The sequence below is a fragment of the Vibrio sp. MarTm2 genome (genome assembly GCF_027587055.1).
Lineage (GTDB): Bacteria > Pseudomonadota > Gammaproteobacteria > Enterobacterales > Vibrionaceae > Vibrio > Vibrio sinaloensis_D.
Map to the genome: position 1 here is coordinate 346,029 of NZ_JAPPTK010000002.1, position 57,671 is coordinate 403,699.

The window sequence follows — 57,671 nt, forward strand, 5'->3', positions numbered from 1 at the left end:
CAGCCGACACATAGGAGTAATCATGATCGATGTTGTTGATCTATCGCGGTTGCAGTTTGCACTGACTGCGATGTATCACTTCCTATTCGTACCATTGACTCTAGGTATGGCCTTCCTACTGGCTATTATGGAATCAATGTACGTAATGACGAACAAGCAAATCTATAAGGACATGACCAAGTTCTGGGGTAAGCTATTCGGTATTAACTTCGCCCTAGGGGTAGCGACTGGCCTAACCATGGAATTCCAGTTCGGTACTAACTGGTCGTACTATTCGCATTACGTAGGTGATATCTTTGGTGCACCTCTTGCGATCGAAGCCCTTGTTGCCTTCTTCCTAGAATCCACTTTTGTGGGCTTATTCTTCTTTGGTTGGGATCGCTTATCAAAACGTCAACACCTTGTTGTCACTTGGCTTGTCGCTCTCGGTTCTAACTTCTCTGCACTTTGGATCTTGGTGGCGAATGGCTGGATGCAAAACCCAGTTGGCGCAGAATTTAACTTCGAAACCATGCGTATGGAAATGGTGAGCTTTGCTGAGGTTGTCCTTAACCCAGTAGCTCAGGTTAAGTTTGTACACACCGTCGCTTCTGGTTACACGACTGGCGCAATGTTCGTTTTAGGCATCAGTTCATACTACCTTCTTAAAGGTCGTGATATTGCATTCGCTCGTCGTTCATTTGCTATTGCAGCGTCATTTGGTATGGCTGCGATCCTTTCAACCATCGTTCTAGGCGATGAGTCTGGTTACGAATTGGGTGAAGTTCAAAAAGTGAAACTCGCAGCTGTTGAAGCAGAGTGGCACACAGAGCCTGCACCAGCGGCATTCACCTTGTTTGGTCTTCCGAATCAGGAAACCATGCACACAGACTACGCGATCAAAATTCCATACGTAATGGGTATCATCGCGACGCGCTCTCTTGATGAGCAAGTTACGGGTCTTCGCGATCTTCGTGATGATCACGTAGAACGTATCCGTACTGGTATGTATGCATACGAACTGCTAGAAAAATTGCGAGCAGGTGATAAATCTGAAGCAAACATGGCAGCCTTCGACGAAGTGAAGGGTGACCTAGGCTACGGTCTTCTTCTTAAGCGCTACACCGACAATGTTGTCGACGCAACAGAAGAGCAAATTCAAGCCGCTGCGGATGACTCTATCCCAACGGTATGGCCACTATTCTGGTCGTTCCGCATTATGGTTGCGTGTGGCTTTATCATGCTATTCGTCTTCGGTGCTGCGTTTATTCAAACTTGTCGTCAGAAGATTGAGCAAAAACAGTGGGTTCTTAAAGCGGCACTATTTAGTATTCCATTACCGTGGATCGCTGTAGAAGCAGGTTGGTTCGTTGCCGAATACGGCCGTCAGCCTTGGGCTGTGGGTGAAATCCTACCGGTGAACGTTGCGGCATCTGCACTGAGCGCTTCAGAAATCTGGACGTCGCTATTTGCAATCATCGCGCTGTACACTGTGTTCTTAATTGCAGAAGTTTACCTGATGCTTAAGTTCGCACGTAAAGGTCCAAGTAGTCTGAAAACAGGCCGCTACCACTTTGAGCAAAACGCTGACTCTGTCGAAGACAAAGTTAGTCGCCAAGTAGAAGCGTAAGACAAGGAGAAACAAAACATGTTTGATTACGAAATCTTACGACTGATCTGGTGGATCCTGATTGGTGTTCTGATGGTCGGATTCGCGGTCACTGATGGCTTCGATATGGGCGTTGCTTCTTTATCACCGGTTATCGGTAAAAACGATACTGAGCGCCGAATTATGCTCAACACCATTGCTCCGCACTGGGATGGTAACCAAGTTTGGCTAATCACGGCTGGTGGTGCTTTGTTTGCTGCTTGGCCATTGGTTTACGCTACATCTTTCTCAGGTTTTTATTTAGCGATGTACGTGACGCTAGCGGCACTTTGGATGCGTCCATTGGCACTTGATTACCGTTCAAAGATCGAGAATCCAAAATGGCGTCAAGCTTGGGACTACGCGCTTTGCTTTAGTGGTACTGTGCCTCCAGTCATTTTCGGTGTTGCATTTGGTAACTTGTTGCAAGGTGTGCCGTTTGAACTAAACGACCTGCTGATGTCTGAGTACAAAGGTACATTCTTCGCACTGCTAAACCCATTCGCACTGCTATGTGGTGTGCTTAGCCTAATGCTATTTGTGCTTCAAGGCGCAACTTGGCTACAAATGAAAACGACTGAAGCGATTCACCAGCGCGCAAGAAATGCCGCTCAAATCGCAGGTCTGGTTGCTGTCGCGCTGTTTGTTGCTGGTGGCTTCTGGGTTCAGTCGATTGAAGGCTTTGTAGTTACAAGCACTATCGATACGTTGGCGGATTCTAACCCGCTAAATAAAGAAGTAGTGCAACAAGCCGGTGCTTGGATGACGAACTTCGAAACGTACCCTGCAATGTGGGCAGCGCCTGTTCTAGGTGTGTTAATGCCATTACTTGCAGTGATTGCATCTCGTTTTGAACGTGGTGGTTTTGCATTCTTGTTCTCAAGCTTGGCGAATGCTGGGGTAATCTTGACGGCAGGTTTTGCAATGTTCCCATTCGTTATGCCTTCAAGCCTTGTACCAAACCACAGTTTGACTATGTGGGATTCAACGGCGAGTGAACTAACACTAGGCCTTATGACGCTTGTCGCGGCTGTGTTTGTTCCTGTGATTCTTGGTTACACAACGTGGACGTACTACAAAATGTTTGGACGTCTAGACAAGAAGCACATTGAAGACAACGACGTATCGGCTTACTAAGGAGTATTAACTATGTGGTATTTCGCATGGATTCTGGGTGTCTTGCTAGCATGTGCATTCGGTATCATTAACGCTCTTTGGCTAGAGCACTCAGAAATGATGGACAAAGACAGTGAGTAATCTCGCTGCGCAGGTAGCCAAGCTACATGCACCATTAGATAAGACCCTGTTTAGGGTCTTATCACTTGTATTAGGTTTTTATCATGTCGCGATGGTGATGTGGGATCCGGAGGCATACTCCGCTTCTATCGGCGGTTTTAATGCGCTGATTTCGCCACTACTGATTTGGGCAATCTGCTCGAGCATGGTATTTGGCTTGAGTTTCAAACCACGAAACTGGTACTGGCAGATACTATTTAGCCCGTACTTCTCGTTGGCTATCTTAAGTTATCTGACCTTGCTTAGAGTGTTCTAATAAGCCTTGATTAAAATCTATTCGCATTCTTATCAAAATAGCGCCACTAAATGATAGTTGGCGCTATTTTTTTGTTTCAATCATTGAAAACCTCCATTATCCCTTGCATAAACCCGCTTGAGTTGCGTTATAGTAATGCTCTTCAATGAGTTAAAGAGGTGAGGCGTGCAACAAGAGCAATCCACTTTCGAATGGCCGATAACGGTCTATTACGAAGACACTGATGCAGGTGGGGTGGTGTACCACTCGAATTACCTAAAGTTCTTTGAAAGAGCGAGAACAGAATTGCTTCGCAATGTTGGCGTTTCACAGCACACTCTTTTGGAACAAAACATTGGATTTGTAGTCCGACACATGGACATCGATTTTCTGCAAGGTGCTCGTCTTGACGATCAACTGACGGTAAAAACACACGTTGCAGAATTAAAGAAAGCTTCGCTGACTTTCTGTCAGGAGATCGTCAATCCTGATGGCAAATCATTGTGTAAGGCAATGGTTAAGGTAGCATGTATCGACAATGAGAAAATGAGGCCAATAGCGATCCCTCAATCAATAGTTATGGAGTTTACTCATAGTGACCGCTGATATTTCAATGCTTGACCTGTTTTTACAAGCAAGTCTGTTAGTAAAAATGGTGATGTTGACCTTGTTAGGTATGTCTGTTGTCTCTTGGGCAATGATCATCAAGCGCAGTAAAGTTCTGTCGCAGGCCTCAAAGGATGCTGACGCATTTGAAGACAAATTCTGGTCAGGCACCGATCTTTCCATTCTTTATCAAAACGCCAAAAAACGAAAAGACGAGCTTTCGGGTACCGAAGAGATTTTCTACTCAGGCTTTACCGAGTTTGCCCGATTACGCAAATCCAATAGCGACTCGCCTGATTACATTATGGAAGGCACAGGTCGATCTATGCGTGTATCGGTCGCGCGCGAAGTCGATGAGCTTGAAACCAACCTGCCATTTCTTGCGACGGTCGGCTCAATCAGCCCATATATCGGTCTTTTCGGTACGGTGTGGGGCATTATGCATGCCTTTATCGCCCTTGGTGAAGTCAAGCAGGCAACCCTAGCCATGGTTGCTCCAGGTATTGCAGAAGCGCTTGTCGCAACGGCGATGGGCTTATTTGCTGCTATTCCAGCTGTTATGGCGTACAACCGCCTAAGTAACAAAGTCAGTAAGTTAGAACACAACTACGCAACGTTTTCTGAAGAATTCCACAGTATCTTGCACCGTCAAGCGATGGCTGGCCGCGATAACGCTCATAAGGAGTAATCAACATGGCCGGTTACCAACGTAAAAAAAGAAAGATGACAGCTGAAATCAACGTCGTGCCCTATATCGACGTCATGTTGGTTTTGCTTATCATCTTTATGGTGACATCGCCATTTGTCACTCAAGGGGTTGATGTCGAACTGCCTAAAACCGCAACGGCAAAACCGACCTCAGATCTAGCGCCTGACAGTAATGCTAGCTTCATTATTGTTGAGATTGATCGTGACGGTAATTTGGGACTAAGCGTCAATGATGAAGAGGTGATGCGAGGTCTCTCGCTGCAAGACATTATTGTTCGCGTTAAAGCTGAACTGTCTTTAAAACCAGACTCGCCTGTCGCTGTGGGTGGTGATGCGGCAACACCTTATGCTGAGGTGGTTTTGGTTTTGGATGAACTAGGCCGTGCAGGTATCCCTAAAGTGGGCTTGTTGACGGACATTAAGGAATAAGCGCTCTTAGTGTATGAAAGAGATTAAGCCCAAGAAGAAAAGTGATTACAAGAAGCCGCTCGCGATATCGGCTTCTTTGCATGCGCTGTTGGTTGTCGCTCTAATTTGGGGAGCAGATTTTACCATGTCTAAGCCAGAGCCAACGGGACAGTTGGTTCAAGCTGTTGTGATTGATCCTGCAAGGGTACGCGAGCAAGCTCAGCAAATTCGTAATCAACGTCAAGAAGCGGCGAAGAAAGAGCAAGATCGTCTTGATAAACTAAGACGAGAAAGCGAGCAGCTCGAGAAGAACCGCAAAGCGGAAGAGGAACGCATTCGCAAGCTTAAGGAGCAGCAAGCCAAAGAAGCTAAAGCGGCTCGTGAGGCAGAAAAGCGTCGCATTGCAAAAGAGAAAGAGCGCAAAGAGGAAGAGCTGCGCGCTAAGAAAGAGAAAGAACGCGTAGCCAAGCTAGAAGCAGAGCGCAAAGCCAAAGAGCAGGCAATTAAAAAAGCAGAGCAAGAACGCTTGGCGAAAGAAGCGGCCGTAGCAAAAGCGGAGCAAGAGCGTATTGAGCGTGAAAAGGCGGCTAAGGCAGCAGAAGAGAAGGCTCGCAGAGAACGCGAAGCGGCAGAAAAAGCCGAACAAGAACGCATAGCGAAAGAGAAAGCCGCAAAAGAAGCCGCAGAAAAAGCACGCAAAGAAAAAGAGCGCTTAGAGCAGCTAGAGCGAGAGCGAAAACAGCAAGAAGCGGCGCTCAATGACATTTTTGCTGGTTTAGAAACCGAAGCTGAGCAAAACAGTTCTGCACGAAACCAGCACATAAACTCAGAAGTGAGTCGATACGCGGCGATATATACCCAACTTATTCAAAGTCGCATCATTAAGGATGACTACTTAGTGGGAAAGTCGTGTAGGTTGAACGTAAAGTTGGTTCCGACAGGAACGGACGGTATTGTGAGTAGTGTTTCTGTACTTAATGGTGACGCCCGTCTTTGTACCGCTGCTAAGAGTGCGGTCAGCCAAGTAGGTAACTTCCCGATGCCGAAAGATCGGGACATTATTGATAAGATTCGCGATATTAACTTAACTGTTGATTACTAAATTAAGGAATATGACGTGATTAAACGCCTTATGACTGGAGTTCTTGTTATTTGTGCAAGTCTCTCCAACGTGGCTCACGCCGCACTCGAGCTTGTCATTACGGATGGCATTGATTCGGCTCGCCCAATTGCGATTGTGCCTTTTAAATGGGAAGGCGCGAGTAAACTTCCTCAAGATGTATCTGCTGTGGTTGCCTCCGATCTACAGCGCAGTGGTAAGTTCAGCCCTATTGCTACCAACAGAATGCCGCAAACACCTTACAGTGAGGCAGAAGTCAATTTTGATGCTTGGACTGGGCTCGGTGTGGATTCCTTGCTTACGGGGACGATCACACAAAATGCAGAGGGTAACTATGTCATCAATTATCAATTGGTCGATGTGGTTCGCGGTCAACTGACTCAAGGTCAAAGCAAAGCGCTAAGCCCAGATGGACAATTGGTCCTATCCAAAGACCACGTGCTTTTCAACAAGCAAGCAACGGTACCAGGGGATCGTTTACGTGAATACGCCCACCGTATCTCAGACTTGGTTTATCAAGAACTGACGGGCGAGCGTGGTGCGTTTTTAACTCGCATCGCTTATGTTGTCGTTAATGATAAGGATCAGAAATTCCCATACCAGCTGCGTGTCTCGGATTACGATGGCTATAACGAACGCCTAGTTCTGCGTTCTAAGCAACCGCTTATGTCGCCAGCTTGGTCTCCTGATGGCAAAAAACTCGCCTATGTGAGCTTCCAAAATGGTCAAGCTGAAATCTTCATAATGAATATTTATACCGGTGAGCGAGAGAAGGTTACGTCATACCCTCGTCACAATGGTGCGCCAAGATTTTCTCCTGATGGCAATAGCTTAGCGTTAGTTTTGTCTAAAACGGGTAGCCTTCAAGTCTACACTTTGGACTTGAAAACGCGCAAATTGACTCAAATTACTCGTGGCCGTTCAAATAATACTGAACCGTATTGGCATCCGGATGGTAAATCCCTTATCTTTACGTCGGACCGCGGTGGGCGTCCACAGATCTATCAAGTTGACTTGGCGGGTGGTTCTCCAAATCGTCTCACTTGGCAAGGCACTCAAAACTTGGGCGGGCAAATCACTCCAGATGGTCGGTTCCTTGTGATGGTTAACCGCAGTAATGCAGGTTTCAATTTAGCGAAGCAAGATCTCGAGACAGGTGCGGTACAAATTTTAACTCAGACTCTACTTGATGAGTCACCAAGCATTGCGCCAAATGGCGGAATGGTTATTTATAGCTCTATCTATAACAAAGCCAACGTGTTGTCGATGGTTTCAATTGATGGACGCTTTAAAGCTCGATTACCGGCAACAAATGGACGAGTTCGTGCGCCCGCATGGTCACCGTTTTTGTAGCAAGTAAGTATCAAAAAGTAAGGAAAATATATCAATGCGACTAAACAAAGTTCTTAAAGGGCTACTCATTGCGCTACCAGTTCTAGCAGTTACAGCTTGTAGTTCAAGCGACGACGCGGCTAACGCTTCTGGCTCTACAGAAACAAACCAAGCTCAAACAACTGACGGTACAGTGGTTTCACCAATCGATCAGAACGGTCTACTAACCGAGCAAGAGCTTAAAGAGCAAGCACTGCGCGAAACTCAAACTATCTACTTTGCGTTTGACAATGCGACTATCGCTGGCGACTACGAAGAGATGCTTGCAGCACACGCGGCATACCTAAGCAAAAACCCAGCTCTTAAAGTAACGGTTGAAGGTCACGCGGACGAGCGTGGTACTCCAGAGTACAACATTGCACTTGGTGAGCGTCGTGCGACAGCTGTGGCTAAATACCTTCAAGCACTAGGTGTTCAAGCTGATCAAATCTCGATTGTTAGCTACGGTGAAGAGAAACCTCTTCTACTAGGCCAATCTGAAGATGTGTACGCTAAGAACCGTCGTGCTGTTCTAGTCTACTAATTCAAGGACTATCCTTATGTTCAGTAACCTTAAGCGCGTAGTTACGCTTACGTTACTGGCAAGTGCGGCGGGCTCTGTGCTCGCTGCACCAGCTCCAGTATCCGATCTCAATAGCAGTAACTCTGCCACATCAACCTCTTCTTTTGGCTCGAACGAAACCGAAGTTCAGCGTCTTGAGCGCCTATTAGAAAACCGCAACCGCGTCCAGCTACAAATGCAGCAGCAGTTGGATGAAATGGCACTCGAAATCAGCGAATTACGCGGCCAACTGGAAAAGAATAATTACGACATGCAGCAAATGTTGCAACGTCAACGTGAGCTGTTTATCGAACTAGATAAAGTTCGCGGTCAAGTCAATACGGTGCCTGCCGTTGTCGACAATCAAGAAGGCAATGAAACGCCCGCTTCCGGTGGCACATTCAGCTCAAATGCAGATGAGCAAACGGCGTATCAAAATGCTGTTGATTTGATTCTGAAGAAACGTGACTACACAGGAGCCATCGCAGCGTTCCAGCAGTTCCAGAAAGACTACCCAGATTCATCATTTACGCCAAACTCACACTATTGGTTAGGCCAACTTTATTTTGCAAAGAAACAAGATAAAGAAGCAGTGAAGAGTTTCGCTGCCGTGATTTCTTACCAAGATTCCAATAAACGTGCGGATGCATTGGTTAAGTTAGGCGACATAGCCTCTCGCAACAACAACGCAGAGCAAGCGAACAAGTACTACCAACAAGTATTGGATGAGTATCCAAGCAGTGCGTCCGCTAAGCTTGCGAAAGAACGCATCAAAAACTAGGTTCATAGAACTTAGCGACAAAAGGAGTGTTAGACACTCCTTTTTTGCTTTTTGCGCGATAAGTAATTCCGGTCGGTACTGGCATCTTGGATTCGGTTGAGGTTACAATACTCGGATTACTGGAAGTTGCGTAGAGCAAGAGCAATGAGCCACATTTTAGATAAAATCGATACTGTATACCCATTTCCTCCAAAACCAGTCCCTCTAACAGAAGATGAAAAACAAGCCTATATTGCGAATATTAAAAAGCTTCTGAAAGAGAAAGATGCGGTTTTAATTGCCCACTATTACACGGATCCAGAGATCCAAGCCCTTGCAGAAGAGACGGGTGGTTTCGTTGGTGACTCGTTAGAGATGGCGAAGTTTGGCAATCGACACCCTGCAAGCACACTGATCATCGGTGGGGTTCGCTTTATGGGTGAGTCTGCAAAGATCCTGACGCCAGAAAAACGCATTTTGATGCCAACACTGGAAGCAGAGTGTTCGCTCGATTTGGGTTGTCCTGCAGATAAGTTCACCGAGTTCTGTGACGCACACCCAGATCATACTGTTGTGGTTTACGCGAATACTTCAGCGGCGGTAAAAGCTCGCGCAGATTGGGTTGTGACCTCTAGCATTGCGCTTGAAATTGTTGAGCACCTGGATGCAGAAGATAAGCCGATTATTTGGGGTCCTGACCGCCATCTAGGTTCTTACATCTCGAATAAAACTGGCGCAGATATGTTGCTATGGCAAGGCGAGTGTATTGTTCACGATGAGTTTTCAGCGGACGCTCTACGCAAGATGAAGTCTGTCTACCCAGACGCGGCTATTCTTGTTCACCCAGAGTCACCTGCGAGCGTTGTAGAACTTGCAGACGCAGTCGGCTCAACAAGCCAGTTGATTAAAGCGGCGAAAGAATTGCCTCATCAACAGATGATTGTCGCGACCGACAAAGGCATCTTCTTTAAAATGCAGCAGTTAGTGCCTGAGAAAGAACTGATTGAAGCGCCAACAGCAGGTGCGGGTGCAACCTGTCGTAGCTGTGCTCATTGTCCGTGGATGGCAATGAATGGTCTTAAAGCCATTGAAGCAGCCTTGCGTGATGGTGGTAAAGAGCACGAAATCTTTGTTGATGAAGAACTGCGTGTTAAGTCATTGATTCCACTAAACAGAATGCTAGACTTTGCCGAGCAACTGAATATGCAAGTCAAAGGAAATGCGTAATTAGGTGATTGGCATCACATTTTAAAAACCAGCTGATTTGGCTGGTTTTTTTGTATCTGTTTTTTACTTTATATTCACTGTCGAAATTAATTGAAGTGGTGTGATTATGACCGTTTGGTTATTGGTAAAGAAATGGTTCAAGTCGCATGTCTTTCACTTGAGTAACCGAAACTTAATTATATTGAGTTTGGTGTATGTTGCTCTCTCGTGGGTAATGCTCAAACTGGCCGGTGAGCAAACTCTCACACAAGATATTGCGACCTTCGTTTACTACCTCATGGTAACAGCCTCGACGGTGGGCTATGGTGACCTGTCGCCAAGCAGTAACCTAGGTAAGTGGATTGTTGTTTTATTCGTTATCCCTGGTGGTTTAAGTCTTTTTGCTGCTTTACTGGGACGTGTAGCAAGTGGCGCCATTGAATATTGGCGCGCAGGTATTTTAGGTAAGCGGAGGGTTCGCGTGGAAAATCATATTTTATTGTTGGGTTGGAATAACGCTCGTACTATCCACCTTATTCGGATGTTGCAACACGAAGAGGAAGGGAAACGACCCATTGTGCTTTGCAGTCGCTCCGACATCGAAAACCCGCTACCCGGCGAAATCCAATTCGTTAAGGTGACCAGTTACACAGACAGCCAACAAATGGAAATGGCCCATGTGGAAGGTGCAAGCTGCATCATCGTGGATAATTTGGAAGACGATATCACCTTATCGGCCTCACTCTATTGTGCGAATATCAATCCTGATGCTCACTTGTTGGCTTACTTTAAGGATGAAGCCTTGGGTCACTTGTTGAGTCAGCATTGCCCTAGAGCAGAGTGCATTCCAGCGGTAGGTGCCGAAATGCTCGCCAAAGCGGCGGTAGACCCTGGATCGAGTGCTTTGCATCAAGAGCTTCTTGCTTCAACTCGAGGTATGACTCAATACTCGACGATATACCCGCAAGATCAGTCTACAGCTAAGGTCGAGCAAGTCTTTAGCTTCATCAAAAAACACTACCAAGCGACGTTGATCGCATTCGATGTTGGGCAGGGAATAGAGCTGAATCCTGATCTCGACCGCTCAATTCCAGCTGGTAGCAAACTCTTCTACATCGCCGATGAACGCATTGACTCGTTCAATTGGTCTTCCATGCATAAGGAAAAATAATGGAACTGTTAGCAGGCCTGTTGTCGGGCTTCCCAAACTTTGTGTTGTACTTTGGATTATCGATCGTATTCGTGATCGCGTTTAAGTTTATCTATGTTCGTCTTACTCCATACGATGAGTGGACTCTGATTAAAGAACAACAAAACACGACCGCAGCCGTCGCCTTAAGCGGTGCATTTCTTGGTTACTGTTTAGCCATTGCGGGCGCTGCTAAAAACTCGGTCAGCATTTTAGATTTTGCTGTTTGGGGATTGGTTGCCATGTTCGCTCAAATGATCGCTTTTGGTATCGTACGCTTTGTTTTAGTGCCGAAAATTGCTGAGCGTGTCGAGAATGACGAGCTGCCAGCAGGTATTGTTTTGGCGACAGTCTCTGTATCGATTGGCGTTTTGAACGCTGCGTGTATGTCTTACTAGGAGGCATGATGAAACGCAGTTCTAATGTTCAACGTCCATCAATGGAAAAGGCGATTGGAAAAGCCTTTCCGTTTGTGATGTTCGGGACCTTTATGGTTTTTTCTCAATACGAGTCTAAGACAGAAGGAGCGATTTACCTCGATAGCAACGAGTGTAAGAACAATAACCCCGAGCAAGCAGAGGAGTGTGAGCTCGCTTATCAAGAGGCGGTGGCGGAAGCAGAGCGTACAGGGCCTAAGTACAAAACCGAGCGTGAGTGTGAATACGATTTTCGTGAAGATGATTGTTATTATAGCTCTCGCTACTTTTCGTACATCCCCCGTATGGGCGGTTATTATTATTCAACCGATCTCGACGATTTTGATGGCTACAAAAAACGTTACTACTCGCAACCTATGTACCGTTTCAAAAAAGGGTATTACTCAGGCAGCGGGCAGTTTTTTGGCTCTCACAGAATCACCCCAGTTACTCTTGCCAGTAAGAGTTTGAAAAAAGGGGGAGGCACAATCGGCAGCGCGATGTCACGTGGTGGGTTTGGTAAAGCTGTGTCATCCAGTCGCGGCGGTTAACTATGTTGCGCCGAGAAATCAAAGAGCGACCAGACTGGAAAGCCCTCGCGCAAAGGTTCGGGTTTGGCTTTCATTCGATGTACGATAAACCGTATTGGGATGAGTCTGCGTTCTATCAGTTCAATCTGCAGCAAATTGAGCAAGATCTTGAAGCACCGACGGAAGAAATCCATCAAATGTGCTTATCCATTGTCGACAAAGTTCTGCGTGATGAGCAGTTGATGCGTCGTTGCGCGATCCCAGAAGCTATGTGGGATCAAATCAGGGCTTCTTGGTTGCGTAATGAGCCGTCGCTCTATTCTCGATTGGATTTCGCTTATAACGGTAGCGGCCCTGCCAAGCTGTATGAGAATAATGCCGATACGCCAACAAGTTTGTTCGAAACCGCGTTTTGGCAGTGGGTCTGGTTGGAAGATGTGGTCAATCAAGGGGCAATGGCGCGAAACGCCGATCAGTTTAATATCCTACAAGACTATCTTATCGAACGCTTTAAAGAGATCTCAACCTTGCAACCAGGTCAGGTACTTCACTTTAGTTGCTGCAAATACACCGAAGAAGACAAAGGGACCGTTCAATATTTAGAAGATTGTGCAAAAGAGGCGGGCTTGCAAACGGCCTTTGTTTACGTCGAAGATATTGGCGTTAGCCGACAAGGCCACTTTGTTGACAGTCATGATCGCGAAATTCGTTGGATGTTCAAACTCTACCCTTGGGAGTTTATGTTTGAGGATCCGTATTCGGTTCATTTAGCGACGGCGAATGTGAACTGGCTAGAGCCAATGTGGAAGTCTATTCTATCCAACAAAGCCTTGCTGCCCTTATTGTGGCAAGAGTTTGAAGGCCATCCTAATTTGCTTCCAGCCTATTTTAGTGATGATGCTAAGGCGGCAACACTCAAAGACTATGTGATTAAACCGCTGTTTTCCCGCGAGGGGGCGAACATCGAGATTGTAAGAGAGGGGCGTTCAATGGTTAAGACGGGCGGGCCTTACCAATCTGACTTATCGATTGTGCAGCAATACGCGCCGCTGCCAAAGTTTGGTGACAACTACACCCTAGTTGGCAGTTGGTTAGTCAATGATCGCGCGGCGGGCATTTCAATTCGGGAAGACGCATCATTAGTTACCCAAGATATGGCGCGCTACATTCCTCACGCGATTTTGTAGTCTAGATGTAAAGTGATTAGCCCCTTAGAATCAGCGCTAAGGGGCTTTTTCTTTAATGAGCGTGTACGTGTCCGTTCGCTTCAACCGCTAATTCGACTTCAACTTTGCCAGCGTGCTTAAATTGCAACGTCATCGTGAATCGGTCACCTTGCTTGTATGACTGCTTAGGATTAAAAATCATTAAGTGATAACCCCCTGGCTCAAACATTACCGTCTTCATGCTGCCAATGCGCACGCTGTCAATTTTCTTCATTTTCATGACACCATCCGCCATCTCATGCGTGTGAATCTCGACATGATCGGCGATTGGTGTAGAAGCGCTGATTAGAAAATCGTCTTTACTCGCTAAGTTTTTAAACTGGAAAAAACCGGCAATGACCGTGGCATTAGGCGGCGCTTCACGGCTCCATGGGTGATCGATTTGCATGCTGTCAGCGGTGTATTCGTGGGCGAACAGCTGAGTGCTAAATAGCGTTGCCACTAGGGCGAACAGTTGAGCGTATTTTTTCATCATTTACCTTCTTATATCGTCAGATTACCAAGTTAAATTGCCTTGATAGACAAGCCAGAACGCCGTCTGATTTTGCTCATCTATCTGTTCATAATTTGCTTGTAGTCGCAGTAACTGCATCGGAGCGAAACGCCAGTTAACAACGGCACTGTAGCGCTGAGGCGTGAGGCCTTTGGCATCTAGTGCTTGTTCAAAGTCTCGACTGGTGTTGGTGACTCGATTATCTGTGTGCAGCCAGTCGTATCTCAGTCCCAACTCTAATTGGTCATTCTGCCATCGCAGTTGACTTGAAAGCCCTTGCTGGAAGGCCGAGAGCTCGGTGTTGATTTGCTGAGAATCGACTAGGTTTGCGTCTAGCCGTTGTCCCATCCACTCGACATCCCAGGTCAGCTGTTGCCATTTCAGTTGGCTAGACACACTCACTAGTTGGGTGTCTCCTGTGAAAGTCATCGGACTGGTTTGGCTGGTATGCTTGTGGCTGTGTCCATCATCTTGCTGGTTGCTTCTCTGCTGAGCCGTAAACTGCGCTGCACTCGCGACCAATGTCAGCTGGTACTGCGAGCGCAGCTGATACCACTGATAAAGTACGCCAAATGCTGCTGGAGAGGCTGAGTCGGCTTGTGCTGGAAATTGATCGCCCCGGCCGAGCCATAAAGTCAGGTCTTGGCGATTGGTCGCATAGGTCACATGCACACTGTCATCTTGGTATTGACTAGCCAAGAACGCCTGTTGGGCTAGGGTAGGATCTAAAAATGACCAATCATGCTCATGGGTCGCATTATAGAGACCGATAGGGCTGAGCTGCCGACCGATACGCAGTGTCCAGTTTTGATGAAGGTAAGGTTGTAGCCACAGCTCTTCAATCTCGATAGCTTCTCCGTGGTGACTTCCAACCACTAATTTGGCCGCTAAAATCTGATCTAAGCTGGCTAACAATCCCAGCTCGCCATGCATTAGTTGCAACCCTTGTTCATGGTGGGAAACGTGCGCATCAGTCATCACGCCGGGGACTGAATACGGCTCTTCCCGGCTGGTTTGGTAATAGCCGAACTGGGCAAACAGATTGGACTGGAGGTTAACCTGTTGCCAGATAGGTTCAATCGGGTTTGCACTTGCTACGCTTGAAAAGGCGCACAAAGCGGTTGCGATGTTTATGACTTTCATTGGCTTACCTCTGCAACGAATGGGTTGGCGTAACGAGGGTTACTAATGAATACGGGGTCGCTTAAAGCGTGGAGAAATGCCAACATGTCTTGCTTTTCTTGTGCGCTGAGCGTGAAACCCTTAACAAACTCACTCTTATTGGGATTAATGCGCCCGTCACCTTGATGTTCACCTGAGGTGATGTTTCGACCGCCATTGGCATAAAAGTCGAGCACTTCCGCTAAACTCGCGATACTTCCATCGTGCATGTATGGCGCGGTAAAGGCGACGTTTCTTAGCGTTGGTGGTCGGAATTTACCTTTATCGCTTGGGTTTTGGGTGACGCTAAACAGGCCGTTATCTTCAATTGGGTAACTGCCTTGTGAGTCAAGGTTGTATAAGCCGGTATTAAAGAAGGGCCTGGACACAAACACTGAACCATCATGCAAGGTAGAGTCGCTGAAATTGAACCCATTATGGCAATGAAAACACTCCATCTTCTCGCTGTTGAACAGGTCTTGGCCCCGCATTGCAGAGCTGCTCATTGTGCCGCGATCAAAAGGCGAATCTTTGGAGATCAAAGCTCGGTTAAATACGGCCAACGCTTTAATCACGTTGGGGAACGTAAAACTGTCTTGTTGATTAGGAAAGGCGTTATTGAACAACTCTTGATACAAAACGTCATCGCGAAAGCGCTGTAAAATGGTCTCTCGGTTGCTATCGTTGATGCCCATCTCGACTGGGAACTCACCAAAGAGCGGGATCACCAATTGCTGCTCAATCTCCTTGAGGATCGGATTAGCCCATGTGTACGACGCGTTATAGGCGATATTGGTCAGAGTTTGTGAGTTTCTATGCAGCACTTCTCCCGTCGAGCCAGTGGGCACTTTTACCCCATCAGAAAAAGCCAGCGCTTGCTGGTGGCAAGATTCGCACGACATGGTTTGATTGCCCGACAATCGAACGTCATAGAATAGATGGCGACCAAGCTGGAACTTTTCTTCCGTTGCGGGATTCTCTGCAGGCTCTTTAGGCAAAGGAAGCGCGCCCGTTTGATAGTCGAAACCGTACGCGTTCACTGAGCTTTGCGGCTCTACCGTATAATTGGATTCACTGCCACAGCCCGCGACCAATGCGATCGCAAGCAATGCCAGCAAAGCAAACTTAAGGTCTGCTGGCATATTGATTACTCCACTGACACCCAAGATTGCGCACTGCTACAATCATCAGCAACGCATTGACCTGTGACAAGATCAAGCCCTAAATTGTCGAAGATGCCCTGACAATCTGGATCGCTACTGGAAGACATACAGCCCGGAGGAGTATTGGCGGTATTGGCGCTAATATCGCTGTTTGCGACCAACTTTTGATAGTCAAACACTATGGTGTGATCTTTAACGTTGTAGCTATCAAACTGATAAGTCGGGCGATTAGGACGAGAGGTCGCGCAGTTGATGATTTCGTTTTCAGCGTCGAGCACTTCACACCCTGTAGTACCTAAATGAATATTCCAACCTGAGACATCTAAACGCAGATGCTTATGGCCGTTTTGCCAGCTCCAATTCATGCCCATCACATCCAACGGGGAGACCGCATCGTCGCCATCGATACCAAAATGATTCAGCTCGGTAGGAACACCAATGGTGAAGCGCACTCCCGAGTAATCTCCTTGTGGGACGTAGCCTTTAATTTGTGTATTGATCGACTCGTTACCGTTTGCGCAGCTATCTGCGCCAGTTTCGAAGTCGAGTAGGGCGACATTTTGGTACTGCCATTTACCATCTTGTTCAAGTTGCACTGCGGTCTTATCGCCATTGTCGTTGATAAGTTGAATGTCTGACAGATATAGGCGAGCGTCTTTAAACTCAGGGTTAACATTCGTGGTGCCTGCCAGTGCATCATCCATTTGACGACACTCAACTGGGTGTTCGCCGACACGAGCGTTAAAGGTTAAGGTGACGGGTTGCAGTGAGCGCTGCTCTGCTGATGGCGAATCTGAGCCAGAGCCGCCTCCGCAACCAGCAATGAAACCGACGAAGAGAGAAGCTGCAATCATCTGCGAGCTGTTAGATTGGTTGAACATGGACTTTCCTTCCTTGTTTCTGGCATGCGTATTATCGATTGGTTAAAAGCAACGCAAGCCAGCGCCTCGAGGTCATAGCATCGCGGCGAATATTGTATTTTTGAGGGTTTTTAAGTAGGCCGATAAGGCCAATTAAGCGAGGAAAGCCAAAGGTGGAGACTGCTTGGGAGCCACCGACAGATAGAACTTACGTTGGCAAAGCAGTAAAGGTGAAGCAATGCTGCGGGTGTTGACTCGGCATAGCCACAAAGCGATAGCTGCCAAGACAATGGCCATGATGAGAATAGAAAGTTTGCACACATCCAGCAGTGGACAGCTGAACTTCAACGGATCGTGTATCTCGTTGCTATCGAGCGTAGCGCTGTTGTTATCTTCGATCAGTTCGTTGATGTCCACCCATTTAAAGCCGTCTGCGGTACAGAGTAAGACTTTCTCACCCTGCGCTTGCGCTAGCCAGTTATTGTTGTGGACTTGTGATGGGTTAAGTGACAGCGTGGCAAGCAAATAGAGCTGGAATAGCAAAGCGGCAATGACGTATAACGACATTACTCTCCGTTTTCTTTGCGAAATCCTTGTTATTTGCATTATTACAATCAGTTAACCAAAAACGGCGCGGATACTAACAAAGAAATTAATGGATTGTAATGGTTGTTTTATAAAATGGTGAGATTGGTGTCGTTTGGGGAATAAATCAGCGTGTTTGTTATTCGGCAGGGATATATAGAGTTAAAAAAGCCGCCAACAGTATGGCGGCTAAAAAGCGGTTAAGCTTCTTCGGTCAGCGCTGCACCACGCATGGTTAAGCCGCACAGCATCATAGGAACAGAATTAAAGATCTCTTCGAACTGCTCTAAACCCTCCATTCCTTGCTCTGCGAGAGTGGCTATCGATGTCTCTGGGTCGTAGAGCATACTCAGTGAAAGCAACACGCCACCGAGCAGTGCACTGTCCTCGCTATCTTCTGGCATGATGGTTTCCCAATCATCTCGCGCTAACTGCCAACCTTGGAGAAAGCCTTCACAGAAATCACGCGTCGCTTCATTGACGATTTCTTCCTCATCCAATGCGCACTCTTGCGGCCATTGCCACTCGTTACTGAGAAGTGCAGGGCGGTATTCATTCCAAAGAGCGACAATCAATTCAACATAGGTTTCAAATTGCTCACCATCCGAAAATGGCGCCACTTCTTCGCCCCCCCATAAAAACGGGAGCCACTCTTCAGGAGGAAGAATGTTTGGCGCCGTCGCCATTGCCGTGACAAAGCCATGAGTTTTAGCTTGATTGATTAGCTTGTCTTGAAGCTCAGGAAGAGCAAGAAGGTTTTGTAAGCTCAAGGTAAATACCATAAATGTGATTGAGTAGTGATTGCGCCATGGTAACAGGCTCACTATCCGATAAAAAGGTTGAAGGGTTCAATTATTCACTATAATTTTTGGTAAACGACAAAAATTCAGTTGGTTATGGAAAGAAGTTATTCGCTCAAACGGAAAAGCATTTACGCTTTAGCATTTTATCTTGCTGTGGTGGTGACCTTAATTGGCACCATCAGCTATCGGGTAGTTGAGCCACCGACGCGAATGCAGTTGGAACGCAATCTCGATCTTAGAACCGAGCTGATTTCAGCTCAAATTCGAGAGCCAATTAACAGCTCTCTAGGGATTCTTCAGGCCGTAGTTACCATCGGCAGCAACCATGAAACGCAATCGCATCAAGCCGAGCTACTTTTCAAGCTCTTTTCGTTAACGGACGGTTTGACCGTGAGTGGCGGGCTTTGGCCAGTGCCTCGTTCTATCGATAAAGACGTGGCATACAAAAGCATCTTTTTCAATCGAGCTGGTGATGGTGTCGTTGATCGTGTCTATTCATGGGATAACCCAGAATCGGGTGGTTACGACAACGAAGCGTGGTATACCTCGGTGGTCAATAAACCAGTAGGTACCACGGTTTGGTCTCAGGTCTATATTGATCCTTTTACTCAGGTGCAAATGATCAGCGCATCATCGCCATACTATATTGATGGTGTGTTTGCTGGCGTCGCAACGGTCGATTTATCCCTCGAAAATTTAGTTTCGTTTGTCAGGAAGCACGCAGAAGAATATGAGTTGGGTGTAATACTAAAAGACTCCTATGGGTACGTAATTACCGAGCATAACTTCCAACTGGTGGACGATATATACATCAGCCAACACACCTTTGGAGATTTCAACTGGAGTGTAGATGTAGTTAATGCGAAGCGTCTGGTTGCGGAACAAGTTTACGATGTAGTAAGAAATGTCGAGCTGGGAATTGTTCCCATCATGCTGGCATGTGTCATGCTTGGTTATCTTCTTATCAACCGCTTTCTTATCGCGCCCATTGTGTTGATTGCTAAGAAAGTTGATGACTCAAAACGCGGTGGGATAATTGATATTACGTATGACAGCAATGATGAAATTAGACACCTCATTGACAAATTTAATCAAAAAACCGTTTTTCTAGAAGCTGAGAAGGTAAAAGCGCAGGCATCGACCAAAGCCAAAAGTGCCTTTCTAGCCACGCTATCGCATGAAATTCGCACTCCTATGAATGGTGTATTGGGTACCGCACAAATTCTGTTAAAAACGGATTTGACCGAAGAGCAGCGCAAGCATCTCAAAACACTCTATGAATCCGGCGATCACATGATGACCTTACTTAATGAGATCTTGGATTTCTCTAAAATTGAGCAAGGACATCTTGAGTTGGAGCACCAGCCATTCCCACTTGAATCGATCATAGGCAGTATCAACAGCGTTTATTTCACGTTGTGTTCTGAAAAAGGTCTGCAATTTAAAGTGATCTCTGAGGTGCCTCAAGGTCGTTGGTATCGTTCGGATAAAGCTCGCCTGCGGCAAATCTTGTTCAACTTGCTGACCAACGCGGTCAAGTTTACTTCAAGGGGGTATGTTGAAGTTTACTTCACCGAAAAGCGTGCAAATGGTGTCGACTATCTACATATTCGAGTGAGAGATACTGGGATTGGCATAGCCAAAGAGTCGCAAGAAAAAATCTTTAAGCCGTTTGAGCAAGCAGAGTCATCCACAACGCGGAGATTTGGGGGAACAGGGCTTGGTCTTGCCATTGTTAAACAATTGTGTGAACTGATGGATGGCGATATTCACCTTACCAGCGAGGTTGGCATCGGATCTTGCTTTGAAGTTCAACTCAAAATGGAGTCTTGTGAGCCAGCGTTAACCACAGTGACTGAACATAAAAAACTGAGCTACAACGGGTTGAGAGCTTTGATTGTTGAGGACAACCGAACCAACGCCATCATTCTGACCACCTTTATGTCCAGCAAAGGTTTTGTTTGTGATTGTGTGGAAAATGGTGAGCTGGCGGTGCATGCGGTGGCAACAGGGGAATATGATCTCGTCTTAATGGACAATCACATGCCCGTTATGGACGGTGTTGAATCGACAACGGCTATCCGAGGTCTACACGACAGCAAAGCCAAAATCTTAATCTTCGGCTGTACGGCGGATGTCTTTAAAGAGACCAGAGAACGTATGTTGGGTGTAGGCGTTGACTACATTGTCTCAAAGCCTGTCGATGAAACGGATCTCGATGACGCTCTGTTCGCATACGCAGATAAGCTGTACCAGTACAAACCAAGCTTGCTTAAGTCGCAAAACGAGGCTGAAGGTGAGGGCGTAGAAGGGGTATTGCTCAAGTGTTTTATGGCAATAGAGAACAACGAATTCAGCGCTGCGTTGATGGAGTTTAATCAGATCAAACAGATCATTGGCGAGTTAGATGATGCATTTTTGCGTGCTTGTTTGATGCGTATTGAAGAAAGCCTTGTGAGGGAAGAAAGCCCTTCTCAAGAAGATTTGGACATCCTGACTGTGCAAATTACTAATTTTTGTAACTAACTTTCATAAATTGGCTTGATTTTGAGCGTTTTCAATAGTTTTAGTGATTCAAACCAAGTTTATCACCATATCTGGTTATTTATTTACCTAAATTAATTAAATTCAAAACCAAAAACTACAAAAATGGTGTTCTAATAGCGCCATTAACTACCTATATGTTCATTTGGTGGTTGATTGTTTTAATGATTGTTGTTTTTGTTGGTTTTTTATTTGGTTAGGTAGATGAAGTCAAGAGGTCCTTTCTGTATTCGCAATGCTGCTGCAGATACTTTCGCTATGGTCGTGTTCTGTTTTGTTTCTGGCATGTTGATTGAGATTTTGATCTCTGGCATGACATTTGAGCAGTCACTGGCATCACGAACTTTGTCGATTCCCGTTAATATTGCTATCGCTTGGCCTTATGGTTTGTTTAGAGATTACGTTCTTCGACAAGGCGCAAGGTTCTCTGACACGGGTGGAATGAAGAATGTCTCTGATCTAGTGGCGTACGTTTTGTTCCAATCACCAGTGTATGCAGCGATTCTGTTTACCGTTGGCGCTTCTACCGATCAAATCATCACTGCGGTTACCTCTAACGCGGTTGTTTCTTGCGGTATGGGTGTACTATATGGCTACTTCTTAGATATGTGCCGCAAGTGGTTCCGAGTGCCTGGCTACTATCAAGAAGCCTGATGTGTTCGAATCATCAACGATTTAGACAGTTAGTAACCAAACAATCACGCTAAGGCGCTTTTTTTCCTCTTTAGGCTTGACCTAACCCAATAGAATCATTAAATTAGCGCCTCGTTAGCCAATGATGCTAACCACAATTTGATTCGGTGAGTTGTCCGAGTGGCTGAAGGAGCACGCCTGGAAAGTGTGTATACGGCAACGTATCGAGAGTTCGAATCTCTCACTCACCGCCACATTCTAAGCCCCAGCAGAAATGCTGGGGCTTTTTCGTTTTTCTCACGGTGGAGAAGATGAGTGTGTATCTCTATTACGATGTACTAGTGTATCGCAATAGTACTATTCGTATAAAATGGCACCTTAATAGTTTTAATCAGCCAACTGTTAGATGACCATGTATTCTGAGCTTCTAACTCAATATTGATCTGATTTATGATCGGGTACATCGAAGGGAGGACAAATGTCCTCCTTTTTGTTTGCTGCGACGCCATAAGATGAGCGCATTCCAAGCACAATAATAAAGGACATCTTCATGGACCTATTTACCCTGTTAGACATCAACAACACCCTAGTTACCATTCCTATTGGTGATGGTTATGCAATGAGCTGGATTGAAGCCTTTGGTACGGTTTTCGGTTTGCTTTGTATTTGGTTTGCGAGCCAAGAAAAAACCATCAACTACTTATTCGGTTTGCTGAACGTTACACTTTTTGCCGTCATCTTTTTCCAGATTCAGCTTTACGGATTGCTTCTGCTTCAATTGTTCTTCTTCTGCGCCAACATTTATGGCTGGTATGCGTGGACAAGACCTAATGCCCAAGGTGAGACACTTGAGGTGCGTTGGTTAAGCAAGCAGAAGCTAATCGCGACAGGTTCAGTAAGCATTGTTGCGATTGCGATGTTAACGATTTACATCGACCCATTCTTCTTTGCGTTAGCGAACATTGCCGTCGATAGCTTGAATGTGTTCGGTGCTGGTTTATCGGAACCAGTCTTAGAGCCAGATGCATTTCCGTTCTGGGATGCAACCATGACAGTACTTTCTATCGTGGCGCAAATCTTGATGACACGTAAGTACGTTGAGAACTGGATCCTGTGGGTAGTCATCAATATCATCAGCGTTGGCATCTACGCGACACAAGGTGTGTACGCAATGTCGGTTCAATATGCGATTCTGATGTTCATTGCGGCAAATGGCACAAGAGAGTGGGCACGTAGCGCAAAACGCAACGGTGAGAAGACCCTAACTCAAGCGACAGCACAAGGTTAAGCCAATGATGAAGCAACCTCATATTGGCGTAGATAGCACGCAAGTAGCCCCTCGAGTGATCGTGTGTGGCGAGCCAGATCGAGCAAACCGCATTGCCGCGTTGTTTGATAACGCAGAACTGGTTTCTGAAAACCGTGAGTATCGAGTGTTTAGCGGCACATATCAAGGTCAACGCGTCTCAGTGTGCAGTACTGGTATCGGAGCACCATCGATGATCATTGCGGTAGAAGAGCTAAAACAGTGTGGTGTAACAGATGTGATTCGTGTCGGATCCGCGGGTGCAATGCAATCTGGCATTAAACTTGGTGAGTTAATTGTGGCAGAAGGTGCGGTAAGAGATGAAGGGGGGTCAAACGCTTACGTTCGTTCTTCTTATCCAGCTTATGCGAGCTTTTCGTTACTCAAAGCGCTCGACAGCTATTTAGCGGAACAAGAAGCGCGCTACCATTTAGGTGTGGTTCGCTCCCATGACAGCTTCTATACCGATGACGAAGAAGCGATCTGCGAGTACTGGAACAAAAAGGGTATTCTTGGTGCGGATATGGAAACCTCAGCGCTGTTTACTGTTGGTCGTCTGCGTGGTTTAAACGTCGCTTCCATTTTGAACAATGTGGTTTTGTATCAACAAGATGTGAAGGAAGGCGTAGGGCAGTACGTAGACGAAGCGCAAGTCATGATGGAAGGGGAGCGCTTGGCATCTTATGCTGCTCTTGAAGCCTTGATTGCGCAAAGTTAACTTGATCACAGCTTAGCTAATTATTGAAGCGGCACTTTGGTGTCGCTTTTTTATTGGCTGTCATCAAGTTGATCGAACGAGTACAATCTATTTGAGATTGTTGTCATTAAAGAGAAACTCACGTGAAAATAAGCCCTTACCCCACTGGACGTTTCCAACGCTTTCTAGAGCAGAAAAGCGCCGAGTTTCGTGACTTAATCTTTCAATGCCAAATCGGCAGTCGCTATTTTGATTCTGGTGAGGAGATCCTTCGCCAAGGTGAGCAGCTTCAATATCTGTACGTTGTACCAGTCGGTCGAGTTTCGATGAGCATCATTGCTGCCAACGGTCGTCGTTTTCAACTGGGCGAAGCCAATTGCGATTACCATCTTTATGGTGAAATGGAGTACTTCACTCAGACACCCTGCCAGTGGAATGTAGTGGCAGATGAACACATGCAAGTGGACATCATCTGTATTCAAAAACTGACTGAGGCACTGCATCAGCAACCTGACATGATGTTCTTTTTTGCTTCTGCCTTGGCAGAGGATTATCAAGATTCAATGGATATCTACACTAATCGCTTGTTACATCCGATCACCTACAACATCGCTTATGACTTGCTGGTGCAAAAACAGACCAACACCTTGCTTGGTGGATTCGATAAAGTAAACCAAGAAGCGGAACGCTTTGGTACCTCAGGGCGAGTTTATCGCCGAGCCGTAAAAGATTTGATGGATAAGGGATTGATCAAAAAGGGAGAACAGGGGCTTGAGATTATTGATGAAGCGGCGCTAATAACATTTCTTGATACTTACGAATAAGCCGCCAGTTATCCCGCAGGCTCTGAATAAAAAGTGTTTAGTTGCACCGTTGTTTGGATAAACAGCGACCGCCATTGCGGCGGTAGCTGCGCCAATCTGAAGTTTGTCAGGGTCAAACCTTAAAATACTTCAGCTGATCATTGAGGTGCTCGGCGGTGTTGGCCATGGCTTGGCTGTCTTGTGCGAGCGATTGTGACGCTTGGAGCACTTCGTTTGCGGCAAGATGGATGCCTGTCACGTTTTCATTCATCTCTGTGGCAACGGCGCTCTGCTGCTCTGATGCGGCGGCGATTTGCGCCACCATATCGTTGGCGTTTTGCATTTCAACCACAATTAAATCTAACTGCTTTCGAGTGTTTTCCGAGGATTCAACGCTTTGAGCGACATTTTCATTACTTGTTTGCATTGCTTCGAAGGTTTTGTTTGCTTGTTCAGTTAGCTTCTCAATGGTGTACTGTACTTCATTGGTTGAATTTTGCGTGCGGCTCGCGAGATTGCGGACCTCATCCGCGACAACGGCAAAGCCTCGGCCTTGTTCACCAGCACGCGCCGCTTCAATCGCCGCATTGAGCGCGAGTAGGTTGGTTTGCTCAGAGACGTCACGGATGACTTCAACCACATTGCTGATTTCGTTAACCCCAGCTTGCAAACCGCGAACCAAATCATTGGCGAGAGAGATATTGTCAGAAACATGCGCAATCGACTTTGATGTAACCTTCATTGCTTCATCGTTGACTTGAACGTGGTTGACCACTTTGCCTGTACTTTCTGAGGTGTTTTCTGCATTTGTGGCAACATCCGAAATTGTTGCGCTCATCTCGGTCATTGCGGTCGAGAGCAACTCTAGTTGGCTATGCTGAGAGTTGACGCTGGTGGCAGCTTCTTCACTGGCTTGAGCAATTTGACTCGCCATGGTACTTGATTGAATCGCCGAGTCATGGGCGGTGCTGAGGGTGGTTTGCAGCTTATCGAGCATTTTATCCATTTGCTTACCCATATCACCTAGCTCATCTTTACGTGCAAGGTTAAGACGACCTCGCAAATCTCCATCGGCGATGTTGTGCATGTGGGTGATGAGTTTTTCTAGAGGGATAAGGATATTATTTGAGATCACGTAACCCATGGCGAACAGAAGCCCAGTCAGGATAAGTGCTACGACGGTCTCTTTGATAGCAAGTGCGTAAAAGGCCTCCTGAATGTCAGAGACCAGAATGCCAGAGCCAATAACCCATCCCCATTCAGGAAAAAGTTGCACGTAAGAGATCTTATCTTTCAGCGCGCCTTGAGGGCTTTTCCATTGATAGTCTAGGAAACCTTTCTGCGCTGGTGTGTTTGAAATGGCCACCATTTCCTGCCAGTGGTGCTTACCCGAACCATCGGTAAAGTTTTTGGCCGTTTTGCCATTCAGCTCAGGTTTGAGCGGGTGCTGAACGACACGTGTTTGCTGGTCAACAATCCAGAAATAATTATTGCCATCGTATCGGATGGCTTCAATCGCTTTGAGCGCTTGCTGTTTAGCGGTCTCGTCTCCAAGGGTTTGACGTTGATTGTAGTAATGCTGAGTCAAACTGAGCACAGATTCGACCTGCGCTTGAAGTTTGTCTTGGCGCTCCAGCATTGAGGAGTTACGTTGTTGCAGTAAGTTGTATGCGCAAGCCATCGCGATAAGAATTGCCGACAATAAGACAATCGACGCGAGTTTGGATTTTATTGTTAGGTTACTTAGTTTCATTATTGATCCGATATTATTGTTCTGACGTCACCGCGAACTTTAACAAGGATCCGTTTTCTTTGAGCGACTGAGTTCATAAAACCACACTGTTCATAAGTTTTCATATCAGTAAGGTGCATTTGATCAAACAATGCGAAAAATGAATAAAATACGGTAAATTTTCATGGCGTTAGGCGCAGTTTGCTTCGGTAGGACGGCTGCTAGGGCTGACTAAGAGATGTGGTGAAGGAGGCAGCGGTAGGTTTGCTAGCGCCCGCTTGTGCAACTGTCCAACGTCAGGGTGAATGTCATCCCTGATTCCGTGTTGAGCGAGGCATGAATGGTGCCTCGCATGTCTCTGACATTATTGGCGGTGATGGCAAGACCCAAGCCAAGACCTTCGCCAATTTTTTTATTGGTTTGGAATGGTTCAAAGATGGAGCCCAGTTGGTCAGGGTCAATGCCGCAGCCATTATCGGAAACATCCAAAGTAACCTCGTCACCGATGCGTTTGGCGTTGATGCTAATGGCTGGATTAGCGCGGCCTTTGAGCGCATCAATCGCGTTGCGAATCAGGTTACCAAGTACTTGACGCAGGCGTACCTCTTCTCCCAATACCCAGTTGACATCTTGCGCCACCCGCACTCGAACATCGATCGATTTGAGGGCGTCTTGCTCTAGCCGGAGTACTTCTTCTAGGGCCAAGGTCAGAGAGACGGGTTCAGGCTTTTCCAGCTTCTGAAAGGCAAAGGATTTCAACTGAGAGGTCATGTTAGCCATCCGATCAATTAGGGTGTTGACCAGTTCTAAATTGGCTTGGGCCAGTTTTGTTTCACCCCGTTCGATAAGCAGTTGATTACTGGATAATAGCGTTCTCAATCCTGTCAGCGGCTGGTTGAGTTCATGCGTAATCGCGCTCGACATTCTACCTAACGCTGCTAATTTACTGGTTTCGATAAGCTCCTTCTGCGCTTCCTCTAGCGCTTGGCTTCGCTCTTCAACTCGTTGTTGCAGCAGTCGGTTTGCCGACTCCAGTGCGATTTCTGCCTTCTTACGTTTACTGATGTCCATGATGGTACATAAGTAGTAGGAGTGTGCATCCCAGCGGAACTGGCTGATTGAAAATAGGACCGGGAAATGACTGCCGTCACTGCGTCGGGCGAAGGTTTCGACGCTACTCAGTTCGGCGACTTCTCTATGTTGGGAAAGGTTTTTGAGCAACCTAAGTGTGGTTGAGTTTGGATTTCCTGTATCGAACAACTGCCAAGCATCCACTGAACCAATCATGGAATCGGCGAGGTTAAAGTAGCGTTTTGCCATCGAGTTAATGTCGGTGATCAAGCCGTCTTTATTGACTAATAGGATCCCTACGTGAGTTTTGTTGATCATGGCATTGAGCCGCTTTTCAGACTCGACTAATAATTTCTGAATTCTCACTTGGCTCAAGGCTTTTTGATGCTTCTGATAGCGAATGATGAGTAGCAGACAGACCACGATACAAGCCGCGGCAATGCTCCAGCTTAACCAGGCAACATTGTTTTCCATTGTACTGATTGGGGTGAGATAGGTGAGCTCCCATTGCAGATCGTCTAGCAGGACAGATTGCGCGAGGTAACGCGTTTTACCGAGCGGCCAAATTGAAAAACGAGTGTCGTCGAACAAAGTGGTTGGCTCGCTCATTTGTTGTTTGTCGAACGCATCATTAAACCAGTCAGCGGTGAAAGTCTTGCTACTAGAGAGAAAAACGTGGCTGTTGGGTTTCTCTGCCAAAATGATTTCTTCACTGGTAAGCCACTGTTCGGTGAGTAAGCTCAGATCGATTTGAACGACGACAATGCCAGCAATATCGAGCCCCAAGTACATCGGCGCGGCGAGGAAATACTCAGCAAAGGTTCCCTTGTTTTTGGTGACGACTGCCACGCCTTCACGCTGTTTATGGATTTGCTTAACAATGGATTCGATATCTGTGGGGGGGAGTTGGTATTGCTTTGAGCTTGATGCCAACACATCCCCGCTTGATGAGAGAATCGACCAACCGAGCGTATTGGCGGCTTTGTCGAGCTTGGCCAGTTGCTCTTCGATATCACGTTGTAATGTTAGGTTGCCTTTGAGGTAGTCGAGGCTTTGCGAGTCGTTAGTCACAAGGTAAGGCAAATGGTAGAAACGTTGCAACGAGCGGCGAGCATCACCGATATAATCGAGCAATCGCTGCTCGGTTTGGCTTTGAATTGCGCTCAAGCTCCATTGAGTGGCGATCTCTCTGCTGGCGATCTGAATGGCGCTGATGGCCGAGATCACGAGAATCACTAGCCAATAACGATGACCTCTACTCATTGGCGTTTCCTAACTCAAACGGATGGGCTTCTCATTGGTTTTACCATCAACACGCTAGCAAATTCCCAATTTTTTGTTAAGAACTTGTAGATGAAAAGTGGGAGCTAGCTCCTTTCCGTTGTTGACTTTTTCTCATACCGTTGCCGAAGGAGGAATGCATCGTATGGAAGAAGTTATGGAAGCATGTGTCGCACTGGTGGAAGATGATGCCATTGTTCGTCAAGCGACCAGTCAGTGGCTGCAGCTCGCTGGGTTTGAAGTGAGTCCGTTTGATGATGGTGAGCAGTTGATGGCCTCGCTCCAGCACAGTGAATTCGACGTAATCGTCAGTGATATAAGACTGCCCGGCATCGATGGCGTCGATCTGCTGAGCCAAGTTAAGCAGCGATTTCCAACTATTCCCGTGATATTGATTACCGGCCATGGTGATGTGGATATGGCGGTGAAAGCGCTGCAAATGGGCGCTTATGACTTTATAGAAAAGCCGTTTGACCCTCAGCGTTTGTCCGATACCGTGTTAGCCGCCGCCGCCCATTATCAACAGGGCAAAGAGCGAGAAGATAGACGCTCTTATCTTGAGAGCGTCGACGGGATTGAAGAAATCATCATTGGTCGTAGTCAGGTGATGTGTGATCTACGGGAGCAAATCGCCAAAGTGGCGACCATCGATACCAATGTGATCATATACGGCGATACGGGATGTGGTAAGGAGTTGGTTGCGACATGTTTGCATCAGTTCAGTCGCCGGCAGCGTCACCCTTTCGTTCCCCTCAATTGCGGAGCGATTCCAGAAACCCTATTTGAGAGCGAGCTGTTTGGTCATGAAGCAGGGGCGTTTACAGGAGCGACCAAACGTCGCGTTGGAAAGCTGGAGTATGCCAACAAAGGGACCCTGTTTTTTGATGAAATCGAGAGTATGCCGCTCGCGATGCAAGTGAAAGTATTGCGCTCTTTGCAAGACCATATGGTTGAGCGAGTGGGAGGCAATCAGCCAATCTCAGTCGATTTGCGCGTTGTGGCCGCCGCTAAACACGATCTGATGAATCATCCTGATTTTCGCCAAGACCTTTACTATCGATTGAACGTCGCTCAGCTTTATCTTCCGCCCCTTTGCGAACGAGAAGATGACGCTTTGCTTCTGTTTGAGCACTTTTCCCATCAAGCCAACCAGAATACGCGTTTAGCCAGTGAAGCAGACAGGCAAGCCCTATTGACTTACTCGTGGCCTGGCAATGTTCGTGAACTGCGCAATGTGGCGATCCGGTTTGCACTCGATGAATCGGTCACGGTGGGTGAGATTCTCTCTTCTCGACCGAATACTTTAAGCGAAACCTCCAACGCCGGAATTCCGTTAGCGATTCAGGTCCAGAGCTTTGAACGCAAAGTGATTCATGATGCGCTGGTACGTCACAACGGCAAAATTACCCAAGTGATGCAAGAGCTGGATCTTCCACGGCGCACGCTCAACCAAAAAATGGCGCGCTATGCTTTGAATCGCAGTGACTATGTGAGTGGCGATTGAGACAAATTTGTGGCGGGATAAGCAAAATTTTGCTCACCACAAATTTGCTGCGGTTTGTTTGAATGATCACATTTATTTAACTTTTGAGTCATTAATAAGGGGTATGTGGCCAATATGACCCTGTGTAATGAGCCATTTTTTGCTCATTGCCCTCTTTGTAAATGAGCAAGATTTTGCTCATTTACGTCACTATATGATTTTCTGTCTAAATAATTCAATAACTTACGATTTGGCACTGCTTTTGCTTTTACAGGTTTGATTTAACAAAATAATAACGTGAACAACTCTACATGGAGAGTAAAGATGAAATACAACAAACTGGTGAAAACCCTAGCGGTCGCGATGGCTTCTTTTGGTTTGGTATCGAATGTGGTAGCAGAAGATCGCAGCTACATCCTTGCAACGGCATCGACAGGGGGAACGTATTATCCAGTGGGGGTTGCTTTGGCGACCTTGAGCAAAGTGAAACTGGCACCTAAGCATCACTTCTCTTTGTCAGCGATCAGCTCAGCGGGATCTGGTGAGAACGTTAAGCTGCTGAATGAAAACGAAGCGCAATTTGCCATCCTGCAGGGGTTGTACGGCGCTTGGGCTTGGTCGGGTCAAGGTCCTTATGAGAAAAGTGGTCGCCAAGAAGGGCTACGCTCTGTGTCTATGCTTTGGCAAAACGTTGAGCACTTCATTGTCCGTTCAGACCTTGTGGAAAGTGGGACGGTAAGCGATCTGAACAATCTAGATGGCAAGAAGTTTTCCATCGGTAAGAAGAACTCAGGGACAGAGAACTCTGGTCGTCAAATCATGAAAGGCTTAGAGGTCGACCCAGACAAGTTTAATCTTGCCTACATGGGCTATGGCGGTAGTGCGAGTGCACTGCAAAATGGCACCATTGATGGCATGAACACGCCAGCGGGTGTTCCTGTCGGAGCGGTAACTCAAGCATTTGCCGCACTGGGTGATGATATCCAAATCCTATCGTTTACCGATCAGCAGATCAAAATGGCGAATGGCAAATACAACCTTTGGACGAAATATGAAATCCCAGCCAACACCTACCCGGGTGTCGACAAGCCGATCACAACCATTGCTCAACCTAACTTCTTAGCGGTTCGACAAGACATTTCTGAAGAAGATGTTTACCAACTAACCAAAACAATTTACGAAAACCTACCATTCCTACAAGGCATTCATAAAGCAACAAAAGCGATGGCGATTGAAAAAGCGATCGCGGGTTTGCCACTACCTCTTCATCCGGGAGCTGCTCGTTACTACAAAGAAGTGGGTGTCGAGATTCCGTCTGAACTATTGATCAACTGATCACCTGATAACGCGCACCCGATGAGCGGTGCGCGCTTCAATTATTATTTGTTTTGCTCTACTGAGAAGTTGGAGTGCGTTGGAGTGGATTATGAGCGATTCGATGCAAGAGGAATTGCAAAAATTTGAGTTACCTACCCGAACGGATTTTCCGTGGGTGGGCAAAGTCATTACCGCGTTTGGTGTGGTGCTATCGCTGTTACATATTTGGTTCAATACCTTGTCGACCTTACCCGAGTTATGGATTTCAGCCACGCACTTTGCGGGTTTTGCTGTGATTTGTGCGCTGTGGTACCCAGCCCATATTTCGCTAAAAAAGAGTAAGTTCGCGCTTGGGGTCGATGTGCTGATTGCGATAGCGGCGCTTGCTTGTCTGGTGTACATCCCATTTGCGGAAGATGCGCTGTATGAGCGAGGAGTTAAGTTTGTCGCCAGTGATTGGTTTTTTGCCATTCTTGCTATTGCCATTGTTATCGAATTGATTCGCCGAACCATGGGTTGGTTTATTCCCATGCTGATCTTGGTGTGTTTAAGCTACGTGGTGGTGTGGGGACAGTGGGCAACTGGCATTTTCCATTTCCCGGGTTTAAGCCTTGAAACATTGCTGTACCGCAGCTTTTACTCTTCTGAAGGTATGTTTGGTTCGATCTCTCGGATCAGCTGGACCTTCGTTTTCATGTTCATCTTGTTCGGCGCCTTCTTAGTGCGTTCAGGGGTGGGCGATTACATTATTGATGTTGCACGAGCGGCCGCGGGTAAAATCATTGGTGGCCCTGGGTTTATCGCCGTGATCGGCTCTGGTTTAATGGGGTCTGTCTCTGGCTCGAGTGTCGCGAACACTGTGTCTACTGGCGTTATTAGTATCCCCTTGATGCAAAAAGCGGGTTTCCCATCTCGATTTGCTGCTGGAGTTGAAGCCGCTGCATCCACTGGTGGGCAACTGATGCCTCCTGTTATGGGGGCGGGTGCCTTCATTATGGCCTCGTATACGCAGATTCCTTATGTCGACATCATCGCGGTGTCGTTTATTCCTGCGCTGATTTACTTCTTATCCGTAGCGTTTTTTGTCCGTATCGAAGCAAAGCGCAGCGGTGTACAAAAAGTAACGACGAGCGATGAGTCTCTGTTTAAGGTGCTGATTTCCGGTTGGCACAATCTGATTCCATTGGCTGTGTTAGTTACCTTGTTGGTGCAAGGCTTCACGCCCACCTATGCAGCTGGGCTGTCTATCATTTCAGTGGTTGTCGCGTCGTGGTTTTCCAAAAATCACAAAATGGGCCCTAGAGCGATCATCGAAGCGCTTTCCCAAGGGGCGAAAAACATGGCCACGACGGCGGTGTTACTGGTGGGAATTGGCTTGGTGATTAACGTTATCAGCACCACGGGGATCGGAAACACCTTCTCGCTTATGATTGATGGCTGGGCGAATGGTGATTTGTTTACCATGATCGTGTTGATTGCACTTGCTTCATTGGTACTCGGTATGGGGCTTCCTGTTACCGCAGCGTATATTGTGCTGGGTACGCTTTCTGCTCCAGCGTTGTACAAGTTGCTGGCTGAGAACCAGCTACTTGATCTGCTAGTGACTGGTCAACTGCCTGAACAAGCAAAAGCGATCTTTATGCTTGCCGCGCCTGATAAGCTGGCGCTCTTGAGTGCACCCATGACCCTTGAAACGGCAAAAGAGATGATTGCGCTAGTCCCTGCCGATTTCATGGAAACTCTGCTAGAGCAAAGCCTTGGTTTAGAAGCGGTTGGCCTAGCGCTGCTGTCGGCCCACTTAATCATTTTCTGGCTCTCTCAAGACAGTAACGTGACGCCGCCAGTATGTTTGACCGCGTTTGCGGCGGCGACGATCGCTAAAACGCCACCAATGCGCACAGGTTTAATGGCATGGAAAATTGCCAAAGGGCTTTACTTGGTGCCTTTGTTGATTGCGTATACCGGATTGGTCAGCTGGGATGTGACGTCAGTACTTGTCACGGGTGTGTTTGCCATTGTCGGGACTTACGCTTTTATCGGCGCAATCGAAGGATACCTAGAGGGAGAACTCAATATGCTGGTTCGTATTGGGTTAGTTGCGATTGGTTTGGCGCTCGTTTGGCCTGATGTACCGATCTGGATTCGCTTAGTGTTAAGTGGTGTGTTCATTGCGATTTTCCTTCACAGTGGTCGCCAATCTTCGACATTGAGCGTGAAGGGACCAGCGGACAAGGTGGCCAATTAACATGAGTATGGAACGAGTGTACGACTATGTGGTTGTAGGTGGCGGGATCGTCGGTGTGTCTACCGCTTGGCAACTCAAACAAGCCCAGCCTGATAAAACCATCCTATTGATTGAAAAAGAGTCGGGATTTGCCCATCACCAAACAGGGCATAACAGCGGTGTTATTCACGCGGGTGTCTATTATCAACCGGGAAGCCTCAAAGCTGAGTTTTGTAAACGAGGGGTAGAGCGAACAGTCGATTTCTGCCGTCAACACAATATAGCGGTCGAGAACTGCGGTAAATTGTTGGTCGCCACAAATGATGTTGAGCTGCAACGGATGCACACCCTCTACCAACGCTGTGATGAGAATGGGATTGAGGTTGAGCTGTTGGACCAAGCTCAGTTAAGTTTGGCTGAGCCGAATATCACAGGGCTTGGCGCCATTTACGTTAAATCGACCAGCATAGTGGATTACAAACAAGTCACCGCTCAGATGGCCAAGGCGTTTGTCGAACTCGGTGGAGAGGTGCAACTTGAATCGGAAGTGATTGCGGCTCAAGAGAGCAGTGATGACATCTATCTCACTTGTATGAGCAAAGGCGAAAGTTCGGTGGTGGTGGGTAAGTTCTTAATCACGTGTTCAGGTCTGATGGCCGATCGAATGACCAAGATGCTATCTATTGAGACTGACTTTCAAATCGTGCCTTATCGCGGGGAGTATTATCGACTTGATTCCAAGCATAATGGCATAGTGAACCATCTTATATACCCCATTCCTGACCCTGATTTACCATTTCTGGGCGTGCACCTCACCAGAATGATTGATGGTTCGGTGACGGTGGGGCCTAATGCCGTTCAGGGTTGGAAGCGGGAAGGGTATGGGGTGGTCAATTTTAGCCTCAAAGACACTATGCAGATGCTGCGTTTCAGTGGTTTTTGGAGAGTGACGGCGAAACACCTCAAAACTGGGCTGGTGGAATTTAAAAACTCATGGTGGAAGCCTGGTTACTTGAAGTTGGTTAATAAATATTGTCCTAAGATAGAACTTGCAGATTTAAAGCCTTATCCTGCCGGCATTCGCGCTCAGGCGGTGATGAAAGACGGTACGCTCGTTCATGACTTTCTGTTTGCCGAAAGCCCTCGCAGTTTGCATGTTTGCAACGCACCATCTCCTGCTGCGACTTCAGCGATGCCTATTGGTGAATACATTTGCCAAAAGGTCATCGCGAAAGTGGAGTAAGTGATCGTCGGGTTAAGGGGTTGGAATGGTGTTAAAGGTTGCGTCAAATACGCTTCTATCGCCTTCTGACAACTTAGCCTGATAATTAACTGCTTGCTGGTAGTGCTCTGCGGCTTGCGCTTTGTGATCGGATATAGATAACGCATGGCTTAACACCACGTTGGTGAATGCTTGAATCCAGTCTGCCCCTTCACCGTCAAAATGTTCAAACGCGCTTTGGGCAAATGACAGGCTCAGCGTTGACCCACTGATGCAAAGCGCTCTTGCAACGGCGAGTTCAGCAAGATGAATGTTGTCTGCCGTGCCTACGCTTGACCAATGATAGAGCGACGAAAATGCAACCGTGAGTAATCGTTGCTGCTCTTGTGTTGTACTGGCTTTTTCAGACAAGCTCCAAAATTCGTTGTTACATTCGATAGCGAAGTAGCGGTTTAGGCGAGTAATTTCATCCTGTGTCGGTTTTGCCATGAGACATCCTTTTGTTATTTTTGGATTGATAGATATAGGCCGATTTCCCATCGTATCTATCGCCAACGAAAAGGCACGATTTCAGAATAAGCTCTTGGAAGCACTCTAGGTTTTTTAGGCCAGAAGGTTGCCAATGGGTGGAAATGGTTGGAAAGAAAAAGCCCGAGCATCTATTTGCTCGGGCTTGTTTTTGAACGAGTGAGTTAAGCTTGAATTAAATCTGCGGCTTTCTTCATTGCTTCTTTGGTTGAGCACTCAACCACGTTCGCGTTAGCAAAGCGCTGTGCGTCTTTGACTTGAATGTCGTGAGCGAGAATTACCAGTTTCGCGTTTGCAACATCTAGGTCAGTGATGCGGTTCTGGATACCGTTTTGACCTTGAGTTTCTACTTTGATTTTCAGACCCGCAGCTACACCTGCTTTCTCTAGTGCTTTCGCTGCCATGAATGTATGTGCTACGCCAGATGGGCAACATGTTACCGCTACTACGTCGTACTCGCCTTCGCCTGCTGCTGGAGCCGCTTGAGCTGGTGCAGGTGCTGCTTCTGCGATTTCGTCTTCTGCTTCTTCTTCAGCCACTGGTTTCCAGAAGCCTACGATAACTGCTGTTGTTAGTGAGCCTAGTGCGATACCCACAACGTACATTGGTATGTTGCTTGATACTGGCGCCGTGATTAGACCACCCCATGGTGCATGTAGTAGAACGTCTGTTAGGAAGCCGAATACACAGCCCACGATACCACCGGCAACGATTGAAGGAAGTACGCGCATTGGGTCATTCGCTGCGAATGGAATCGCGCCTTCAGAGATACCGATAGAGCCCATGATTGCTGCCGCTTTACCTGCTTCTTGCTCTTGCTTAGTGAACTTCTTCTTGAATAGGAAGGTTGCTAGTGCCATGCCTAGAGGAGGCGTACAGATTGCGATACCAACACCACCCATTAGCCATGGTTGAGTGTCTACTTGAGTTTGAGCAAATAAGGTTGCTACTTTGTTGATAGGGCCGCCCATATCGAACGCCGTCATACCACCAAGAATCGTACCTAGAACTACTTTAGACGCGCCAGCCATTGAAGCTAGGAACTCGTTCATAGACGCCATGAACAGTTTGATTGGCTCACCGATACCCCATAAAACGATACCAGCGGAGATAAGCGTACCGATAAGTGGGTAGACGAAATAAGCGCCAAGTGCCGTCATGTTAGCAGAAAGAGGGATTTTCTTAAGTTGGAAAACCACGCCACCAGCAATGAAACCTGCCACGATACAGCCTAAGAAGCCGCCGCCCATATCCGCCATGATGCCAGAAGAGATCATCGCTGGCGCAAGCGCTGGTTTATCTGCAATTGAGTAACCAATGAAGCCACCCAAAATAATTGGGAACAGCACCAGACCTTTAATACCGATATTAGAAATATCAGCCAATAAACCGTCTGCGGGAACCGCACCTTTACCTGATGCCATTACCGCTAGTGCCAGAAGTACACCACCCGCAACAATAAATGGAAGCATATGAGAAGTACCGAATAAAAGGTGTCCTTTCATGGTGCTGAGTAGTTTTTTAAAATCGCTATTGTTAGTAGCTTGAGCTGTTAGGGTACTCATAATTACTACGCCTTATGAATTGATTAAAATATTAAGGATTTGTTGTTCGTCTTTTGCGTTTTGGACCTCTTCAATAAACTCTTCGCTGAATTTTTCGAATAGTTCTTGAAGAACATAAATATGATGTTCGGCACCGTTATCCGGTGATGCGATCATAAAAAATAGGCTGGGTTTGATGCCGTCTTCATCGCCGTACTCAAGGCCTTCACGCTTAACGCCAACAGCAATGGCAGGGTTAGTGACGGCTTGGCTTTTGGCATGCGGGTAAGCAATGCCATCCATTGAGGTGACGCTTAAGGATTCCCGCGTTTCAATATCATCTAAGAATGCGGATTTGTTATTAATACGCTCGTTATTGAATAACATTTCTGCAAGCTCTTCGAAGGCTTCTTTTTTATTATTTGCTTGCAGGTTGACTTTAATTAAATTGACGTTGGTTAGTTCGGTAATCATTTGTTTTACTCATCAGTGCTTATGCAGTGGAGTTAATTTAATCCTTGCTATCAAACTCGGAAATAGTAAAAAAAATCCAACTACTAGACTTTTGTATCCGGTAATTTTAAGTGTGATAGGCGTCATTTTTAGCCTGTGTTAATGGTCACAAAATAAACGTGAATCACGAAATAGAAAGAGACAAAAAAAAGCCCCGCATAAGCAGGGCAATGAACGAGTGCTGACCTTGGGGGAAGGCAGGAGCACAGTCGTTAACTGTATGCGCGAGCGACTCGACCTGCGCAAGCTATGGTGTATTGCTCAGCGTAAGCAGGAATAAATACCGATTTGCCCTTTTCGATGACGCACTGCTCACCGCAAATGTGCGTTAGGAGCATGGCTTCATCGAGTGGCAGCAGTATTTCAGCGCCTTGTGTCTTAATTTCTCGCCGTTCAGAGTGTTCAATAATCGCGAATTTAAAATCTTCGACCGGAATCGGGTATTCGAGCATACCGTTGTTCTGTGTCGGCTCTAACAGCAGGCTATCGAGTCGCTTTTCGTTAAAGCGAGTGCAAGAGACCAGCTCTTTCACATCCATGTATTTTGGCGTGAGCCCGGCGCGCAGCACATTGTCGGAGTTCGCCATGATCTCAAGCCCAGTACCTTTGATATAGGCATGAGGCGTTTCGGCATCTAAATACATTGCTTGGCCAGGTTTTAAAACGATCACATTGAGGATCAATGGAGCAAATAGACCCACATCGCCCGGGTACTGCTCTTCAAGTTCCACAATCAGGTTAAACAGTGGCGTTGGCGACAGCTTGGCTTTTATGGTCAGCTTCATTAGTGCGACTTCTCTCTGCTCACCTTGCAGTGATAACAAGGCTGAGAAGAAGTTTGCTAAACCATTAGGGCTTTGATCGCCTGACAGATCGTTCACCAGCGAATTGAGCTCAGGAATATCAAGGTAGTTGAAATGGGCAAGGATCTCGTTAATCGGTCTAAAGCCATTCATCGCCGTGTATTCGGTTAACGCGTAAACAAGCTCAGGTTTGTGGTTGGCATCTTTGTAGTTGCGCTGGCTTGCAGAAAGTGGAATACCTTGCTGCTCTTCGCGCTTAAACCCAAACTCCGCCTGATGTTTGTTCGGATGGACTTGAATCGAGAGCGCTTTTTCGGCCGCGAGCACTTTAAACAGGTAAGGTAGTTCACCAAAGCGGCGAGCAATCTTATCACTCAAAAACAGATTAAGGTTTTGACCGATTAGATTAGACAGTTTGGTCTGCTTGGTTCCAGTATCAACCAGTGAGCAACCATTTGGGTGTGCGCCCATCCAGATCTCGGCTTGTGGCTGACCTGACGCGTTTGCGGTGCCAAATAGTTGAGTAAACGAAGATGGGCTGCCCCATGCGTAGTTTTGAATCACGTTTGTCATCGGGTAAAACACACGCTCAAACAACGATTCAGTATTGATAGGTAGTTCAGACATAGAGATCACCATAAAGAGAAAAGTGGCTTGGACGTGTTGCCCAAGCCAATATCAAAGGGAAGAGTTAAGCCGCAGCAGTGGTGTATTTCGCTTTGCGAAGGTTCTTTAAGGTGATGCAAGTTAGAGCGGTTACGCCCGCACCTGCTGCCATACAAACAAGGGCGAGCAGTGGGTAGTTCATTGCACCAAGCAGAGCGACAACTGGGCCGCCGTGAGCAACGCTGTTAGTAATACCGAATGAGAACGCCATCACGGCAGCAACCATAGAGCCTAATACGTTGGCAGGAATTACCGACATAGGATCTTGCGCCGCAAATGGAATCGCACCTTCAGAGATGCCAACTAAGCCCATTGCGCCTGCCGCTTTACCTGCTTCAATTTCAGAAGATTCAAACAGCTCAAACTTACGACCAAGTACCGTTGCCAGAGCCATACCTAATGGAGCGACAGGGATTGCACATGCCATTGCACCCATAAACTGAGTTTGGCCGCTTGCAATCATGCCGACAGAGAATAGGAACGCGACTTTGTTAAATGGACCGCCCATATCAAAGCCAGCCATGCCGCCGAGTACGATACCCAGTAGAACCACGTTGCCTGTGCTCATGCTAGTAAGTAGTGCGGTCAAACTGTCCATCAATCCTGCGATTGGAGCGCCAATAACAAAGATAAACAGACCGGCAATAAACAGTGAGCCTGTGATCGGGGCGATCATGATTGGCACAAGTGGTTGAATGAACTTGTGGTAGTTAATAGAAGTAATGAACTTAACGAAGTAGCCCACTAATAGACCTGCAACGATAGCACCAATAAAGCCTGTTCCAGCTTCAGCGCCATAAAATGATCCGTTGTTGGCAATCCAGCCACCAATCAGACCAGGTGCGAGTGCTGGGCGCTCGGCGATGGCGTAAGCGATGTAACCCGCAAGAATTGGGATCATCAAGGTGAAGGCAACCACGCCGACCTCTAAGATTTGATTCCACATACTGCCTGCAGGAATTGCCATACCCGCTTCCGTTGGTTCACCACCAACTGCTAGAGCAAGAGCAATTAGAAGCCCCCCCGTCACCACGAATGGGATCATGTGTGATACGCCGTTCATCAAGTAACGGTATAGATCAGAACGTGCTTGAGACGCTTTATCAGAGACTGATTGGCCAGTGCTGGTGGCTTCGGCTTGGTAAGCCGGAGCATTCAGCGCTTGCGTAATCAAACCTTGCGCGTCACGAATCGGCGCTTTTACGTTCGTTTTGATGACTCGTTTACCAGCGAAGCGTGCCATATCCACTTGTTTATCACAGGCGACAACAATTGCATCCGCGCGAGCAATCTCTTCTTCGGTAGGGCTGTTTTTCACGCCGATAGAGCCGTTGGTTTCGACTTTGACCTCAAAGCCCATAGCATGTGCGCCTTTTTCTAACGCTTCCGCTGCAAGGTAGGTGTGAGCAACGCCTGCGGGGCAGCCAGTGACGCCAATGATAAAGCCTTTGGTGCTGTCTAAAGGTTGCGCTTGTTCGGTTTGCGGTTTTTGAAGCAGCAACTCAAGTGCTTGCTGGGGGGAGGTTGCATTGATAAAGCGTTCGACAAAGCCATCTTCAATCAGCTTGGATGACAGTTCTGCCAACACTTGAATATGGTGATCATCGCCGCCATCAGGAGAAGCAATCATAAAAAAGAGTGTTGATGGCTGGCCGTCATCTGCGCCGTATTCGATACCTGCTTTGCGAACGCCAATGACGACGGCAGGTTCAAGCACGGCTGCACTTTTGGCGTGCGGGATGGCAATGCCTTCCTCAAAGCCCGTGTTACCCTCAGCTTCGCGTTTTAGAATGTCTGCCAAAAAATCGCTTTTATTGGAAATTCGACCTTGTTGGTATAGCACCTCGACAAGCTCTTCAAACACCTCTTGTTTGGAGGTGGCCTCAAGCTCAAGCTTAATTAGATTTTCATTGATCAATTTGGTGATCATAGTGGACCCCTAGTGCGTTTCTTGTTGTGTTAGGGGTATTTTGAAATCTATCAGCAGTGCTCTGTAGTGAAGAAAAAACGCATTTACTGGAGGATTGTTGCGTTCCTTTTAGAGTGTGATTTCGATCGTTTCAGAGTGGTGATTGGCAAGGGTGTTGACAGTGGTCAGTCTTCCTTAATGCCTTTATTTATGGGAAGGTTGGCAGGCTGCTTAGCGCGAATTCTTGTCGACTTAAGGTTTTTTGAGACTGGAAATTTATTGCTATTACTGGATTTTTGTAACTCAGATCCCGAATTGTGATTTTGCTCAATAGCGCTACTCTTCACTAAAGAGTATACCTAGGCTTCCAGCACGCAGGGTGCAGTTTGAGATAATGCTACGATGGTATTTCATGATTTAATTTCGTCCGTACTTAACGAGCGAGAGCCTTTCCACAACATCTGGTTTGCCGGAGATTTTCATACGCCTCCGGCGTTTAGCTATCAGGTTAACTTTCCGCGTTTAGAACTGGTGCTGGATGGGGAATACGTCAATGAAATGGAAACCCATGAACGTAAAGTGACGAACATTGTCGCGAAAGCGGGCGACGCGATTTTCATCCCGCCCAACTGCTGGAACAAGCCTGACTGGGATACCAATTGCTCGGTATTGAGTATGTTGTTTGGGCGGCGTCAGTTAGGGTTAAGTTTGGTCAGTAAACGCAAGGGAGAAGCGAGCTTTTATGATATACAAAAACACAGCATTCAAACCCGATCAGGCTTTGCCATCGATAATATTTTAGAAGCGCTCAGTTCATTAGCGAGAGAGAACAATAAGAAGCCGATGGATGAGCTATTGCTGCAAGCGCTGTTGCAATACAGCAAAACCATGCTTGATGCACCAATCGAGCAATCACACAGTCGGGTGCAAGATCTCTATCAGGGGATTTGTATCTATATCCAAGAGAACTTCCACCGCCAGATTACCCGAGACAGTATAGCGACACGCTTTAGTATCTCATCCAATCATCTTTCTCGACTGTTTCGCCAGCAAGGACATATGACGTTGGCGGACTATATTACTTGGGTGCGTATTGACCGTGCTAAGTTCATGCTCAAAAAGTACAACTTTAAGCTCAATGAAGTCGCGATGCGCTGTGGTTTTAAAGACGTGAACTACTTCTGCCGCGTGTTTAAAAATCGAACCGGAAGAACCCCAACCGAGTATCGTGGCTCTGTTTAAGTTCAGGACAACAGTTGCGACATGGAGTACATCAGCAGCGCTTGAAGATCGACGCTGCTACGTGTCAGCCTTAGACGTTGAGAAAGTTGATCACAAAGAAGGTTGCGAGTCAGATTGGTTGCGGCAATGATCTGCTCTCTCGTTGGTTTGGCAGGCATCACCAGTGCTATCGCAAGATGCACATTACCCATTTGCGATGCCCAATCAATCGGGGTGTCACTGGCAATGACAGCAATAGCGATATGATCGATATCGTCAAACATGACATGAGGCAGCGCAATTCCCGGAGTGACACAGGTTGATGAGCGCTCTTCTCGTTTAATAAAGGCGAGGAGCAGTTCGTCTGGATGGCCGGGGTGGATTAGCTGGGCGAGTCCTTTTAAGCACTCAAACTTGGTTAACTCAGTATGCGCTTTCGCATAGTGCCATTTGGTTTCACTGGCAGGGCAGAGCTGCGGCAATCGCGTCGCAAGTTCGCTAGAAAACTCATAGTTAATCTTCGAACCAATAAGCGTGTAGTGCTCCGCAATCACATCTTTGAGGACAAAGCAGGCGAGCTCAGCATCCATACCCATTGCGGTAATCTGGCACAGGTCACCCTCGACCAATCCGACCTGTAACATGGCGACCGCTTTGGTAAGGTCGGCGCGACGATCTCGGGTGATGTTAATGATTTGAAGGGTACTTTTGAACTTTTTGGCTAGCACCCGAAGCGGCTGTGCTGCGAGGGCGTTGGCGTCTGAGTTTTCGACTAAGAAGGTCAGCTGGTATTCGTTCATAGGTACCTGTTGTTTTGTTTGAGGTTAAGAGCGACAGTGCAAGAGAAACACTTTGTCGGCATTAACCAGTACATCCTCAATTGACACTCTAATCGCGTTGCAACCTTCAAAGCGAGCTGCTTGGTCAATTTCAATATCAGAGACGATAAGTACTCTATCGGCTTGGGTTATGTCTTGTGGTGTCAGTTGATTTTCAATCCCCATTGCGCCTTGGGTTTCGACTTTGATTTGGACCTGATATTTAGGGGCAGCTTTGATGAGTGCATCTGCTGCCATATAGGTATGTGCAATGCCTGTTGGACAGGCGGTGACAGCGACTATTTTCACGACGTTTCTCAGTTTATAACGTTGCAGACATTAGCACAGCATACGGGGGAATCAGTGATTTGGCATCAGGATTTGAAAGACGCGCTTCACAGTTTGCCTTGGATGTTACAATAATCCAGTTAATGGTGTTTTCGTCCTATATCTAACACCATGGTCGGTGGTTAATCTATGTTCGAGCGCGAATCATTCAAGGCAGAGAAAATGGACATTACGACTCTCATTGAGCCAGACACAATCTGTTTGGATCTAAAGGCAACCACCAAAGAGGGAGTGCTCAAAGAGTTGGTCGATATTCTTGATGCGGCAGGAAAGCTCGCTGATAAGACGCAATTTCTCGACGATATCTGGCAACGCGAACAGATTGGGAATACCGGCTTTGAAGATGGTGTCGCGATCCCTCACGCAAAAAGTGATGCGGTCACAAAACCTGCGATCGCCGTAGGTATCAGTCGAACAGGTATCGATTATGGTGCTGAAGATGGGGAACTGTCAGATGTGTTTTTCATGTTGGCTTCACCGGATGGCGGCGATCATCATCACATTGAAGTGCTCGCCCAGCTCTCAACCAAGCTCATCGAAGAAGAATTTATTGGCCAACTGAAAGCGGCGCAAAATATAGAAGAGGCACGCGCTCTACTCACCGATATTCAACAACCCTCGCATGAATTTTGGGATGAGCCGTCTATACCTCACCCAACACCACTAAGCCCTTGGAAACTCCATCTCGCAAGAGCCAAAGAGCATCTATTGTTTGGCACCTCTCACATGATTCCGTTCATTGTTGCGGGAGGTGTCCTGCTTTCTCTCTCAGTGATGATCTCCGGCCATGGCGCCGTTCCAGAGACAGGAGTACTCGCGGATATCGCCAAAATGGGTATTGCAGGTTTGACTCTGTTTACCGCAGTGCTCGGGGGGTACATCGCGTACTCCATTGCCGACAAGCCTGGATTAGCTCCGGGCATGATTGGTTCTTGGGTAGCAATAGAGCAATACCATACCGGTTTTTTAGGCGCGATTGTGGTGGGATTTTTCGCGGGCATTGTCGTGCGGATGCTAAAGAAGATCCCGTTGCCAGATAGCATGACGTCGCTAGGTTCGATTTTTATCTATCCACTGGTTGGCACGTTTGCGACCTGTGGCTTAGTGATGTGGCTAATTGGTGCACCAATTTCCGCAGCCATGGCGGGGCTCAATGAATGGCTTACTGGTATGGCGGGAGCGAGTAAAGTGATGCTTGGTACGGTATTGGGCGCCATGACGGCGTTTGATATGGGGGGGCCCATTAACAAAGTTGCGACCTTGTTTGCGCAAACTCAGGTCAATACTCAACCGTGGCTGATGGGTGGTGTCGGGATAGCCATTTGTACACCACCTCTGGGTTTAGCATTGGCAACTTTTTTGTCGCCGAAAAAGTTTAAACGGGACGAGCGTGAAGCGGGCAAAGCGGCAGGCATTATGGGCATGATTGGCATCAGTGAAGGTGCGATCCCGTTTGCTGCAGCCGACCCTGCTCGAGTATTACCGGCTATTGTGCTTGGTGGCATAGTCGGTAACGTTGTCGGTTTTATGTTTCATGTGATTAACCATGCCCCGTGGGGAGGCTGGATTGTTCTTCCGGTCGTCGATGGCAAAATTGGCTACATCATTGGAACGCTCGCAGGAGCACTGACTACCGCATTAGTGGTTATTCTCCTAAAGAAAAATGTCCTTGATGAAGAACAAGAGGCGGCACTTGCGCGGGCTTATCACGCGATGGAAGGCGAGGGGGAGGCGGAAATACTTGCTGTCACGTCTTGCCCGTCTGGCGTAGCACACACCTTTTTAGCAGCAAAATCGCTAGAGAAAGCCGCCTACACCATGGGCGTAAAAATCAAAGTCGAGACCCAAGGTGCGAACGGGATAAACAACCGATTGACCGACAAGGACATTCAACATGCCAGGCTGGTGATATTTGCCCACGATGTGGCGATTAAAGAGCCTGAACGCTTCAAAGGGTTAACGGTCATTGATGTACCCACCCGAGATGCGATATTGAACCCACGCGCAGTGCTTTACAGTCGCAAATAGTGTGAATTGCTGGCGTGTTTGCATTGGCTTAATCGCTGACTACTCATCTTACTTAATCATCAGAGAACTCACTGGCGATTTTAATAAAGAGATCTTCCTGTGCGAGAAACGCTTCAATCACTAGCGGATCGAAATGCTGGCCATTGCCTTCCAATATGATGCTTTTTGCCTTGTCATGAGTCATTGCATCTTTATAAACTCTTCTACAGATAAGCGCATCATACACGTCTGCCACCGCCATTAAACGAGCACTGAGCGGAATATCATCGCCTGCATAGCCATTTGGGTAGCCAGAACCGTCCCATTTTTCATGATGTCCGTATGCGATCTCTTTCGCGACGCTGATAAGATCGTTATGCGCCCCAGAAAGCTGCTCCGCACGTTCAAGCGCCTGCAATCCCAAGGTAGTGTGGGATTTCATGATCTCAAACTCCTCTTTGGTCAGCTTTCCAGGTTTAAGTAAGATCGAATCGATGATACCGACTTTGCCAATATCGTGCAGTGGAGCAGCTTTGAAGTAAGTATCGATCTTTTTCGGGGTGAGTAACTCGCGGTACTTTTCATTTTCTGCCAAGTATTCAGCTAGCAGCTTCACGTAATGTTGAGTCCGTAATATGTGATTGCCGGTTTCTGGATCGCGAGTTTCCGCGAGGCTAGCAAGTGCAAACACTACCGCGTCCTGCATTCGGTCGAGTTCACTCGAACGTTTGAGCACTTCCGTTTCTAGATAGCCGTTTTGATCGCGCAAAAAATCTTTGGATCGTTTGTTCTGTAAATGGGTCCTGACTCGAGAGCGAAGAAGCGGAATACTGACAGGTTTGTGGATGTAGTCTGCCGCGCCTAACTCGAACCCCAGTTTTTCGTCCTCTTGCGAATCTTTCCCTGTTAGGAAGACCACTGGGATATGGCGTGTTTTGGGGTTGCTTGTGACAAAGCGAATGACGTCATAGCCGGACATTTCAGGCATCACCACGTCGAGCAAGATCAAATCAACATCGAACTGTTCAAGTACATGCAGAGCCATTTGGCCCGATTTGGCAGCCTTAATCTGGTAGCGACCTGCTAACCCTTGCGCCATAAAGGCGAGGTTATCTGGGGAGTCATCCACCAATAAGACGGTGCAATCATCTAATTTTTCAATCGGCATCTCGTGATCTCATGCAAAGTTTTTAAGCATCTTGTTAAGTACTTACTAAACTATAGTCAAGTAGTGCTGAAAATCACCTTAACTCATTAGTATTAGAAGATGTCGATGCCATCAATCCGAATTTTATTTGCCGTACTGTTTTTGGCGATGGGCCTATGCTCTGTCGCCATGTTTGCCGTATCGGTAAAGCTGTCCGATTTGCATGTTGATAGTCGCAATCACCAGAAGCAGCTTCATTTGTTTTATCGACTTTCGCATGAGCTCAAGCAAAGCTCTGACAATTTGACCAAATTTGCGCGTGCATACAGCGTGACCGGTGATGAGCGTTGGGAAACCTTGTTCAATCGAGTTTTAAGTGTGCGGGCTGGCCAAGCTCCCATACCTGAGGGTAACGAATATGAGTACTGGGATGTGGTCGCTAATGCGGAGCTCGATTTAACCATCTTGACCCTAGGCAGCAGTAAACCGCTGTTAGATCGAATTAGAGATTCAGGGATCAGCGCGGTCGAGTTTTTTGAGCTCAAAAATGCGCTGGCGCTGTCAGATTCTTTAGTTCAGCTCGAACGCGAAGCATTTCTGGCTATTAAGGGGTATCAGCAAGTTGAGGATGGAAAATTGGTTTACACCGGGGAGCCCGATCTCGAAAAGGCGCAATCACTGCTTTATGGCGACGAGTACTTCGCCGAGAAAGAAAGGATTATGAAAGCCATCGCCTCGGCAAATAAGTCGATTCTTGACCGGATTGAAGGACAAATCGCTGAGGCAAACCTTCTTGCTGACAAGTATGAAGCGATCAAGCGCGCCATATTGGGCATCCTCTTGCTCTCCATTGCAGTCTCGTTTTTGTTGCTTTGGCGACTCTACATTAGCCCGCTAAGTCAATTGCTGAGTACGGTTGTTGGTCAAGTGAAACGGAAAGACTACGCATTTACGATTACCCAAACTGCCTATGCGGAACTGCAAAAATTTATCGATAGCTTGAATGTGGTGTTCCATCACATATCCGAGCAATTGAGCCACAATACCTTGGTCAAAGATTTCAATATTGTTTTGCGTACCAGTCAATCTACGCAAGCCCTAGCACGAGAGGTGACTCAATTCCTCCTCCACCAATTTCCTGTTCAGCAGATTGGGATCTATATCCACCAAGATGACGAGTTAACGCGCATTGCAGGCGTCGGTTTTGGTGAAGGAAGTGCCAATGTTATTCGAGATGATTCTTCAACTGAAATGAGTGTTTTGTTATCAGGGGAGCCGTATAGCATGAAGTCTCTGAAAGGCAAATACGCTATGCAGGTGAATGGTGCCTCGTTGGAGTTAAACGAGATCTACTACTTCCCACTTTGCGTCAATGGTAAGCCAGTGGCGCTTCTTGAACTTGGCACAGTTGATGTTTTAACTCCGCAGCAATACCAATGGCTGATTCAAATGCTCGATGATTTGTCTGTCAGTATTCAATTGAGCCAAAACGTGGAGTTGCAAAGAAAAGCAGAGAAAAAAGTGCTTGAGCAGTCCCAGCTCAATCAAGAGATTTTGAATGCGACACCAAACCCAATGTATTGCTTATCGCCTCACGGCAAATATCTCACCGTAAACGCGAAATTTTGTGAAATGTTTGGTTTGAAGATGCAAGAGATCGTTGGCAGAACGCCTAATGAGGTGTTCAATGCCAGTACTGGTCAAGTGTTTACGACTGTTCACCAAGAGCTTCGTCAAACAAAAGGCAGTCGAAACTACGAGCTTTCTCTTTGTGATGGCAGTAGTCAAAATCGCGAAATGCTGGTGTATGAAGCATCTTTCAGCAATGGGGATGGCGAAATTTCTGGCATTGTCGGTATTCTACTCGACTTGACAGAGCGCAAGCAGTTTGAAAATGAGTTGCGAGAAGCGAAAGAACTGGCCGATGCCATGAGCCAAGCGAAAGGGGATTTCTTGGCCAATATGAGTCACGAGATACGTACGCCAATGAACGCCATCCTTGGCATGGCGCATTTAGCACTCAATACAGAACTTGATCCCTCACAGAAAAAATACCTCACGCGGATTAATGAATCGGCCAAGAACCTGCTCGGAATTATCAACGACATTCTTGATTTTTCTAAAATTGAAGCCGGTAAGCTCACCGTCGAGTCAATCGACTTCAGTCTTGATGAAGTATTCGACAATCTTGTCAATGTTGTTTCCTACAAAGCGCATGAGAAAGGGGTTGAGTTCTTGCTCAATATTGACCCTAAAGTGCCGATCGGCTTGGTGGGAGACCCACTTCGTTTAGGTCAGGTATTGGTTAATTTGTGCAGTAATGCGGTGAAGTTTACCGAAAAAGGCGAAATCATTGTCTCTGCTTTGGTCGAGCAATTGGATGAGAATCGAGCAACGATCCGATTCTCAGTGAAAGATACCGGAATTGGCATCGCGAAAGAGAAAATTGAGCATCTATTTAGAGCATTTTCTCAAGCAGACAGCAGCATTACGCGACAATTTGGTGGAACAGGGCTTGGGCTGAGCATCAGCAAACAGCTTGTCGAGCTTATGGGTGGCGAGCTTGTGGTGTCGAGTTCAGAAGGTACTGGGTCGGTATTCAGTTTCACCATCGATTGTGGTCTGCAAGAAGCCAAAATGCGTGACCTTTCTGAGCCAGTAAGTGCGCTCGCGGGTAAACGTGCGCTAATCGTTGATGACAATGATTCTGCACGCAGTATTTTGCGAACGTTGCTCACCGCCATGCACTTTGATGCCAAGGCAGTCAGCAATGCTTACGAAGCGCTCGACGAGCTTAAAGAACGTGCCTACGACATGCTCTTTGTTGATTGGACTATGCCGGGTATGAATGGCCTAGAGCTGCTGCAAAAGGCCCACGATGAGCGCCTCCTACCTGATTGTAAAGTCTTCCTTGTTACCGCATATGGGCGTGAGCTTTCATTGACCGAGCAGAGCAGCAAACTTATCGATGCGCTTATCGTTAAGCCGGTCAATCCATCCAACTTGCTTGACGCTGTAATGGACAGTTTTGGTATTGAGCACGTTACCAGCAAGGTCACTCCTTCTGACAATATTCGACCACGATTCGAGAAACAGACCGTGTTACTTGTCGAAGATAACGAAGTCAATCAAGAAGTGGCACTCGGATTATTGAGTGATACAAACCTAGACGTTTTGGTCGCTAATCACGGCCAAGAAGCGATAAAAATGCTTAGCCATCATAAGGTCAGTTTAGTGCTGATGGATATGCAAATGCCGGTGATGGATGGCATAACAGCGTGTCAAGAAATTCGCAAAAAAGACGAATGGCAAGAACTGCCGATTGTCGCGATGACGGCCAATGCCATGCAAAGTGATGTCGAACGCTGCATCAACGCCGGAATGAATGGCCACATAGCGAAGCCAATCAATGTCGCTAACCTTTACCAAACGTTGCAGCAATATTTACCGCTTGAGGGCGAGCAGCCGCCAAGCGTATCTCCACCTCAAGACAAAGAGTCTTCGATTGAATCCTACCCAGAGCTCACAGGGGTGGATGTTGCCCAAGCGATCTTCGACACGGGTGGTAACGCCGACTCATATTTCTCCATATTGGAACGCTTTTTAGATGCTCAAAAAATAGACACTCACTCGCTGCGAGCGATCATTGCCAAAGAAGATTGGGAAGGCGCCGAACGAATGGCGCATACCCTGAAGGGAGCCTCAGCAAACTTAGGGATTCATGATTTGACCGACTTAGCGATAAGAATTGAAAAACGAGTGAAAGCGTGTGATGGCAGTGCCATTGAAGTGGTAGATCAAGCTCAGCAAATGGTTCTTATGCTCAGAGGGCAAATGCAAGCGTGGCGCGGTAAACACACCACGTCTGATCAACCGTCATGTGATGAGATGAAATCAATGTACCTGAGCTTGGTGGATAAAGTTGAGAATTATGATGTGACAGCATTGGATATTATCAATCAGGCTAAACATTGTGATTTATGGAATGACAAAGAGAAACAACAGCTTATCGAACTCATAGAGAACTTTGAGTTTGAGCAGGCAAAACAATTACTAGATAAGCTACCACAGCCAGAATGAAGTAGGCACACCGAGTAGCTCCAAGATAAATAGACAACGTTAGGCGGTTTTCTTTAAGGATAGGGGAAACGATATGAATATTAACAACACTATGAAATTGGTGTTTGTTGTAATAGGCCTCGGTATCATCATCAGTGTGGTTACGGTGTTACAGCTCAATGGTCTACTGCAGCAAGTGGATACAATGGCTAAGGTGCGGTATCAATCGTATCAAGCAGCGGATGAGCTCAGACAGAGTTCGGATGACTTAACACGTCTGGGTAGGACTTACGTACTGACCGGCGATGAGACCTACGAAAAAATGTACATGGACATCCTCGCGATTCGAAATGGGGATAAGCCAAGACCACAAAACTATCACACCATCTACTGGGATTTAGTTCTAAATTACGGTGAAAAGCCCAAGCCGGATGGCAAGCGAGTCTCGCTTCAAGCCATGATGGAAGCACTCGGCTTCTCTGATAAAGAGTTTCGGTTGCTGAAAGAAGCGCAAGGTAACTCTGATGCTTTGGTGAACATGGAAGTCAGAGCGATGAATGCGGTAAAAGGGCTCTATCCTGACGCCAGCGGCAACTACACCAAGCGAGGCGAGCCCGATTTAGCGATGGCAGCGCAGTTGCTCCATAGTAAGCAATACCATCAAGAGAAAGCTAAAATCATGGCACCGATTGATGAGTTTTTTACCGCTCTAGAAGCGCGGACCTCTTCTCAGTTCAACAACGCGGCTCAAGATGTGAGAACAACCGTGTTGATCGGTAACATCTCTTTGATTGCTGTGTTTGTTATTGCGATTGTGGGGTATGTCATTGTCAATCGCAAAGTAGTAAAACCGATTGATGATATGGCGAAAGTCCTCAAGCAAGTTGATATGGATTCCGATCTGACCTTGCGGGTTGAAGATGGAAGCCGAAATGAACTCGGCGTGATTGGCACGACCATCAATAAAGTACTCGTTAGTTACGCCACGACAATCACTAAGATAAACCAAGTGAATTCGACCATTTCTCAGATTTCCGAAGCGATCCAAGGCATCACCCAGCGCAACATCACTATGGCGAACCAGCAGAACCAAGAGATGGAAATGGCCGCCACAGCAATGGAAGAGATGACAGCGGCGCTTTCGAATGTTGCACAAAGCACCAATATGGCGGAAGAGTATGCGGGCAGCGCAGAAAAAGAAGCCTCCACCAGTAAGCAAGTGTTTGATAAAACCACCTCAGAGTTTGGACAGCTTGAGGGCGAGTTCCTCAACACCGCAGAGATCATTCAACAATTGGCTGAAGAATCGAACAATGTTGGTAACGTGTTGGATGTGATTAAAGCCATTGCCGAACAAACGAATTTGTTGGCGCTGAATGCAGCGATAGAGGCAGCCCGTGCGGGTGAACAAGGTCGAGGGTTCGCTGTAGTTGCTGATGAAGTTCGTTCCTTAGCGCAAAGAACCCAAGATTCGACGGGTGAGATTGAAGGCATTATTCAAACGCTGCAAGAAAAAGCGAAGCAGTCGACGGTGACGATTCAAAGCAGCTCGGAAAAAATGCAGTCGACGCGAGAAAATATGGGCGTCGCGAATGATGCACTTGGCACCATCCAAGGCTCTGCAATTGAAATTCATAAACTGAATACGTCAATCGCCGCAGCGACTGAAGAGCAATTGACGGTCAGTGATGAGATCTCAGGTAACCTATCTAATATCAAGAACTTGTCATCGGATATGAATGAGGCCATCAATCAGCTGGAACCGATTGTTCTCGATCTAAAACGCAATGTCGACGATTTAAATGGTGCGATTCACCATATTCGTACTTAGCGTTTATTGCCTGGCTCGGTTTGCTGTGGGGTGTAAGGTTCCCACAGTAAACTGCCATTGGTTTCAAACTTGTTGGCGACTTGGCAGATTAGATAGTGCTCACCAACTTGCAAAATAGCGCCAAGTGAGTAGGTCTGGTCTTGATAGTAGCAGACCCGTTTACCTACTTGGCTGGCATCAACGCCGATGCCAATAACCGCTTTAGTGGCATCGGACTGGCTCGGTAGCCCCACCACTTTTTCTGCTTGCGCACCACTCGCGACACACAGCAGCAGACCAAGCATGCAAATTTTTGATTTCATGGCTTTACCACTCCTCATGCTGTGAGAAGACTCCGTATTTTCGCTCGTATCGCGGCAGCATACTCTCGTTGCCAAGTAGCCCACCTTGATGAACGTAAATCAGTTTCTTGTCGAGATTCTCTTGATACCAATAGTGTAGACTTTGCCACATCATCGGATCGTATAGCAGGTCAAACTCGATGTGGGTTTGCTGCTTTAGTTCATGCCAGATTTCATAATCTCGTTGGTACAACTTACCAAAGTGGTGCTTAAACGGAAGCTCCAAAATGGTCGGAAAACTGGTTTCACCGAGATCCACAAATTGCTGCTTAAGATATTGCTTACCGCCGACGCAAGGGCAAGTAATCACTTCTATGCCATGAGCTGCCAAATGTTTGTGAAGGTAGAGCGCAGTGGTGCCCGTCCCGGAGGGGAGTGCAACAACAAACTTTTGCCCGGCTTGAAACCGAGTCCAAGAAAGGATCTCTCGTGCTAACTGAGCGATGCCATGTTCAGCCTGCGCGAAACGCCCACCTTCTGGGACGACAAGGCAATGCTCATCTGGTTGACGAACCTGCTTAATGTAAGTTTCAGGATGAAGATCAGACTGGCCAGTAACATGAATATTCGCACCAAGTTCAAGTGCTGCGCGATAGTTTCCGCGCGGGTGCTCGGCGAGCCATTGCGGCATATGGTCGACGTAGAATTCAAACTGCCAACCTTTGATTGCGCAAAGCGCCGACAAGGAGTACATCGCATTCGACTGTGCGCTTCCATAGCTGATGAGTGTCTTTATCTGCTCATGCGGTTGTTCAAGTAGCGCCATAAACTTTCGCGCTTTGTTTCCTGAAAAGTGGCTGTGCAGCTGGTCATCTCGCTTTAGATAAAACTCGATATCGTCAAATTGGTGTTGGGTTATTGGGGTGTCAGCTAATTTCATAAACCGAAGCCGTCGAGGGTAAGCGGCCTGCTATTTTAGCTAAATCGGGCTAGTGGACCAAATGATCCTAATCATGAAGATAAAAAAAGCCCAGAGCAATAGTGCTCTGGGCGGATACAAACATAGGAGTTAATAAGAAAAAGCAGCGTAAATTAGTAGCTTCAGTAAGAAAACAAGTTCGACGGCCTGTCAACTTAGGAAATGCTCTGCTAACTACAATTAATCAGACTGGCGTAATTCAAAACAGTTCAATAAAAAACGGAAAAATTTTAATTTTTTTCTTTCAGCGGTTTAGTTGCTTGAAAAATGTTCTGGTCGGACCAATGCGCAAAAATGTGATGTTAACAGCTTGTTGATTATTTGTGTCAGGTGTATATTTCAAACAGTTGTTTAATACGAGTGATTGAAATGGCAGGCAGAAACAGTACCAAAGAAAAAATCCTTGATGTCGCCGAAGCGCTTTTTGCAGAGCACGGGTTTAATGATACTTCTCTACGTACGATAACCAGTAAAGCAGGGGTTAACCTTGCTTCGGTGAACTACCATTTCGGAGATAAGAAAACGTTAGTTCGAGCAGTACTTAATCGATACCTAGAAGCGTTTATGCCAGCGGTGCAGGATGCGCTGATTACGCTGAATTTGAACGATCACTATGAAATGTCGGATGTGTTTGAGTCGCTCAGAGCACCGCTGCGCAACTTAAATGATGTCAGACCGAATGGGACAAGCCGTTTTATGTTGCTGATCGGCCGCGGGTACACCGATGTTCAAGGTCACTTACGCTGGTTTATTACCACCCGTTATCAAGACACCTTGTCTCTATTTACTGACTCAGTGATGAAAGCCAACCCTAAATTGACTCAAGAAGATTTGTTTTGGCGGCTGCATTTTACGCTCGGAACTTGCGTTTTCACCATGGCTTCGAGCCAAGCTCTGCTTGAAATCGCAGAAAATGATTATGGCAAATCGATGGATGCAAAATCGGTTGTCGACCAACTTATTCCATTTTTAGCAGCAGGCGTCGCTGCGGAATAACGCACTAAAACTCTACAAATACATATAAGAAAAATATTGGAACACCTACAGTGAACAAAAGGATCGGATTATGAGCTCTCTAAGACAAAAATGGATCAGTGACCCAGCTTTCAAAATGTTTAAGAAAGTGCTACCTCCACTATCCAGCACCGAAAAGGAAGCAATGGAAGCGGGTAGTGTTTGGTGGGATGGAGAGTTGTTCTCTGGTCGTCCTGATTTCACCAAACTGCACCAATACCCAACACCAACGTTGACCGCAGAAGAGCAGTCGTTCATGGACAATGAACTGGAAACACTGCTGGCAATGTTGGATGACCATAAAATCGTGAAAGAAGATCGCGACTTACCGCCAGAGGTATGGGAATACCTGCGTAAAGAACGTTTCTTTTCACTGATCATTTCCAAAGAATACGGTGGGCGTGAGTTCTCATCATTGGCGAACTCGACCATCGTCTCGCGTATAGCAACGCGCAGTATCAGTACTGCGGTTTCGGTGATGGTACCGAACTCGCTCGGCCCAGGTGAACTTCTTTCGCACTATGGTACCCAAGAGCAGAAAGACTACTGGCTACCGCGTTTAGCAGACGGGACTGACATTCCTTGTTTTGCCTTGACGGGGCCGGAAGCTGGCTCAGATGCAGGCGGTATCCCAGACGAAGGCATTGTGTGTTACGGCGAGCATGAAGGCGAAGAAGTCCTTGGTATTCGTTTGAACTGGAACAAGCGTTACATCACGCTAGCACCTGTTGCGACGGTTCTTGGTCTTGCATTTAAAATGTACGACCCTGACGGTTTGATGGGCGAGAAGAAAGAGCTAGGCATTACTTGTGCGTTGATTCCAGCAGATCATACCGGTGTGGAAATCGGTGAGCGACATGACCCACTAGGTCTCGCGTTCATGAATGGTCCAACGCGTGGTAACGATGTGTTCATCCCAATGGAATGGTTAATCGGTGGCCAAGAATACGCAGGTAAAGGTTGGCGTATGCTGGTGGAGTGTCTTTCAGCAGGTCGTGGTATTTCACTGCCGGCGCTAGGCACGGCAATGGGCCACTTAACAGCACGTACAACGGGTGCTTATGCTTATGTTCGCAAACAGTTCGGTATGTCGATTGGTAAGTTTGAAGGCGTGGCTGAATCGCTTGGTCGTATCGGTGGATTAACGTATCTGCTCGAAGCGAGCCGCACATTAACGACAACGTCGCTCGACCTGAAAGAAAAACCAGGCATTGTCACCGCAATTGCCAAATACCACATGACCGAAATGGCGAGAACGATCCTTAATGACTCGATGGATATCCACTCCGGTCGCGCTATTCAAGATGGACCAATGAACTACTTGGCAGCGCCTTACCTCGGTATCCCAGTTGCTATCACGGTCGAAGGGGCAAACATTCTGACCCGTAACCTGATGATCTTTGGTCAGGGCGCGACACGCTGTCATCCATACGTCCTTAAGGAGATGGAAGCGGCGGCAAATCCAGATGAGAAGCAGGGCGCGAAAGAGTTTGATGATCTGCTGTTTAAGCACATTGGTCACGCAATGAAGAACACCTTCGGTGCATTTGGTGCAGCATTGACGGGCTCTCGCTTTATCAAAGCGAGCATGAGCGGTCCAACTCAGACGTACTACAAAGAGATGACTCGCCTAAGCCGTGCTTTAGCGGTGAGTGCAGATATCGCGATGGCAACTTTGGGTGGCGATCTGAAACGTAAAGAGATGATCTCAGCTCGTTTAGGTGATGTGCTTGCTTACCTGTACATGGCATCAGCGGCACTGAAGAAGTATGAAGACGAAGGGCGTCAGCAACAAGACTTAGACTATGTTCACTACGCAGTGCAGCACTGTTTGTTCCATGCTGCTCAGTCACTTCAAGAAGCGTTTACTAACTACCCACAGAAAGCGGTCGGTCGCCTATTGAAAGTGTTGGTATTCCCACTTGGTAATCACTATCAGAAACCAAGCGATACCCTAACTGTCAAATTGGCGGAAAGCTTAATGACTCCGGGCGCGCACCGTGACCGTCTGACTCATCTTTGCTACATCGGTGCGGATGAAAACGACAGCGTAGGCTTAATGGAAAATGCTTTCTTGGCTATGTATGGCGTGAAGAGCTTGGAGCGTAAACTGATGCGAGCTGCCAAAGAGGGTAAAGTCGCGCGTAAAGGGTTGCTGAAAGACCGCTTGGCTCAAGCTTTGGAAGCAAATGTCCTAACGCAAGAGGAAGTGGATCAAATTGTCGAAGCGGACAAACTGCGCTACAAAGCGATTCAAGTTGACCACTTTAGCCATAATTTCAGCGAAGTTCGCACGCATGGTGAGCAAAAAAAGCGTAAAGCGAAGCTAGATAGCGCAGCGTAATATCGCGATTTTTGGTCAAAACTGTGCTTAACCAGCACACCAATAAGGCATCTCAATGAGATGCCTTTGTTTTGCGTGGAATCTAGCAGAAGCGTTTGAAAGTGCTCCAACCACTTGCATTTTAGCGACATTTTTACAGAAATTAGATGCGATTTTATGTTGAACCTTTTATCCTAGCGGGGTTTTGTTAAGGAAGTTGAATATGATCATCAAACCTAGAATTCGCGGATTTATCTGTACTACTACGCATCCTGTAGGCTGTGAAGCTAACGTAAAAGAACAAATTGCTTACACTAAAGCGCAAGGCCCAATCAAAAATGCACCTAAACGTGTGCTTGTTGTTGGTGCTTCAAGTGGCTACGGTCTATCTTCTCGTATCGCTGCGGCATTTGGTGGCGGTGCTTCAACCATTGGTGTTTTCTTCGAAAAAGAAGGCACAGAGAAAAAGCCAGGCACAGCGGGTTTCTACAACTCAGTTGCCTTTGAAAAGCTTGCGCGTGAAGAGGGCCTTTACGCGAAAAGCCTTAATGGCGATGCGTTCTCAAACGAAGCAAAAGAAAAGACAATTGAGCTGATCAAACAAGATCTTGGTCAGATTGATATGGTTGTTTACTCACTGGCGTCCCCAGTACGTAAAATGCCTGAAACTGGTGAGCTTGTTCGTTCATCTCTCAAACCTATCGGTGAGACTTACACTTCAACAGCAGTTGATACCAACAAAGATTTAATCATTGAAGCAAGCGTTGAACCTGCAACGGAAGAAGAGATCAAAGACACTGTTACTGTTATGGGCGGTGAAGATTGGGAACTTTGGATCAATGCATTGTCTGAAGCTGGTGTACTGGCTGACGGTTGTAAGACTGTGGCGTACAGCTACATCGGTACTGAGCTAACTTGGCCAATCTACTGGGATGGCGCGCTAGGTAAAGCGAAGATGGACCTAGACCGCGCAGCAACGGCTCTTAACGATAAACTAGCAGCAACTGGCGGCGCGGCTAACGTTGCTGTTCTTAAGTCTGTA

General features: G+C 47.0%; 50 protein-coding genes and 1 tRNA gene (1 of these 51 only partly in view). 33 read left to right on the forward strand and 18 right to left on the reverse strand.

The features are described from left to right. Positions 1-22: 22 nt before the first annotated feature. The 16 genes from cydA to OH458_RS06075 all read left to right on the forward strand — a co-directional run bounded on the left by cydA (position 23) and on the right by OH458_RS06075 (position 13,221). Positions 23-1,609 carry a cytochrome ubiquinol oxidase subunit I gene (gene cydA, locus OH458_RS06000; protein ID WP_038189546.1) on the forward strand — a complete coding sequence of 529 codons (1,587 nt, stop codon included), beginning with the start codon at positions 23-25 and terminating at the stop codon, positions 1,607-1,609. An 18-nt stretch (positions 1,610-1,627) separates the two neighbouring features. Further along, a complete protein-coding gene (cydB, locus tag OH458_RS06005; protein WP_038189543.1) occupies positions 1,628-2,764 on the forward strand; it encodes a cytochrome d ubiquinol oxidase subunit II in 1,137 nt (378 codons plus the stop codon). A 12-nt stretch (positions 2,765-2,776) separates the two neighbouring features. After that, positions 2,777-2,884 carry a cytochrome bd-I oxidase subunit CydX gene (gene cydX / locus OH458_RS06010; protein WP_000270284.1) on the forward strand — a complete coding sequence of 36 codons (108 nt, stop codon included), beginning with the start codon at positions 2,777-2,779 and terminating at the stop codon, positions 2,882-2,884. Beyond that, on the forward strand, positions 2,877-3,179 hold the full coding sequence (gene ybgE / locus OH458_RS06015; protein ID WP_038138814.1) for a cyd operon protein YbgE: 303 nt from the start codon (positions 2,877-2,879) through the stop codon (positions 3,177-3,179). Before cydX ends, ybgE begins: the two co-directional genes overlap by 8 nt. Before the next feature lie 165 nt (positions 3,180-3,344). Beyond that, positions 3,345-3,764, forward strand: coding sequence for a tol-pal system-associated acyl-CoA thioesterase (ybgC, locus tag OH458_RS06020; RefSeq protein WP_038138812.1), 420 nt, complete (start codon positions 3,345-3,347; stop codon positions 3,762-3,764). Next, positions 3,754-4,452, forward strand: coding sequence for a protein TolQ (tolQ, locus tag OH458_RS06025; RefSeq protein WP_005470411.1), 699 nt, complete (start codon positions 3,754-3,756; stop codon positions 4,450-4,452). The genes ybgC and tolQ overlap by 11 nt, the downstream gene beginning before the upstream one ends. Before the next feature lie 5 nt (positions 4,453-4,457). Beyond that, positions 4,458-4,901 carry an ExbD/TolR family protein gene (locus OH458_RS06030; RefSeq protein ID WP_269977608.1) on the forward strand — a complete coding sequence of 148 codons (444 nt, stop codon included), beginning with the start codon at positions 4,458-4,460 and terminating at the stop codon, positions 4,899-4,901. 13 nt (positions 4,902-4,914) lie between these two features. Continuing rightward, entirely contained in the window at positions 4,915-5,982 is a 1,068-nt protein-coding gene (gene tolA / locus OH458_RS06035; protein WP_269977609.1) for a cell envelope integrity protein TolA, read from the forward strand. A 30-nt stretch (positions 5,983-6,012) separates the two neighbouring features. Continuing rightward, positions 6,013-7,353, forward strand: coding sequence for a Tol-Pal system beta propeller repeat protein TolB (gene tolB, locus OH458_RS06040; protein WP_419723883.1), 1,341 nt, complete (start codon positions 6,013-6,015; stop codon positions 7,351-7,353). A gap of 34 nt (positions 7,354-7,387) precedes the next feature. Then, positions 7,388-7,915, forward strand: coding sequence for a peptidoglycan-associated lipoprotein Pal (pal, locus tag OH458_RS06045; RefSeq protein WP_005470537.1), 528 nt, complete (start codon positions 7,388-7,390; stop codon positions 7,913-7,915). A gap of 16 nt (positions 7,916-7,931) precedes the next feature. Then, positions 7,932-8,714: a tol-pal system protein YbgF gene (gene ybgF, locus OH458_RS06050; RefSeq protein ID WP_269977610.1), complete on the forward strand. Its 783-nt coding sequence runs from the start codon at positions 7,932-7,934 to the stop codon at positions 8,712-8,714. A 144-nt stretch (positions 8,715-8,858) separates the two neighbouring features. Continuing rightward, on the forward strand, positions 8,859-9,920 hold the full coding sequence (gene nadA, locus OH458_RS06055) for a quinolinate synthase NadA (RefSeq protein WP_269977611.1): 1,062 nt from the start codon (positions 8,859-8,861) through the stop codon (positions 9,918-9,920). A 106-nt stretch (positions 9,921-10,026) separates the two neighbouring features. Next, positions 10,027-11,070: an ion channel gene (locus tag OH458_RS06060; RefSeq protein ID WP_269977612.1), complete on the forward strand. Its 1,044-nt coding sequence runs from the start codon at positions 10,027-10,029 to the stop codon at positions 11,068-11,070. After that, complete coding sequence (locus OH458_RS06065) at positions 11,070-11,486, forward strand: DUF350 domain-containing protein (RefSeq protein WP_005470379.1); 417 nt, start codon at positions 11,070-11,072, stop codon at positions 11,484-11,486. The genes OH458_RS06060 and OH458_RS06065 overlap by 1 nt, the downstream gene beginning before the upstream one ends. 8 nt (positions 11,487-11,494) lie before the next feature. Next, positions 11,495-12,055 carry a DUF1190 domain-containing protein gene (locus OH458_RS06070; RefSeq protein WP_269977613.1) on the forward strand — a complete coding sequence of 187 codons (561 nt, stop codon included), beginning with the start codon at positions 11,495-11,497 and terminating at the stop codon, positions 12,053-12,055. Positions 12,056-12,057: 2 nt separating this feature from the next. Continuing rightward, positions 12,058-13,221 carry a glutathionylspermidine synthase family protein gene (locus OH458_RS06075; protein ID WP_269977614.1) on the forward strand — a complete coding sequence of 388 codons (1,164 nt, stop codon included), beginning with the start codon at positions 12,058-12,060 and terminating at the stop codon, positions 13,219-13,221. A 52-nt stretch (positions 13,222-13,273) separates the two neighbouring features. On the opposite strand, the gene OH458_RS06080 is transcribed toward OH458_RS06075, so the two are convergent. The 6 genes from OH458_RS06080 to OH458_RS06105 form a co-directional block, all read right to left on the reverse strand. After that, entirely contained in the window at positions 13,274-13,732 is a 459-nt protein-coding gene (locus OH458_RS06080; protein ID WP_269977842.1) for a copper chaperone PCu(A)C, read from the reverse strand. A 24-nt stretch (positions 13,733-13,756) separates the two neighbouring features. Further along, positions 13,757-14,896, reverse strand: a complete 1,140-nt coding sequence (locus tag OH458_RS06085) for a hypothetical protein (RefSeq protein WP_269977615.1) — start codon at positions 14,894-14,896, stop codon at positions 13,757-13,759. Then, positions 14,893-16,056: a methanobactin export MATE transporter MbnM gene (locus OH458_RS06090; RefSeq protein ID WP_269977616.1), complete on the reverse strand. Its 1,164-nt coding sequence runs from the start codon at positions 16,054-16,056 to the stop codon at positions 14,893-14,895. Before OH458_RS06090 ends, OH458_RS06085 begins: the two co-directional genes overlap by 4 nt. 5 nt (positions 16,057-16,061) lie before the next feature. Then, the gene (locus OH458_RS06095) at positions 16,062-16,958 is read right to left on the reverse strand and encodes an MbnP family copper-binding protein (RefSeq protein ID WP_269977617.1); all 897 of its coding nucleotides are present in this window, start codon (positions 16,956-16,958) and stop codon (positions 16,062-16,064) included. Between the two features lie 132 nt (positions 16,959-17,090). After that, a complete protein-coding gene (locus OH458_RS06100; protein WP_269977618.1) occupies positions 17,091-17,504 on the reverse strand; it encodes a hypothetical protein in 414 nt (137 codons plus the stop codon). Between the two features lie 218 nt (positions 17,505-17,722). Then, positions 17,723-18,292 (reverse strand): UPF0149 family protein, encoded by a 570-nt coding sequence (locus OH458_RS06105; RefSeq protein ID WP_038214734.1) that lies wholly within the window; start codon positions 18,290-18,292, stop codon positions 17,723-17,725. Between the two features lie 126 nt (positions 18,293-18,418). On the opposite strand from OH458_RS06105, the gene OH458_RS06110 reads away from it, so the two are divergent. The 6 genes from OH458_RS06110 (at position 18,419) to OH458_RS06135 (ending at position 24,329) form a co-directional block, all read left to right on the forward strand. Beyond that, positions 18,419-20,851, forward strand: coding sequence for a hybrid sensor histidine kinase/response regulator (locus OH458_RS06110; RefSeq protein WP_269977619.1), 2,433 nt, complete (start codon positions 18,419-18,421; stop codon positions 20,849-20,851). A 222-nt stretch (positions 20,852-21,073) separates the two neighbouring features. Beyond that, positions 21,074-21,523, forward strand: a complete 450-nt coding sequence (locus OH458_RS06115; protein ID WP_269977620.1) for an L-alanine exporter AlaE — start codon at positions 21,074-21,076, stop codon at positions 21,521-21,523. Between the two features lie 145 nt (positions 21,524-21,668). After that, a tRNA-Ser gene (locus tag OH458_RS06120) sits at positions 21,669-21,756 on the forward strand. Positions 21,757-22,052: 296 nt separating this feature from the next. After that, positions 22,053-22,790: a nicotinamide riboside transporter PnuC gene (gene pnuC, locus OH458_RS06125; RefSeq protein ID WP_269977621.1), complete on the forward strand. Its 738-nt coding sequence runs from the start codon at positions 22,053-22,055 to the stop codon at positions 22,788-22,790. 4 nt (positions 22,791-22,794) lie between these two features. Next, positions 22,795-23,526 carry a nucleoside phosphorylase gene (locus tag OH458_RS06130; protein WP_269977622.1) on the forward strand — a complete coding sequence of 244 codons (732 nt, stop codon included), beginning with the start codon at positions 22,795-22,797 and terminating at the stop codon, positions 23,524-23,526. Between the two features lie 122 nt (positions 23,527-23,648). Continuing rightward, a complete protein-coding gene (locus OH458_RS06135; RefSeq protein WP_269977623.1) occupies positions 23,649-24,329 on the forward strand; it encodes a Crp/Fnr family transcriptional regulator in 681 nt (226 codons plus the stop codon). A gap of 112 nt (positions 24,330-24,441) precedes the next feature. On the opposite strand, the gene OH458_RS06140 is transcribed toward OH458_RS06135, so the two are convergent. Together OH458_RS06140 and OH458_RS06145 are read right to left on the reverse strand one after the other, a co-directional pair. After that, positions 24,442-26,061: a methyl-accepting chemotaxis protein gene (locus OH458_RS06140; RefSeq protein ID WP_269977624.1), complete on the reverse strand. Its 1,620-nt coding sequence runs from the start codon at positions 26,059-26,061 to the stop codon at positions 24,442-24,444. 246 nt (positions 26,062-26,307) lie between these two features. After that, complete coding sequence (locus tag OH458_RS06145; protein WP_269977625.1) at positions 26,308-28,374, reverse strand: PAS domain-containing sensor histidine kinase; 2,067 nt, start codon at positions 28,372-28,374, stop codon at positions 26,308-26,310. Positions 28,375-28,537: 163 nt separating this feature from the next. Here OH458_RS06145 and OH458_RS06150 point away from each other — a divergent pair, with 163 nt between their 5' ends. The 4 genes from OH458_RS06150 (at position 28,538) to lhgO (ending at position 34,659) form a co-directional block, all read left to right on the forward strand. After that, positions 28,538-29,896, forward strand: coding sequence for a sigma-54-dependent transcriptional regulator (locus OH458_RS06150; RefSeq protein WP_443088495.1), 1,359 nt, complete (start codon positions 28,538-28,540; stop codon positions 29,894-29,896). 303 nt (positions 29,897-30,199) lie between these two features. Beyond that, positions 30,200-31,210, forward strand: coding sequence for a TAXI family TRAP transporter solute-binding subunit (locus tag OH458_RS06155; protein ID WP_269977626.1), 1,011 nt, complete (start codon positions 30,200-30,202; stop codon positions 31,208-31,210). A gap of 91 nt (positions 31,211-31,301) precedes the next feature. Continuing rightward, a complete protein-coding gene (locus OH458_RS06160) occupies positions 31,302-33,437 on the forward strand; it encodes a TRAP transporter permease (RefSeq protein ID WP_269977627.1) in 2,136 nt (711 codons plus the stop codon). 7 nt (positions 33,438-33,444) lie between these two features. After that, a complete protein-coding gene (gene lhgO / locus OH458_RS06165) occupies positions 33,445-34,659 on the forward strand; it encodes an L-2-hydroxyglutarate oxidase (protein ID WP_269977844.1) in 1,215 nt (404 codons plus the stop codon). A 12-nt stretch (positions 34,660-34,671) separates the two neighbouring features. On the opposite strand, the gene OH458_RS06170 is transcribed toward lhgO, so the two are convergent. The 5 genes from OH458_RS06170 to OH458_RS06190 form a co-directional block, all read right to left on the reverse strand. Continuing rightward, complete coding sequence (locus OH458_RS06170) at positions 34,672-35,127, reverse strand: hypothetical protein (protein WP_269977628.1); 456 nt, start codon at positions 35,125-35,127, stop codon at positions 34,672-34,674. Positions 35,128-35,330: 203 nt separating this feature from the next. Then, the gene (locus tag OH458_RS06175; RefSeq protein WP_269977629.1) at positions 35,331-36,731 is read right to left on the reverse strand and encodes a fructose-specific PTS transporter subunit EIIC; all 1,401 of its coding nucleotides are present in this window, start codon (positions 36,729-36,731) and stop codon (positions 35,331-35,333) included. A 12-nt stretch (positions 36,732-36,743) separates the two neighbouring features. Beyond that, positions 36,744-37,184, reverse strand: a complete 441-nt coding sequence (locus OH458_RS06180; RefSeq protein ID WP_269977630.1) for a PTS sugar transporter subunit IIA — start codon at positions 37,182-37,184, stop codon at positions 36,744-36,746. Between the two features lie 251 nt (positions 37,185-37,435). Continuing rightward, the gene (gene manA / locus OH458_RS06185; protein ID WP_269977631.1) at positions 37,436-38,653 is read right to left on the reverse strand and encodes a mannose-6-phosphate isomerase, class I; all 1,218 of its coding nucleotides are present in this window, start codon (positions 38,651-38,653) and stop codon (positions 37,436-37,438) included. 64 nt (positions 38,654-38,717) lie between these two features. After that, positions 38,718-40,622: a PTS fructose transporter subunit IIABC gene (locus OH458_RS06190; protein WP_269977632.1), complete on the reverse strand. Its 1,905-nt coding sequence runs from the start codon at positions 40,620-40,622 to the stop codon at positions 38,718-38,720. Positions 40,623-41,003: 381 nt separating this feature from the next. Between OH458_RS06190 and OH458_RS06195 the strand changes: the two genes are divergently transcribed. Beyond that, the gene (locus OH458_RS06195) at positions 41,004-41,843 is read left to right on the forward strand and encodes a helix-turn-helix transcriptional regulator (protein WP_005470584.1); all 840 of its coding nucleotides are present in this window, start codon (positions 41,004-41,006) and stop codon (positions 41,841-41,843) included. Positions 41,844-41,845: 2 nt separating this feature from the next. Here the strand turns inward: OH458_RS06195 and OH458_RS06200 are convergent, their stop codons facing one another. Both OH458_RS06200 and OH458_RS06205 read right to left on the reverse strand, forming a co-directional pair. Then, entirely contained in the window at positions 41,846-42,622 is a 777-nt protein-coding gene (locus tag OH458_RS06200) for a PTS sugar transporter subunit IIA (protein ID WP_038189501.1), read from the reverse strand. Positions 42,623-42,646: 24 nt separating this feature from the next. Then, on the reverse strand, positions 42,647-42,949 hold the full coding sequence (locus OH458_RS06205; RefSeq protein WP_269977633.1) for a PTS fructose transporter subunit IIB: 303 nt from the start codon (positions 42,947-42,949) through the stop codon (positions 42,647-42,649). A gap of 201 nt (positions 42,950-43,150) precedes the next feature. On the opposite strand from OH458_RS06205, the gene OH458_RS06210 reads away from it, so the two are divergent. Continuing rightward, entirely contained in the window at positions 43,151-45,016 is a 1,866-nt protein-coding gene (locus OH458_RS06210; protein WP_269977634.1) for a fructose-specific PTS transporter subunit EIIC, read from the forward strand. A 52-nt stretch (positions 45,017-45,068) separates the two neighbouring features. On the opposite strand, the gene OH458_RS06215 is transcribed toward OH458_RS06210, so the two are convergent. Continuing rightward, positions 45,069-46,163 carry an HD-GYP domain-containing protein gene (locus tag OH458_RS06215; protein WP_269977635.1) on the reverse strand — a complete coding sequence of 365 codons (1,095 nt, stop codon included), beginning with the start codon at positions 46,161-46,163 and terminating at the stop codon, positions 45,069-45,071. Positions 46,164-46,268: 105 nt separating this feature from the next. On the opposite strand from OH458_RS06215, the gene OH458_RS06220 reads away from it, so the two are divergent. Both OH458_RS06220 and OH458_RS06225 read left to right on the forward strand, forming a co-directional pair. After that, positions 46,269-50,222, forward strand: a complete 3,954-nt coding sequence (locus OH458_RS06220) for a PAS domain-containing hybrid sensor histidine kinase/response regulator (protein WP_269977636.1) — start codon at positions 46,269-46,271, stop codon at positions 50,220-50,222. Positions 50,223-50,295: 73 nt separating this feature from the next. Beyond that, positions 50,296-52,032 (forward strand): methyl-accepting chemotaxis protein, encoded by a 1,737-nt coding sequence (locus OH458_RS06225; RefSeq protein WP_269977637.1) that lies wholly within the window; start codon positions 50,296-50,298, stop codon positions 52,030-52,032. Here OH458_RS06225 and OH458_RS06230 read toward each other — a convergent pair. Further along, positions 52,029-52,334, reverse strand: coding sequence for a DUF1496 domain-containing protein (locus OH458_RS06230; RefSeq protein WP_269977638.1), 306 nt, complete (start codon positions 52,332-52,334; stop codon positions 52,029-52,031). The genes OH458_RS06225 and OH458_RS06230 overlap by 4 nt on opposite strands. Before the next feature lie 4 nt (positions 52,335-52,338). Further along, complete coding sequence (locus tag OH458_RS06235; protein WP_269977639.1) at positions 52,339-53,253, reverse strand: pyridoxal-phosphate dependent enzyme; 915 nt, start codon at positions 53,251-53,253, stop codon at positions 52,339-52,341. A gap of 408 nt (positions 53,254-53,661) precedes the next feature. Between OH458_RS06235 and OH458_RS06240 the strand changes: the two genes are divergently transcribed. From OH458_RS06240 to fabV, 3 genes are all read left to right on the forward strand, one after another. Beyond that, the gene (locus OH458_RS06240) at positions 53,662-54,288 is read left to right on the forward strand and encodes a TetR/AcrR family transcriptional regulator (RefSeq protein WP_038138730.1); all 627 of its coding nucleotides are present in this window, start codon (positions 53,662-53,664) and stop codon (positions 54,286-54,288) included. 70 nt (positions 54,289-54,358) lie between these two features. Continuing rightward, a complete protein-coding gene (locus OH458_RS06245; RefSeq protein WP_269977640.1) occupies positions 54,359-56,650 on the forward strand; it encodes an acyl-CoA dehydrogenase in 2,292 nt (763 codons plus the stop codon). Positions 56,651-56,852: 202 nt separating this feature from the next. Next, positions 56,853-57,671, forward strand: the 5' portion of a protein-coding gene (gene fabV / locus OH458_RS06250; RefSeq protein ID WP_269977641.1) for an enoyl-ACP reductase FabV. It continues 384 nt past the right edge of the window; only the first 819 of its 1,203 coding nucleotides appear in the window; it begins with the start codon at positions 56,853-56,855; its stop codon lies off the right edge, out of view.

Bases quoted from the DNA above. Each gene is read 5' to 3' on its own strand.
- OH458_RS06170 (WP_269977628.1), bottom strand. From the start codon at position 35,127: ATGGCAAAACCGACACAGGATGAAATTACTCGCCTAAACCGCTACTTC.
- OH458_RS06100 (WP_269977618.1), bottom strand. From the start codon at position 17,504: ATGTCGTTATACGTCATTGCCGCTTTGCTATTCCAGCTCTATTTGCTT.
- OH458_RS06175 (WP_269977629.1), bottom strand. From the start codon at position 36,731: ATGAGTACCCTAACAGCTCAAGCTACTAACAATAGCGATTTTAAAAAA.
- OH458_RS06220 (WP_269977636.1), top strand. From the start codon at position 46,269: ATGCCATCAATCCGAATTTTATTTGCCGTACTGTTTTTGGCGATGGGC.
- OH458_RS06190 (WP_269977632.1), bottom strand. From the start codon at position 40,622: ATGATCACCAAATTGATCAATGAAAATCTAATTAAGCTTGAGCTTGAG.
- OH458_RS06235 (WP_269977639.1), bottom strand. From the start codon at position 53,253: ATGAAATTAGCTGACACCCCAATAACCCAACACCAATTTGACGATATC.
- OH458_RS06065 (WP_005470379.1), top strand. From the start codon at position 11,070: ATGGAACTGTTAGCAGGCCTGTTGTCGGGCTTCCCAAACTTTGTGTTG.
- OH458_RS06070 (WP_269977613.1), top strand. From the start codon at position 11,495: ATGAAACGCAGTTCTAATGTTCAACGTCCATCAATGGAAAAGGCGATT.
- OH458_RS06110 (WP_269977619.1), top strand. From the start codon at position 18,419: ATGGAAAGAAGTTATTCGCTCAAACGGAAAAGCATTTACGCTTTAGCA.
- OH458_RS06245 (WP_269977640.1), top strand. From the start codon at position 54,359: ATGAGCTCTCTAAGACAAAAATGGATCAGTGACCCAGCTTTCAAAATG.
- OH458_RS06080 (WP_269977842.1), bottom strand. From the start codon at position 13,732: ATGAAAAAATACGCTCAACTGTTCGCCCTAGTGGCAACGCTATTTAGC.
- OH458_RS06200 (WP_038189501.1), bottom strand. From the start codon at position 42,622: ATGAACGAATACCAGCTGACCTTCTTAGTCGAAAACTCAGACGCCAAC.
- OH458_RS06230 (WP_269977638.1), bottom strand. From the start codon at position 52,334: ATGAAATCAAAAATTTGCATGCTTGGTCTGCTGCTGTGTGTCGCGAGT.
- OH458_RS06060 (WP_269977612.1), top strand. From the start codon at position 10,027: ATGACCGTTTGGTTATTGGTAAAGAAATGGTTCAAGTCGCATGTCTTT.
- OH458_RS06155 (WP_269977626.1), top strand. From the start codon at position 30,200: ATGAAATACAACAAACTGGTGAAAACCCTAGCGGTCGCGATGGCTTCT.
- tolB (WP_419723883.1), top strand. From the start codon at position 6,013: ATGACTGGAGTTCTTGTTATTTGTGCAAGTCTCTCCAACGTGGCTCAC.
- pal (WP_005470537.1), top strand. From the start codon at position 7,388: ATGCGACTAAACAAAGTTCTTAAAGGGCTACTCATTGCGCTACCAGTT.
- OH458_RS06095 (WP_269977617.1), bottom strand. From the start codon at position 16,958: ATGTTCAACCAATCTAACAGCTCGCAGATGATTGCAGCTTCTCTCTTC.
- nadA (WP_269977611.1), top strand. From the start codon at position 8,859: ATGAGCCACATTTTAGATAAAATCGATACTGTATACCCATTTCCTCCA.
- tolA (WP_269977609.1), top strand. From the start codon at position 4,915: ATGAAAGAGATTAAGCCCAAGAAGAAAAGTGATTACAAGAAGCCGCTC.
- pnuC (WP_269977621.1), top strand. From the start codon at position 22,053: ATGGACCTATTTACCCTGTTAGACATCAACAACACCCTAGTTACCATT.
- OH458_RS06150 (WP_443088495.1), top strand. From the start codon at position 28,538: ATGGAAGAAGTTATGGAAGCATGTGTCGCACTGGTGGAAGATGATGCC.
- OH458_RS06210 (WP_269977634.1), top strand. From the start codon at position 43,151: ATGGACATTACGACTCTCATTGAGCCAGACACAATCTGTTTGGATCTA.
- cydA (WP_038189546.1), top strand. From the start codon at position 23: ATGATCGATGTTGTTGATCTATCGCGGTTGCAGTTTGCACTGACTGCG.
- OH458_RS06225 (WP_269977637.1), top strand. From the start codon at position 50,296: ATGAATATTAACAACACTATGAAATTGGTGTTTGTTGTAATAGGCCTC.
- OH458_RS06085 (WP_269977615.1), bottom strand. From the start codon at position 14,896: ATGAAAGTCATAAACATCGCAACCGCTTTGTGCGCCTTTTCAAGCGTA.
- OH458_RS06240 (WP_038138730.1), top strand. From the start codon at position 53,662: ATGGCAGGCAGAAACAGTACCAAAGAAAAAATCCTTGATGTCGCCGAA.
- cydX (WP_000270284.1), top strand. From the start codon at position 2,777: ATGTGGTATTTCGCATGGATTCTGGGTGTCTTGCTAGCATGTGCATTC.
- OH458_RS06090 (WP_269977616.1), bottom strand. From the start codon at position 16,056: ATGCCAGCAGACCTTAAGTTTGCTTTGCTGGCATTGCTTGCGATCGCA.
- OH458_RS06215 (WP_269977635.1), bottom strand. From the start codon at position 46,163: ATGCCGATTGAAAAATTAGATGATTGCACCGTCTTATTGGTGGATGAC.
- OH458_RS06140 (WP_269977624.1), bottom strand. From the start codon at position 26,061: ATGAAACTAAGTAACCTAACAATAAAATCCAAACTCGCGTCGATTGTC.
- lhgO (WP_269977844.1), top strand. From the start codon at position 33,445: ATGGAACGAGTGTACGACTATGTGGTTGTAGGTGGCGGGATCGTCGGT.
- OH458_RS06195 (WP_005470584.1), top strand. From the start codon at position 41,004: ATGGTATTTCATGATTTAATTTCGTCCGTACTTAACGAGCGAGAGCCT.
- OH458_RS06075 (WP_269977614.1), top strand. From the start codon at position 12,058: ATGTTGCGCCGAGAAATCAAAGAGCGACCAGACTGGAAAGCCCTCGCG.
- OH458_RS06030 (WP_269977608.1), top strand. From the start codon at position 4,458: ATGGCCGGTTACCAACGTAAAAAAAGAAAGATGACAGCTGAAATCAAC.
- OH458_RS06160 (WP_269977627.1), top strand. From the start codon at position 31,302: ATGAGCGATTCGATGCAAGAGGAATTGCAAAAATTTGAGTTACCTACC.
- OH458_RS06180 (WP_269977630.1), bottom strand. From the start codon at position 37,184: ATGATTACCGAACTAACCAACGTCAATTTAATTAAAGTCAACCTGCAA.
- ybgF (WP_269977610.1), top strand. From the start codon at position 7,932: ATGTTCAGTAACCTTAAGCGCGTAGTTACGCTTACGTTACTGGCAAGT.
- OH458_RS06115 (WP_269977620.1), top strand. From the start codon at position 21,074: ATGAAGTCAAGAGGTCCTTTCTGTATTCGCAATGCTGCTGCAGATACT.
- OH458_RS06145 (WP_269977625.1), bottom strand. From the start codon at position 28,374: ATGAGTAGAGGTCATCGTTATTGGCTAGTGATTCTCGTGATCTCGGCC.
- manA (WP_269977631.1), bottom strand. From the start codon at position 38,653: ATGTCTGAACTACCTATCAATACTGAATCGTTGTTTGAGCGTGTGTTT.
- cydB (WP_038189543.1), top strand. From the start codon at position 1,628: ATGTTTGATTACGAAATCTTACGACTGATCTGGTGGATCCTGATTGGT.
- OH458_RS06130 (WP_269977622.1), top strand. From the start codon at position 22,795: ATGATGAAGCAACCTCATATTGGCGTAGATAGCACGCAAGTAGCCCCT.